This window comes from Paenibacillus sp. ClWae2A (assembly GCF_032452295.1).
Lineage (GTDB): Bacteria > Bacillota > Bacilli > Paenibacillales > Paenibacillaceae > Paenibacillus.
Map to the genome: position 1 here is coordinate 749,729 of NZ_JAULSQ010000003.1, position 41,552 is coordinate 791,280.

The window sequence follows — 41,552 nt, forward strand, 5'->3', positions numbered from 1 at the left end:
CATTCAACATCATGCCCATACCCGGCGGGTATCGGTTCGGAAAATAAATTCCTGCTACACTCTGTTCCTTCATATCCGCATGCTGTGTACAGTATCCGCTAATCGCTGCATTAACATCATTCTCCACGAGAACGTTCAGTTGGAACTCGCTCTCGATCTCCCGTATCAGATGTGAGTGGATAAGCTCTTCATGACTGCTCACCGTGATGTCCCCATCTACGGCTTGCCCCGGAATACCGATGCCGATCATATCAATGGCGGGGTACTCCGTAACGAAACGCGCGATAAGTTGCAGCACATGCTGTTTATCAAAAGCAGGCAAGATGCTCTCTTCCTTCAGCACAACCTTATTCTCCAGATTCATGACCGCTGCCGAAATCAACTCCTGGCCTTTCATCTCTTTGATGTAAAGAACCAAAGCAAGCTTGAAGTTATAATTATATCGATATGCCTGAGCAGGACGACCGCCGTTAGAGGGAACCACTTTATCCTGGAACAACTCTCCGCCATCACATAACTCCTGGATCAGCGCATTAATGGTAACAACACTAAGATTGGTGAGTGAAGCTAATTGCGGTTTGGTCGCCGTTTCAATCTGCTGCATGACTTCACGCACATTATTCAAATTGATGTATTTCATCATTGTAGCGTTGGCTTTTTTCATAACCCTCTCGTTTCTACTCTGGTTCAATTGAGCCAAAGCAATGGTATGGATGTCATTTCACTCCATATCATATCATAATGACTTACTCGAACGCATGAGTTCCACTATGCTGGCAATGGTTCGAAATCGTCAGAGCCACTTTGTTCACTCAAACAAATCATCCATCGATTTCACAGGTTTCACTTCCATCGGCTGATTTGACAAGGCCATACTTGCATAGGTACCAGCCCAAATTATAACTGCCATAATAACGTATACCATCCATACTTACCTCCCTGTTTCATACGGATTATGATTTTGCGATACTTATCACATGTGATTATTTCTCTATTAATAAATACACTTTATAAAGTATATTACGTAAGTATGCGAGGATAATAGTTCTTTGTCAATATGATTTAGATTTATCCGAGCCCTTTTCAGTCCAAGGAACATGTGGACAACATGACTACAACAACACGTATCATCTCGTTTCCCATAATAAATAGCTGCCATCAGAATCATTCAGAGATTCCGTTGGCAGCTATTTATTCAACATGCGAGCAGTTTATTTCGAATAGATACGCTGTACCCCGGGCAATAAGGTCACAACTTGAATACCCACTCCCCATGCAAAATAGACCAAGTGAATGATAGAGACATCCTGAATCCAGTACACCTGCGCCATAATCCAGATGATGAGAGCAAACCCCGTATACAACGAAAAAGTCCAAGCCCAATAGCGGTCAGGATAGAGATTCAGTCTCTCACCCAGCCCCCAATGAACGTAGCGGATGAGCGAAATAGCAATCATTGTAGGCATCACGCCAAGAACCAGCAATAGAATGATCCCCGGGAACAAAAAACTGGAAAACGGAGAATTCTCCAACAAAGATGCGGGCAAATTCACCATACTTCCGGATGGGTCGAGGATTAAAATGCCCCCTCCAACGATCGCCCCAATCCCCAGCATTCCATGCATCAACATGAGTAACCACGATCTGCGTATACGCTGCTTCATCATGAATTTCTCCTTCCGGTCTCTCGTTTCTCAACCTCATACAGTCATTCATAGGCGGATTATTATCAAACCCTCTAGTACCATTCTCACACATGCCGCGTATTGTTCCTGTGCTTCTTTTCACGATATTGATCTCGAAAATCATTCGTAATGGAAAAACTTGATAAAAGAACGTACGTTCGGTATAATGGGATTATCCTGAATAAGCGAGAGGCAGATATGGACGACAAATTTATTAAGGAATTACGCGAGATTAGTCGGGATGACAGACGAAGATCGGAATTTATGATTCAAGGTTTGAAGGAAACACTGCAAGAACGCAAAGAAGAAGGCATACTCAAGCGCTGGATACGGCGTAAGAAAACAGAGAAAAAAATCTCTCAAAGATTTAATCAAGATCCACACTCGGATCAAAAGTAACATCATAAAAAGGAGGCGGAATACGCCTCCCTTGCTATTTACATATTTGAATCATTTAGATTAGTTAGTTGTGGCTTAACCCATAAGTTTGCCAAAACACACATTTATTTTTCCAATAGGTCAAATCCCAGCTGGACTTGGTTCCTGATAAGCTTACTTACCTGACTTTCTTATAAAGGGAGTGAAAATATGACAAATACTTCGGGCTCAATATCAAAAAAGAAGATGATAATTCTGGTGACAGGAATGTCGGGTACAGGTAAATCAACGGTTCTGGGCGAACTTGCTCATAGGGGGTATAGAGTTATCGACACCGATTATGATGGTTGGAGCGAGAATGTGGATGGTTCTGGGTGGTTATGGCACGAGAATCGAATTGATGAGCTGCTCACTGAACATAGTGAAGGTACTTTATTCATTTCGGGTTGTGTATCAAATCAGGGGAAGTTTTACCCGATGTTTGATGCAGTAGTATTGTTAAGCGCCCCCCTCGAAATAATCCTTGAACGTATAGCTTCCCGTAAGACGAATGATTATGGAAAAACTGTCGAACAACGTGAAGAAATTATACAAAACGTCGCTAGTGTTGAGCCTCTCTTACGTGCTGGAGCTACTGTTGAGATCGATACCAGGAAGCCGCTTGATGAAGTTGTAAACGAGCTTGAGCTCATTGCCAACTCCACTAGCTGATCACTTCTTCGCACTGTACAAAACCGCCCAGTTCGACCAATCTAATTACCTTGTTAAATAAAGCATCCAATCACAATGATCGGCTGCTTTGTTTGTTTCATTGAACTAACGTTTCCCGTTAGTTCAATGAGTATCCTCCATTTAGTCGTTCAAAACTCATCGATCAACGAGATACCTTTAGTAATCCTCATTCTACTATCTTGCAAGAAATCGCGGGTCCAGTCATCTGGTTTGCTTAAATCCCAGCTCCGATGCATACCGACAACCACGATGATTTCGCGAAGTCTAAGGAATAGCTTCAACAAATCCTTCCAGTTGTCTGGCATTCGTCGACCATCCTCTATATAGCCTAGCTTGAAGTGCTTTATGAAAAGTTCATACTGGTCCTTTCGTTCGAATTTCGAATCTTCTCCGAATACATATAGCAAGTAATACAGCTGGATAGCAATATCCTCGACATACCAACTGTACTGGCACTCGTCGAAGTCAAAGAGAGTTAATCCCCCAGCTTCATTGATCGTGAAGTTTCCCACATTAATATCTCCGTGGATCAAACCAAAATTATCTGCATTAACAGGCAGACTCGCCAATTGTACTTTAAGTTCATCAAGGGCAATAAGGATTGGTTGAAGTTCTGACGGCAAATAATCCTCGGCTCGTAAGAGGTATTCATTAAACTCCCAAGTGTGCCTTTTGGCAATCGTAGGGTTGTAAAGCTTCGCTAATTCATGAAGTCTGCCCGTTATACGTCCACACTTTTCATAAAGCATAGAATTGCCTAGACATTCTGGATATCCGATTTTACGGCCTGGTGCATGTTTAAAGGATGTTACGTAAAAATCCATTTTATTTCCTCGAACTAGTTCACAATACTCTCCATTAATTGAAGAAATCGGTTCTGACACTGCTATACCACTCTCTGAAAGATAATGAATCCAATCCATTTCTGCTACAAGTCCTTCCGCCGTGCGAAGAGTGCTCGGAGTGAAACGGAGAATATATTTCAAGTCTTCGCGATTATAGGAATATATAAAGTTTTGAAAACCTCCAATGAAAGTGAGTTCCTCTTGGCTGACCCCATAACGCGCGGCGCCTTCTGCAGCATGTTCGTCCAAGAACAATAATTTTATTTTTGGGTCCATTAGTTCTCCTTAGTAATAAAGATTAAATTATGGCCTAACTCGCTGTTGCCTAAATTTAATAAAATGAATGCCTGGTGACATGCGAAAGCCCCACTTTCAAGATTTTTCTATTCCATAGCAATCATACTAATCCAACTTTTTACAGTCAACTAAAATGGTTGATCTATTGCACTAACCTGCCCGTTAGCTTAACTGAAAAACAGCCGACTATTTAGCCGGCTGTCTACTTGAGTATCATTCTGAATTCTGTGCCTTATTTATCTATTTCAGCTTTTGATCCCCCCGTTTTACGGCAAAATGGCAAAAGACCGGACTGGAAAACCAGAAGCTTTCTCCGCTTTAGGTACAATATTGAAAATAACAGCGCCCTTAGCCGGCACCTGATCCAGGTTTGTTAACAGCTCAACTTGATATGTATCCTGGGCAAGTACATAATATTCTGCCAGAAGTGCTCCATTCTTCTGATAATCCACGGCCGAATCCGTGTCAAAGGTTTCATGCCCAATGGCTTGTACCTTTCTTTCCTCAAATAAAAACATGAGCGCACCAACAGACCATCCAGGTGCATGACTGTTGCCCTCATCATCCTTGTTATCAAATGCTTCATGGTTAGGCCAACGTTTGCTCCAATCTGTACGTAAGGCTACAAAGCTTCCAGCTTCAATCACGCCATGCTCTCTTTCAAATTCAAGAATATGCTCCACATCCAGTGTGAAATCCGGATTGTTCTCTACTTCGGCGGACTGGTCAATGACTACAAGCGGGAGCACAAGCTCCTTCAAACCTAGTTCATCCAGATACCGCGTATCCCGAACGAAGTGGATCGGCGCATCAAGATGTGTCCCGTATTGACCCGGGAACTTGAAGCTCTGGGCAAAGAAACCTTGATCGTGAACAAACAGTGTATCGAATTGTGCTGCCTCAAAAGCTGAAAAATGTGGAGAGCCTGGACCAAACGTATGGGTCAGATCCACCCATTTCTTTTTTTTTAACAATTGAATGGCTTGAATGAGTTCGTTGGACATCCTAATCACCTCATGCACAAAATGGAATAAATTTCTCCTATTATATCTTATTCCACTACAATTGGGGAGCTGTCCCTATATTGGTTCTTAGGGCTGTTAATTTTCAAATTTAAAAACTTCACTGACCGTAGATGTCAGTGAAGTTTATTTATAATACAAGAGTAATCCATTCAATCATGAAAACAAAAGGAGCATGTATGATGCAAACGAAGAACGTATATCTATATGTATTTGATACGATGTCAGACTGGGAGATAGGATATCTAACTGCTGAATTGAACTCGGGAAGGTATTTCAGGAAAGAGATCAAGCCTTTACAGGTCGTAACCGTAGGCGTGGATAAACATCCGGTAACTACCATGGGCGGATTGAACATCCTTCCCCATATTTCTATTGATGAATGTACATTGAAAGGTGACGACGTCATCATTCTTCCGGGAGGAAACACCTGGATGGATACCATCCATGATCCCCTATTGAAAAAAGTTGCTGCCTCTATAGAAGAGGGTACAGTTATTGCGGCGATTTGCGGTGCGACAGTTGCACTTGCAAAAATAGGGATACTGGATTCCAGACAGCATACAAGCAATGATTTAGAATACCTGAAGATGATATGCCCAGATTATACTGGAGAAACCTATTATGTAACGGAGCCTGCAGTAACCGATGGAAATCTAGTTACTGCATCTGGAATAGCTCCGTTAGAATTTACGATGCATGTGTTGAAGCTATTGAATGTCTTTGCACCAGAAACATTACAGGCCTGGTACAATCTATATCAGACTCATGAGTCCAAATACTTCTACCAGTTAATGAATTCTATTGCACCTGAATAACCAGTTTCCCGCGGGTATGATGGGTTTCACTCTTCTCATGTGCTTCCCGTACTCCCTGTTGTGTTAGCGGGTAGGTTCCATCAATAACCGATTTGAGTTTGCCTTCCACAGCCAGTTCAGCCAGCTGATCCAGTTGATCCCCTTTGGGCTCCATCATGAAGACGTTGGCCGTTACTCCGGCTTCCTTGGCAAGCTTCTCATCCGGTTGTTCCACCAAGGATACCAGATGCCCGCCAGACTTTAACACCTTAAAGCTATTGCGCTGAATATCACCGCCCATGGTGTCCAGCACAACATCATAACCGGAGAGAATCTCCGAGAAATCTTCTTTTTTATAGTTGATAAAATGATCCACACCCAACGAGCGAAGCAACGCTTCGTTTGATTCACTTGCCGTGGAAGCCACTTCAGCGCCGAGGGACTTGGCAATCTGAATGGCATACGTTCCCACACCACCTGCACCAGCATGAATGAGTACCTTCTGCCCTTTGGCTAAACGTCCATGATCCACAAGGGCTTGCCACGCCGTCATCGCAGCCAGCGGGATCGCTGCCGCTTCCTCGAAGCTCAACTTCTCCGGTATACGGGCAATAATGTCTGCATCGACAGCAACATATTCTGCATAAGTTCCGAATTGACGCGGACGCGCAAATACCCGATCACCTTCTCTGAACCGCGTGACATTTGAGCCTGCTTCAGCCACAATACCGGCAACATCGCCGCCCAGAATCAAAGGAAAATTCTCCGCTGCTTCTTTCATATAACCTTGTCTGATTTTGAAGTCCACCGGGTTCACCGACGTGGCATGTGTTCGAATTAACACCTGATTCACTCCACATGCTGGCTTGGCTACTTCCTTTTCCTTCAATTGTTCCGCTCCACCAAATTCTTCAATCACAATTGCTTTCATTAGAGATCCCAGCCTTTCCAATGATTATCGTTATGCGCTCTCCCTTCATTACCCTTTCCCTGCGGTCACTTGACCTATTCATCCCAAAAATCATAGCTATCTGGCATTCACGATCCAGTTCAACAATCGTGATATAATGTCGAGTATTGATTATGTTAAATCTTAATCTAATACTGAATCCAATACTTGAATAAGCGAGGTAACGATATGGAAGTTGAAGTAAATACATTACATGCATTTTCGGACAAGGCTCAAGGCGGAAACCCCGCAGGTGTTGTTTTACAAGCAGCGCATTTGTCTGAAACCCAGATGCAGGAGATTGCCAGACAAGTCGGTTTTTCAGAGACTGCATTTGTTATGCCATCGGATCAGGCTGATTTCAAAGTGCGTTACTTCACCCCAAGTGATGAGGTCGATCTATGTGGACATGCCACAATTGCTTTATTTTATCTAATGAAGACACAGCAGTTCGTTAATGTTGGTACATATACACTCGAGACACTGGCCGGAATTCTTAAAGTTGATATCGAAGTCAATGGAGAAGTCTATCTGTCTCAGACGTTGCCGGAGTTTGGGGAGATCGTGGATCGACAGCAGATTGCCGATTCGTTACGTATTTCTATGGAGGATTTACATTCCGAACTACCTGTACAGATTGTGTCTACCGGGCTACCCGATATCATGATAGCCGTTAAAGATGTTGATATTCTGACCAAAATCGATCCTGACTTCCAGCGTATCACTGAAATAAGCAAGGCTCATCATGCCATAGGTTACCACGTGTTTACACTCGAATCAGATGTTATGGACGTTCTGGCAGAATGCCGTAATTTTGCACCGCTTTATGATATACCGGAAGAGAGTGCAACGGGCACATCCAATGGTGCCATGCTCTGTTATTTATCCCAGTACAACCAACTCATAGATCCTCTTCATCACACGTATACGATCAGACAAGGGTATACCATGAACCGCCCCTCCGAGATCCGAGCCAGATTAACGCTGGGCCGCTCTAATGAAATCACACAGATTCAGGTTGGCGGTAGCGCAGTTCATATCGAAAACATTCAAATACACCTCCCTTAGTGGGAGGTGTTTTACGTACTTAGGATATGTAAACGATCTTATGCGAAGCAGTGTAGTAGCCTGGCCTGTGGTCATCATTGAATTTGTTGTAAAAATCGTAGTACCGCTACCTCCAACTGGTTCAGTCCTGGCTGCTCTATAGGAAAATGGCCTGCCCCTTCCAAGATCACACATTCCTTGTCCACCACCAGACGATCAAAAAAAGATTGGCTGAACCTGATTGGTGTCATGGGGTCCAATTCAGGGTGAACCAACAGGACCGGACACTGGCTGAACTGTTCCGGGCTTACCTCCGGTTTTTTATTAAGGAATGTTCTTAATAATTCCAACGGAATACGTGTAGCTGCCGCTTGTGGATCATCCATAATAAGCCGGGTTAAATCCTTGTTATTAGTAATCAGTTGCATCCGGGATACCTGTTTGACCGAAATACGTACATGATCCAGCAGACCAGGGAACAGATCCATCATCCGTTTTCCCGCCCGACTCACCAGACGATTCGGCGCAAGCTGGTCACGCATTTTCGGATTACTCGTGTCTACAAATGTAGTTGCGATCAAACCCTTAACACGCTTGCTGCGTGCACTGGTGTGATAGGCAAGCATACCTCCGATGCTACTTCCCAATACAACGATTGGCTTGCCGTCATTCTTGTATTCCCGTTCGATGAGTGAAACAAGTAGCTCTATCCAAAGTTCGTAGTTAATACGTGTACCAGACATTGCGTAACTTAACCCATACGGCGGAAGATCTGGCGATACCACCTCGTATCCATGTCGCTGCAACATGCGGGCATACGGAGCGAGCAACCTGCCATTGCCCCCCGCACCATGAATGAACAGAATTTTGATTGAAGACTCCGGCGCAGGTAAACGATCGATATGCAGATGAACCCCATTTGACTCCCACCATTCTTCCTCAGGAACTGTATGCTCCCCTAACCTCACTTCTTCCGGGAAAAAGGCCTGATACTGTTTCCAATAGGGATGTGTTGTCTGATATGAAGGCAAACTTTTTTTCATACGGTACATTCTCCTCTTTTCGTATACAAAAAAAGCCGTACAGTGTACGACTTTTCGTTAAAAATACGTCTATGACCATACTTCTTTTTATAACACCTTCGTATATCTGTCAATCGGGAAACTGTACATTGCCCGGTACGATATATGCACCGCCCGACCCATCATTAGGTAGAGCCGGGATCGTGTCATTTAATACCTGACCGCGAATATCGGTAATACGAACGTTTAATTTTTCTTTGCCCAGTCCGGTTCCGAGGAAATGATTATAGTCTTGCTTTTCAAGATTGAGCCACGTACCATCCTTCTGTTTCACCTCGAACTTCAGCACCGGATATTTGTGATTACGAACCTGAATGGCTGCCCACCACTGACTGCTACCTTCCTTGATTCGATAAGAGACGTTTCCTTGAATTGGAGCTTTGACCACTTTCCAGCTGATATTGATTTTGCCTGCCTTTGGGTCACCGATCAGGTTAAAGGCATTCGGTGAGAGATCCAGCGCTCCGCTGGCGCCTTCTGGATAGAGGTCTGTTACATAGACGGTTGTTTTGCCTTTAGGACCCTGCACCTCGAGATAGGCTCCCGCTAAAGCGGCTTTGACACCGTTATAATTGAGTTGGAACGGATTAAGTGCAGTAATCTTCATGTCCGCCGGGATGGGATCAAGCAACACCGCACCTCCCGAGTAACCTGAGCCTGTATACGTCGCGTAACCCTGATATGTATCATTCCATGCGGCAGATGCAGGCAGAGCAAATAATACGAGACTGAGCAACATCCCTGTACCGGCCCATTTTAACCGTTGAAATCTACTTTTCTTGTTCATGAGCTATTCCTCCTCGTCATTCTACCTTCTGTTACACTGAAACATAAGTTGAACAAAAGAATATTTACACTTGCCACTCCGATGACAGAATAACCTTCCGATCACTGTTATCCCCAGATTTTTTGATTCAATTTTGCAAAGGTGAAAATCTGTTGATAAAGGCGAAGTACATGCTTACGAAGTAGCTTTCTTCCAGAAAGCTTTTAGCTCCGCTTCTTCAGGTCTCTTCTGTCCTCTACGTTCCCGTGTAAAATATCTATATCAACTGCTAAATTTGAATATAACATTATTTTACATAATAACTGTTTATTTTCAATCCTTCTCTACCAAATCACATCCAAAGTCCTGCCTGTGGACTTGAACATTCATGACCACGCACAAGATATGGATACATATCATAATTTGGTGGAATAGGTATAATAACAAGGCTGTATTGGATGGGTTCCCAGTAATAAAAAAACGCCACACCCTGGAGTAATTTCGCTCTCCGAATGGTGTGACGCCTATTAAACACTACGTTCAGAATACCCGGTCTGTCCAAGGACAGCCAGCGTTTTACTCAACCCGTTTCCCTTCGTTTCATCCGCTTCCTTAGTCGCTCATACGATGCGTAAATCCGTGGAGATTCTTTCGTCAGGATAGGTCCCAGCACAGCCAGAATTAACACATACAACACGGCAAACGATTGGATGGATGCCATCAGCCCTCCGGCCTTGCCGATGTTCGCCATGATAATGGAGAATTCGCCCCGCGAGACCAGGGTAAAGCCCACATTCAACGAGGCCTTAGGGCTCATTCCAGCCAATCTGCCAGCGATCATACCTGCACCATAGTTACTGGCAATCGTCAGAATAACGGCAATAATCGTCATCCCGACAGCTCCACCAAGTGAAGCCGGCTCGATGGTCAGGCCAAAACTGAAGAAGAAAATTGCACCAAAAAAATCTTTGAAAGGCATGATCTGATGTTCAATCCGACTCACATGTCTTGATTCGCCCAGCACAAGCCCCATCATCAATGCTCCAATGGCTTCTGCTACATGCAGCGTCTCCGAGAAACCAGCCACCAAGAAGAGCAGTGTCATGACGGTAAGCAGAAACAACTCTGATGACTTGATATTCAGTGCCTTATCAATATATTTGATGCTTTTCCTGCCAATAATCAGGAACAGCACAATAAACAGCAGGGCAGACAGCGATACCAGCAGAACACTTAAGAATGAAGTTGCCCCGCTGAGCACAAGCCCAGTCAGGATGGAGATATGAATCGCGATGAACAAGTCATCAAACATGATCATGCCCATGATAATCTCTGTTTCAGGGTTTGCCGTGCGTTTCAGATCAACGAGCACTTTAGCTACAATGGCTGTAGAAGAGCTGGTCATGATCCCGCAGACAACAAGTGTCTCCTGAAGGGGTAGATCCATGAACCACCCCAACAGCAATCCAGAGACAAAATTAAGACCTACATAGAACATGCCCCCGGTCAGAATGGCTTTACCAGACTTTAATAAACGGGAGACCGAGAACTCCAAACCCAGGTAAAATAGCAAAAACAAAATGCCAAGCCTGCCCATAAATTCAATAAAGGTCGAACTTTCGATAAAACGTAAATCCACTATGCCGATCTGTGGTGCATGTGGTCCAACAGCCATACCAATCAGGATATAAAAAGGAATGACCGAAAATCGTAATCGTGAAGATATCAGCCCAGTAAGTGTAATCAGCGCAACGGCAATTCCCACTTCGAATATGAGCATATCCATAGGCTAAGTCCGTCCATCAGTCAACAATTGTTTGAGATGTTTGATCTGATTCCGTTCACCGGCAACTACAATTGTAGCTCCAGCGGTAAAAGCATAATCCGGACCTGGATTAAAATGCTTCTCCTTATCCTTGGTCACAACAGCGAGAATAACGGCGCCCGTGGACTGACGGATATCCAGTTCACCAATCGTCATACCTACGCTTGCTGCGTGAGGCTCAATTCGTAGCCATTCGATTAACAGCCCTTCAAGCATCACTTCACGCTCATCCTGAAACTTCGGTTTATAGGTCATACCACCAACGATAGCGGCTACCGCCCGGGCTTCATCATCGTCAAGGGTGACAAGAGATACCATATCCCCCACCTCTTCAGGCGTATCCCCTGACTCCATATGGAACAAGTCACGTCGCTCGTCGTTATGAATCACAATGACCAAGTGCTCACCACTACGGGTATGCAGCCAGTATTTACGTCCAATCCCTGGTAAGTCTGTCTCTTTAAAGTGCATGATCTGCACCCCCTAGGGCCGGCTCGTTCAAGGTTTCGCTCTTCAGCTCAATCCCCGTAATGCGGATTCTCATGGAACCTGATGGTGTATGAACAGACCTAACTTCCCCTTTACTGCCAAGCAGTAATTGACTCCCTACTGGAGAGAGGAAGGAGATACGACCCTCATCAGGATTGGTATCTTCTGGCATGACAATCATGAACGAATCCGATGTATGAAAATCGAGATATTCAAAATCAATATGACTGCCGATCAATACAGCTGAGTCCAGATCTTCATCAGGGCCCAGGAGCAATTTTTCCACATACTCCGTATATGCCGACAGTTGTTTTTCCAATTGTATCCGCTCTGGATCGCGCACGTCGAAATAGGCGTCGAGAAATGTTCTTTTCTCTTCACCCAATGTAAATAGCTGGCTCACCAGCTTCTCTCTGCAATTATGGCGGGAGGTCCTATGGTTCATAGTAGATTTCACCCCCTATACAAGCCTTGTTCTCCATGTTGATTGGCATGTTTCTCTTCATCATCTTGTTTTCCTCCTTTTTATTATAAAAAGACCTCGGGATACGAGACCTTCTTACCATCTTACCAAAACTAATATTTTAATCCAGTATATTCGTCTAACTTGCTTTTTTATTATCGTTTGTAGTCATATCTTCCATTTAATAACTTAATTCTTCACATCATGTGGTAGATCCATAGAACATTTTAATTACTGCATAAAAAACATTTTATGATTTTTTATCTCGTATTTTTATTTGCTTTCCTGTATATTTAACTACAAACTTTTATTCAATTTATGCAAATAGGTATTTACAGACTTTAACACGATAAAGGAGTGCATTGAAAAAGTGTCCACGATAACAAAAGAAACTACAGAGTCCGTTCAAGTTACTGCCGCAGAATATGTTCATTCCGTTTATGAGTCGGTTGTCGCCAGAAATCCGCATGAAGATGAGTTCCATCAGGCTGTCAAAGAAATTCTGGATTCCCTTATTCCTGTTATTGAAGCACACCCCAAGTATAGGAACCATAGTCTGCTGGAACAACTTGTTGAACCCGAACGTGTAATCACATTCCGTGTCCCATGGGTAGATGATCAGGGCAAAGTTCAGGTTAACCGTGGATTCCGGGTGCAATTCAACAGTGCCATTGGCCCTTACAAAGGCGGACTTCGCTTCCATCCTTCTGTATACTCGGGCATCATCAAGTTCCTTGGCTTCGAACAGATCTTCAAAAATGCTTTGACCGGTCTGCCCATTGGCGGTGGTAAAGGCGGTTCTGACTTCGATCCCAAAGGAAAATCGGATCTGGAAGTCATGCGTTTCACGCAAAGCTTCATGACAGAGCTGTACAAATATATCGGTTCCGATACCGATGTACCGGCAGGTGACATTGGAGTAGGCGCACGGGAAATCGGTTACATGTTCGGCCAATACAAGCGTATCCATGGCGGGCATGAAGCAGGCGTGTTGACAGGAAAAGGTCTGCTGTACGGAGGAAGCTTGGCACGTAAGGAAGCAACTGGCTTCGGCTGTGTGTACTTCGTGAAGGAGATGTTGCAATCCAAAGGGCTCAGCTTCCAAGACAGCACAGTCGTTGTCTCTGGCTCTGGTAATGTATCCATCTATGCCATTCAGAAGGCCCAGGAGCTTGGAGCTACAGTCGTAGCGTGTAGTGACTCAGGCGGCTATATATACGATCCACAAGGCATCAACCTGGATACCGTGAAACGTCTGAAAGAGGTTGATCGTCTTCGCATCAGCGAATACATCAAAGAACATCCGCATGCTACTTATACCGAAGGCTGTGAAGGAATCTGGTCTATTCCTTGTGATATTGCTCTTCCGTGTGCAACGCAAAATGAGATCGATGAAGAAGCTGCGGCCCTTCTGGTCAAAGGTGGCGTGAAAGCCATTGGCGAAGGAGCGAATATGCCTTCCACCCTGGCTGCCATTGACGTCTTCCACGGCGCAGGCGTACTGTTTGGTCCAGCCAAAGCGGCTAATGCTGGCGGTGTAGCCGTGTCTGCTCTTGAAATGTCACAGAACAGCATGCGGTTGTCCTGGTCATTTGAAGAAGTAGACGCCAAGCTGCATGACATCATGAAAAACATCTACACCAGCTGTGTAGAAGCTGCTGAAGAGTATGGTTGTGAAGGCAACCTCGTAGCTGGAGCGAATATCGCCGGTTTCCTCAAGGTAGCGGATTCCATGATCGCTCAAGGTGTAGTTTAATTTAAATACGTGATTCTCCATGATCAAAGGGCGTTCCCATCTATTTGGGTAACTGCCCTTTTTTCCTTGTCTTCAATTGCTCTAATCGCAAGGCAATGGTAAAGTGGTACTGACGTAATTCCATCTATTTGTACTATTATAAGGAAGTGTTTACATTGTCTAACCAACCATTTGCCAGCACTGCGAGTCCTCATCTTAGCGCAGACTGTGAGCAATGTTTTGGCCTGTGCTGTGTTGCCTTGCCCTATGGCAAGTCATCTGACTTTGCCTTTGATAAAGCCAGCGGCACACCCTGTCCCAATCTGCGCACGGACAATCGCTGTGGTATCCATACCCAGCTTCGGCAGAAAGGGTTCAAAGGTTGTACGGTATACGACTGTTTCGGAGCTGGACAGAAGCTGTCCCAAGTGACCTACGCGGGCAAAGATTGGCGTGATCATCCAGAGTCTGCAAACGAGATGTTCGATTGTCTGCCTGCCTTGCGACAACTTCACGAGTTGCTCAGTTATATGAAGGAAATGATGATGAGACCGGAAACGTCATCCCTTCACTCGGCATTCGGTGAGTTATATGAGGAAATTGAGCGCTTGAGCAATCTGGAGCCTGCGGCACTCCTCCGTCTGGACATCGCCAATTATCGGTCCAGTGTGAATCAACTCTTGGTTCAGGCAAGTGAGATGGTACGCGCGAATGTGCCACCTACCGCTCATGGACAAGGGAAGTCGAAGAAGAGTAAAAAACGTACCGGAAGTGACTTTTTTGGTGCTAACTTAAAAGGAGCTGACCTGCGTGGCGCAAGCTTCAGAGGGGCTTTAATGATCGCAGCCGATCTCCGAAATGCAGATACACGAAATGCGGATTGGATTGGTGCGGACTTGAGAGATACGGATCTGGGCGATGCAGACCTGAGAGGTGGCATCTTCCTGACGCAATCCCAGATTAATGCAGCCAATGGTAATATGAATACCAAGTTGCCGGATCATCTCAACATTCCCTCACACTGGGTGTAGGGTGCCATTTCCGCAAGAGTAGGAGCAGGGATACATGCAGGATTGTACCTGCTAATTCATACGAATGTATGAATCGTATACAGCAACAGCCAAAACAAACAGCTCGTCCTATAATATCCAAGGACGAGCTGTTTGTTATACAAATCACTGGAACGAATCAGAATTATAACAAGTCGCGGCGAAGATCTTCAGCCGATTTCGGGGACAGGTGACCGAGTGGAATATCAAATACCGTTTTCGCTCCCTTATGTCCTTCCACGCTCAAGCGTTGTGCGGCTCTTGCATATGCCACAAGTACGCTCGCTGTAAATTCAGGATTGCTGTCGAGTTTCAGACCAAATTCAATAATTTGCTTTTGACCTGCACCCGTAACCCCACTGCGAATAACAAATCCACCATGCGGCATACCTTCATGCTCGGATTTCAATTCTTCTTCGCTAATGAACGTTACAGTTGTATCGTAATCTGCAAAATAGTTAGGCATCGACACAATCGTCTCACGGATCTCATCCTGATTAGCACCATCTTCTGCTACCACATAACATTGACGCAGATGTTTCTCACGTGTAGACAGCTCTGGTGTCTCCCCTGCACGAATGCGGTTGATCACCTCTTCAACAGGTACAGTATACTGTACACCCGCCTTAACGCCTGGAACACGACGAATAGCATCCGAGTGGCCTTGGCTCACACCTTTGCCCCAGAACGTGTACTCTTTTCCTTCTGGCAGGATGGACTGTGCAAGCAGACGGTTCATGGAGAACAAGCCTGGGTCCCAGCCTGTGGAAATGACACTTACGTGACCGCCTTGCTCTGCCGCAGCATTAACTTCTTTGTAGAATTCAGGAATCTTCGCATGTGTATCGAAGCTATCTACCGTATTGAACAACTTGGCGATGGCTGGTGTCTGCTCTGGAAGGTCGGTTGCAGAACCACCACAGAGGATCATAACATCAATCTTGCCTATGTATTGCTCCGCTGCAGAGATATGCTCAAAACGTACTTCTGTGCTTTCAGCGACCATCTGCTCCGGATTACGACGTGTAAACACAGCAATCAGTTCCAGATCCTCGTTCTGGGAAATGGCTTTCTCTACACCTTTACCCAAGTTACCGTAACCAACAATACCCACTCTAATCATGTTCAATCCTCTCCTGTCTTCTTCTATAGTTGTCTATTACTCTATTATAATGATATAACATACCATGTAACCTGTCAGGTTTCCAGTTCGAAATAAAAATACCTTGCAGCGGTGCAGCAATAATGCGGCTCCGTATGCAAGGTATTATGGCGTTCATTCGTTATTTTAGGAAGAGAGAAAGCAGGAAAGAAAAATAGCCCTAATCTTATGCTTATGATTCTGTCCAGGTCAATGTCAGTTCAATGACGCCTTCCTGACCCGCATCCGTTAACTTTTTGGCGTTAAAGTAATCTTTATACAGCTGGGATACGGTTTTCATATCTTGTTCAGTGGAGAAAATCACCATGGCCGATTGCTTGCTTTCACTCTCACCGGAATTGGCTAAACGAATCGTTGCATCTTCTGGCAGGGGGAAGTCACTTGGCAAGTTCTCTGGCAACTCATTGGTTCCAGCAGCGGCTTCCTCACCGCTTTCTGAATCGGAATCGGCTGGTGCTGTCGTACCTTCCGTTTCTGTCACTCCACTTGTTGACGCTTCGCTTGCACCTTCATTAGTCGCTAGTTCACCAGTTCCAGAGGAAACCTCGGTATCCACCTTCTCAGTTTCACCTGTCGGTTCGTCTGCTGCGCTGCTGCAAGCACTCAAGGCCACCATCATCGCCAGCGCCGCACAGGCTAATATATAATTCCTTCTCTTCACCATCCGTTACCACTCCTTCTGCTTCGTTTTATGTGCTAATCACGTTCAAACGACTGGATTACAGGCACGGCATGAACGTTATTCTTAACCCATATCACAGATACAGATAATACACTTAAAGACAATAGACAACTGGCTACAAGAATGGACAGGAAGCGGGTGATCACTTTAAACTTTTTCATCCATCCCTCCTCCTCCTGTTCATCATGTGTTTGTGGAATCATGTTACTCATAGGTCACTGGACGGTGTCACTAATTTCATGATCTCGGCAGCGACAATATCCGGTTGACTGTTGTGGATACTGTGTGTCGCTTGTGGAACCGTCAACTGTGTTCCGTGTCTTGACCATGAAGCAAAATCCGCTTGGTCGGCCTGCCATGCATGACTGTCCTCATCCGACTCCTCCGAACCGGCTGTGAGGATCGTCAGGGGGAAGCCAAACTTCGTTTTGTTCTCAAGCACACACGCTGCATTGGTTCTGGAATTCCGAACCTCTTCCATGACATTGTCATTGTACGCATGTCTGAGCGTGGATATCGTGACGGCCTTTTTCATCGGTTCCGTTACCAGATTTGGGTCAATGACCAGAGACGCCATCATGCGATCCGATTGCAGCAATGTTCGTGCAATGCCTGTTTTCACCAGAAAACGTGACCCATCCATCATCCATTCTGGTGTATTCAGGTCCGTACGACTGTAATACTCCGGGCTTCCGCCATCGATCATGACCATGCCAGCCACCTCATCAGGATACCTTTGCGCAAACCGCAGTGTCTCTAGCGCACCCAAGGAGTGACCGACCATGATGTAAGGTGGACGTTGACCAGATGTTCGCAGCAATTGGTGAATCTCTTCCGAGATGGTATCGACATCACGAGGGTCATCCGTATAGTCGCTGTATCCATATCCGAACCGGTCATATACCGCAATTTTCACCTGTGATTTCAACTTGTCATATAGCGGACTGAAATCCACATACGGATTGGGTGTACCCCAGCCTGAGGCAAACACCACGGTTACCTCTCCTTTGCCAGCGGTGTAGAGGTGCATGTTGCGACCACTCACTTCATAATACTTGCCTGGCGGGGGATAATACTTCATATCCTGCGTGGATTGATACGCTTCATACGCTGTACCTGCCAGCAGCAAAAGTCCTGTGGCAAGCATGATACCTCCCAGCACTTTTAACCCTTTCCGTAACCCCTTCTTCATCTTCTCTACCCCTTATCCCAAAGGTTCATCTATATATGTATGCTTCAATCGTACCCAAGAAATAGCGGGATTGAAACAATCCCGAGTCCAGTCCTTTCCCCAACCAAAGTCCAGTGTCCTTCCCCTACCTGTGACGCAAAAAAACTGCAAATCTCCCATTCAGGAAACTTGCAGTTCATCTATGCCTATATTTAAAATTCATGCCTCTGTCCATCTCACGCTGATAACGACTTACAGTTCCAATGTAAGACCCACCGGGCAATGATCACTGCCCATCACATGGCAGTCGATATGTGCATCCGCCACCTTCGGTGCCAATTGATTGGATACCAGAAAATAATCAATACGCCAGCCCACGTTCCGTTCCCTAACCTTCGGCATATAAGACCACCAGCTGTATACATCCGTACGATCCGGGTACAGATGACGGAAGCTGTCTACATAACCAGAAGCAAGCAACTCAGTCATCTTGCCACGCTCTTCAAGGGTAAATCCGGAATTGCCCAGATTGGGCTTCGGATTCTTCAGGTCAATCTCCTGATGAGCCACATTCAGGTCACCACAGACGATAACCGGCTTGGTCTGCTCCAGTTGCAGAATGTACCCCCGGAATCGATCCTCCCATTCCAGACGGTACGGCAGCCGGGTCAGATCCCGCTTCGCGTTAGGTGTGTAGACGTTCACCAGATAAAACTCATCATACTCCAGTGTAATCATCCGACCTTCAGGCTCGCTGTCCTCCTCCATCCCGTAACGAACGGATATAGGTTTGATTCGGCTAAATACAGCCGTACCGGAATATCCTTTTTTGATCGCATAATTCCAATATTGATAAACATCTTCCCCCAGGTCCATCTCAATCTGTCCGGCTTGCAATTTGGTCTCCTGAAGGCAGAAAATATCCGCCTGACTCTCCTGATAATAATCCATGAATCCTTTGGTAACACATGCCCTTAAGCCATTCACATTCCAGGACACCAGCTTCATATCCTCATCTCCTCACATCTCTCCAATATAGCACGGGCTCATTCCGGGGGACAAGGTCTATAAGCTGTTCTATTGACTACCAAGGTACTGAGAGACTACATTATGCTGTAGAAGATTAGAATTACGATCCACAAGGAGAGGACGTGCCATTATCACACAATCATATGACGTTATTATCGTTGGAGCCGGCTCCATGGGTATGAGTGCGGGTTATTATCTATCGCGCAGTGGATGCAAAACTTTATTAATTGATGCCTTTGATCCTCCGCATACGGAAGGAAGTCATCACGGGGATACCAGACTGATGCGCCATGTCTACAGTGGTGGGCCTGACTATATTGCCATGGCACTACTTGCGCAGAAGTTATGGCACGAGCTGGAGGAGACGACTGGCGATCAACTGTTTGTTCCTTCCGGTGTAATAAATGTGGTCGATCCAGAGATTCATTCCTTCCGCAACCGATTAAGCCATGCAGATGATGCAGGTATTCGGTATGAAACGTTGCACGCAACCGAGGTAATGAAACGCTGGCCAGGTATTACAGTACCTGAACATTACGAGGGCATGTATGAACCTGATGCGGGTTACTTGTATAGTGAACCCTGTATTCGTGCCTACCGCAAAGCAGCCGAGACTCATGGTGCCACCTTGTTAACTCACACTCGTGTAGAGCATATCGAATACGGACCACATTCCGTGGCAGTTCAGACTTCAGGTGGTGAGACATACCATGCCAACCAAATCATCCTGAGCGCTGGTGCCTGGTTTCAGACGTTACAACCTTTTGTGGATCTCCCGATCCAGGCAGTGCGTAAAACAGTTGGATGGTTTGATGCACCAGAAGCTTTGTATGGCGAGGCACACTTCCCCGGTTTTACACTGGCAGGAAAAGAAGGTACATATTATGGATTCCCAAGCATTGGCGGATCAGGTCTGAAGATGGGGCGTCATGATACGGGCCAGGTGTGGACACCAGGAAGTACAATGGCTCCTTTTGGTACGGAAGAAACGGACGAGGGGGATCTGCGCAGGCTGCTCGAACTTCATATGCCTCAGGCAGCTGGAGAATTGAAACGTGGTAGTGTGTGCAAGTATGAATTCACTTCGGATGAAGATTTTATTATCGACCGACACCCTGCCCATGAACGTGTGTGGCTCGCAGGCGGTTTCTCCGGTCACGGCTTCAAGTTCGCAAGTGCCATTGGGCAGATTCTATCCGACTTGGTGCAAACGGGGCACACGGATCAGGATATTAGCAGGTTCGCCCTATCCCGTTTTCGTTAAGTACCAGCCGGGTGGATGAATATATGTATGTCTAAAATAGCTACTTTCCTTGAGGGTGCAGTGTTGCTTAGAGCACTGCACCTCCAAGAAAGAAGGACAAGTACAAACGTTAATTTATGCCCACTCACACTAATTAACTTTGACTAGGCTCCATTGCTGATTGGCTCCGCCATTGTCGGCCCACTGAATCGTGGAGGCACCTGCGGTCAGAGAACCTTGATTGATGTCAACCGTCAGGCCACTGTTTCGATTCGCAAGTACCACATATCCTCCCACATCAATAGGCAGCCATTGCTGATTGTTGCCTCCGTTATCCTGCCACTGAATCAGGGCGGCTCCGCCTTGTGTGGAACCCGAATTCACGTCTAATAAAAGGCCACTGCCTACATTGCGGATGTTGTAATATCCGTTACCTGCTGACTCCAGCTTCCATTGCTGGTTGGCTGCTCCATTATCATTCCACTGAATGATTGTTGCACCACCCGTAGAAGAAGCACCGTTAACATCGAGTGCAAGTCCACTGTTGCGGTTGATTAATTTGTAGATGGCCCCAACTTCATATCCTGTACTCCCATTATAAGTTGCACCTGAAATGACGTAGGTTGTGACCGAGTTGGCCTTGGCCGTAGCGGTAAAGGTTTTGTTTTGCACCGAAATATTGGTCAGTTGCTGCAACTTCTCTGTTGAAGAGGTCCGATATACTTGAGCAGACGTGCCTGTATTAGTAAAACGACTGAGATCATAGGTTACCGTTGTATCCGTCGATTCCGAATTGGTTGTAACCAACACTACTTTGCCGGAAACTGTATCATAGGCTGCAAGGGTATTGGCATCACTCATGCCGATAATCTTGTAGCCAGGACGAATAAATTTGCTGTAGTTGCCCATGACATAATATTTTTGGTTCACGGTGTAACTGGACGTCTGCGTATTGTTCAACACGTTCTTGAAAAATCCCCATCCTTCTGCACTATCCACGGCTTGCCAATACACCCATCCACTTGCGCCCATATTGCGAATATCCTTGAGGATGGTACGTGACATCGTAAGTCCACTTGCATCCCCATCTCCATATTCCGAGGTCCACAGATGTTTGCCCGCAGACGTCGCTGTGTTGCGCAAAGCAGTGCGATTACTTCCGCCATACGTATGGGTGTTGATCTGAGTCATCGCTGATTTAACCGCATTGCTGTAACTGTTGAACGACACATTGGTATCATCGATACTGTATTCTTCCGGTGCGCTCAGCTTCGTGGAGAGGCCCTTCGCATTCAACGAAGCTTGTACCTGACTCAGAATTGTGTTCTGATCCGCCCGGTCAAAGTGCATGCCCTCCTGGTCATTGCCCTGCTTCCACCACGTCGAGATCGGTTCATTCAGCGGAGTTACGCTATCAAATGTGATCCCCCAGTTATCCCGAAAATGCTTCACAACCTCGGTTAAGTAATCGGCAAAATCATCGTAGTAATCGGGCTTGAGGTTGTTCCCACCATTGGCCGAACCGGACACATTGCCACTGATCGTCATCCAGTAAGGTGCGGAATTCGCAAAAGCTTCGATAACATTCACGCCTTGCGCTTTGGCAGCTTGCAACATATATCGTTGGTTTGCATCTGCATTCCAGTCATACACGCCGGGAGAAGGCTGGTAACCAGGAACGGCTTTGCGATATTCGAGGATATTGGATGATGGATTATCCCCGCCTCCAATGTTGTACCGCAAGATGTTCAGTCCCAGTCCGGTATTTGCATTGAACATTTTCTCCACATACTCATCCCGATTGGAATATTCTCCAACTACCTTGCCCCACCACGCGAGGGATGTTCCCCATCCTTCCATCGTCTGATATTGCTTCGATGGATCGGCAACAGCCGTGTAGGCTCCTGCAGCAGATACCTCTGTCCCCAGACCCAAACTGCCTGTTAGCAGGCTTCCTGCCAGCAGCAGCGAGCTCATTCGTTTTAACCACTTCATCCGCTTCACTCCTTATGAATTTTTTAGAAAACGAACACCTATTATTGTGCAACCTCGCGGAAAGTCGCGTCTGACTTATCGAGTGCGGTAACGACAGCTTCCAATTTCAGCACATTATTATAATGTCTCAGATACAGGTTCGGGTTACTAAACGAGGTATACGATGTCCAACTAGCGTTAGCAAGTCCATTTACACGTTTGAAAGTGGCGTCATTTCGGAATGTAGTGCTGCCGTCATTTTTCACGAGTGTGATGTTGCCATTATTATTGCGCAGGAAATAACCCGGATAATTCATGGACTCAAACGAAATGCCTGTTGCATTCGACAGCCCGGGAACGATACGGAATTGTGCATCCTCCGCCGGACTGACACTCGCATCAATTTGCGCCTGATAGTTGTAATGACGTATGAAGCTGCCCGGCACATTGAATGACTCCAGCTTGCGGATATCACCTGGTTGTCCGGACTCTTTCAATACGGTCATATGGCGGACGAGTCCGGTAAGACCCGCAATCTCTTGTTTGGCACCCCAAGTCTGGAAGTTGTCAGCAGAGTCGCTGTAATAATATTTTTGTGTCGCATAGCCGTCAAAGTAGATTCGCCATGAACCATTATCCAGCTGAACAAGCGCCGGGCCTTCCACCCAAGAACCCCAACCTGCCCAATCCCCTGTGCCTTTAAAGGTATAAGGACCCGTTAGCGAAGTGGATGTCGCATATTCAATGTATTTGGTGGTCTCGTTTTTGGTAAAAGCATGATAGGTTGAGCCTGCCTTCACGATAAAAGTGTCGATATAATTGGGAGCAATGCCTGCCAGTTCAGTAGGTGCAGACCATGAGGTAGATGTTAGATTGCTACCTGAAGCTGTGATGACATAAGGTTTGAAATTCTCATAGTTGCCTGGTGAGAGGGACACGATAATGTTCAGACTGCCGTTGCTGTCTTTGAACCATTCTGGTGCCCAGGTGTGTGCGATTGTGGTCGGTGTGGATAATGTAATGTTACGGACAAATGTCCAGTTTACTTTATCCGGGCTGGAGGCGATGCCGATGGTGTTACCCGACCAGTTCGTGGTGTAGACGACGTAATATAGACCATCTGTATGCTTCATGATGCTGGGATCGCGGATCAGATTGGCCGGAGGTGTATAGGCTGGCCCTTTCAGCAAACCATAGTGGGTTGCATTATACGATTCATAGATATACATATTGGACTCACTTGTGTTCGTAAAGGCTGATATCGTATAGACACTTGTTGCTGCTCTGGCTGCATTGGGGAATAACATCGTTAATAGAAGCAATGTTCCGAGCAACAAGATCATTCCGGCCTTGAAACCGTTGGACTTACCTATTCCTATTCCCTCTTCCTTCTTCGTCAACATTGGGTCATCTCCTTATCCATGAGTGATGAACAGAGGAATACCTTACTATATTACCAAAGACAAAACGTACTCGGGGCTGTCCCTGATGAGCAACACCTTACGACTACCTGTTCAAATTCCAATTACATGAAGCATCACTCCCTTCACAGATCATGGATGAACAATTACCTTTTATGTAAACGGTTACAATTAATTAAGCTACAAGTGTTACCTTAGTTCATTGTACAGACCTGATCACCACAGTTCCCCCATCGTCTTAGCCCAACTCACTCCCAAGACTGAATCCGAAGATTCACAAACCCAGGTCAATCTGGCTAAGAACATGAGGGGGTACGACTGCGGTAAAAGATACACTTTTGCGTTATATGATGCTATTTTCTAGTTCCGGTCCATTTCTATAAAAGGTTGCTTCGAACTCGAACGATCTCGTTCCAGTCATCGCTCCCTTGCATCTTTAGAGCAATAAGACAACTAACGATTAATACATGAGCTACTCCACCACAACCCACGGATAACGGGATGGCGCATCTAACAGGAATCGTACACGTTCTGGTGTTCTACCCTCTTCATCGAACAAAAGTAACTCATTCTCTTCCTGTAGCCAGGCTACCGGGATCTTGTAATCCTCTTGCGGACCAATCTGCCAGTAACGACCCAGATGATGTCCGTTCAGGTGAATGGTTCCTTTGCTCATCCCGGTCAGGCGAAGCATCAAGTTCACCTTATGATGCTCGGAAAGAGTAGGCCTGGTGAAACGCCAGCAGTACCAAACGGGATGACCGTACGAGTCTTGTGCTCGGAGGGTACCAGATGTGGAGTGAGCCTTCTCGCTCACCGTAACACTTGAGATCCCATCGTCAAAGGTAACGGTCACCAGATTGGCAGTACAATTGCCACCTTCAGCGATACCAGGCTGTGCTGCACGTTGGATCGCCCCCTGTGCTCTACGTTGGACCGTTTCTTGCACTGCCTCGTATCTCTCCCATTGTTGCGGAAGCAATGCATCCGTCCCTGCCATACGCCAATCCTTCAGTTCTCCATGACTCGGATATGTGATCAGTTCCAGTCGATTCAGCGAAGAGCGGCTATACGGCATTTCCAGTGTATTTGTCTCTCCAGTCTTGATATACAAGGATATGTCTAACGTCTGGAAGGCAAACCAATCCTGATATCCTTCCATCGGAACTTCGATACCATTGATACAAAGACCTTTGCTCAAGGCACCCACAAGAATCGCCCGATCCATGCCATACAGCATAAAACTTCTGCTCAGAAGTGGCGCCCCATGTATAGCGTTCACCTCATCGAGATGCACAAGTCCACTCTCCATAACCCAATCCCGACGAATATCCTGAACCTTGCCATCCAGATACACAGCACCAGCCAGACCTTTGCTCTCACCCAAATACGGAGAGAAGTTCAATCTGCCCATATGTTGTACCAGAATTTGAAGTGTATTTTTCCCTTGGTCCAACTGCAACTGCACACCTGCTGCCCCTACCTGACGCACTAATGCCTGCTGAACACCATTAACGATGATTCTGGCAGTATCCTGGATATCCGGCAAAATGAGGTTAGTGACCCCTTCGGTTGGACTCTCGAAATCACATTCGTACAATAGATAACCAAAATCTTGTCCATACCGGGAAAAGTCTTCCGGTTGTCCACTCGCCGAGCGTTGCTTCGCAGTTAACGTAATACGTGACATCTCAGGAGAATCAGACAATGTCGGCGCACTCGGTAATGTCCACGGAAGCTGCTGCTGTTTGCCTGCAATAGGCTTCTCGCTGGCATAGAACTCGTGACCTGTTAACGTCCGTTCTCCATCGGTCCAGTCACCAAGCAGCGTAATTGTGCGATCTGGGTCAGTAATCATGCCCTTGACCTGACCCGATGGTAATACGTCTATGTCATCGAAGCCGATCGCATAACGAAGTCCCTTCTGGTCTGTTGCTTCCAATCGCCATGTTCGATTCATCGTTTCTTGATCCAGAATGATGAATCGGATCGGTGTGCCGTTTGCTTCCAGCTGGATCGTTCCCGGCTCTTGGAAATGGAACAGATCGAAGCGGTATACGTTCCTTGCTGAATCATGCTCAACCAGCACTTGCACCGTACTGTCCGTGACGTTCAGTGCCCCGGCTTCCAGTTCAACAACAGAACGCTGCCCTGCAGCGGCCACGATGAACAGGGTTAATTCTCCGTTTATCATTTCATTGCCCGTAATCATCGTACCCGCAGTCAGATATACGTGTTCAGCAATCTGTACTCGATCCAGCAATGGAATAATCTGTCCTGGATTCAGCGATACTGGAAGAGTACGACCTTCCTCCAACGTAATGTGCATCGTCTCGCGTTCATCCTTGTGACTCTCCAGGAACCAAATCTTCTGGTTATCAGCCTGTCTGCCTCGTACAGATATGCCTTCAGGATGACGTACAACGATCTCTTCTTCTGGAATTTCCTCTGTTTCCATCAGAAGGGCCCCGAAAGCATGGACGAAATAGGAAAGATTCTTGGTTACCGCATATTTCGGTGTCACCCGTCCATATTCGTTCAGCGGTGCATCATAGTCATAAGACGTAATCATGAAGATGTCACTGCTACCCATCGTTCTGCCGCCATATCCACCAAAATTTGTACCGCCGTAGAACATATAATGGCTGATTCCGGTATACCCGGCACGCAGAATCTCCATGATGCGTCTCTCCAGCAAAGGCGCCGTCTTCTGAATGGCCGAAGGCCCTCCCCAATTCTCGAACCATCCGGTCCAGAATTCCGTGACCATCTTCGGGGTGTCCGGCTGTTTGGCCCGAAGGTTCTCATAATGCCCGTCAGCACCTGACCAGAAATTAGCCCCTTCAATCGTGCCTTCCGCCCCGCCAACGCAAGTGATCAGCGTAGCGTCAATGCCACGTTGCAACAATCCATCTCTCAGTGTGTTCATATGCTCACTTGCAGCGGCGTCATCCATCAGATATCCGTATTCATTCTCCACCTGCACGAGAATAACCTTCCCCCCGGCCGATAACTGGCGCTCCCGAATAATCGGCACAATCCGGTCAAAGTACAGGTTCACATAGTGCAGATACGTCTCATTGTTTTCCCGGAATTTCACGCCGTCCTTCGTACCAAGCCAGTATGGAAACCCGCCAAAATCCCATTCCGCACAGATAAACGGTCCCGGACGCGCGATGACCCACATGCCGAGTTCTGCGCACAAATCCAGAAATGCTCCGCAATCGTTGTCCCCTTCAAAGAACCACTGTCCTTCTTCCGGTTCATGCACATTCCACGCAAAGTAGGTGTCGATGCAGTTCATGCCTGCCAGCTTCGCCTTCAGCAGAACCTCACGCCATTTTTCCTTCGGCATACGGAAATAATGGATCGTGGCACTGTTCAAAAATATACGCTCTCCGTTTAGGAAAAAACTGCGTGCATCGTATGTTAATTCAGATTGAACACCGTTCTCAGCCCTGGTGATGTTCTTCTCCTGTTCCTGCAGCAAAAGGGATGCTTTCTCTGTCAAAGTTATCCCCTCCTTCTCTTTATTTATATAAATTGAACTAAAGATTATTTACACTGCACACTTCGATGACAGAACAACCTTCCGATCGCTGTTATCCCCAGATTTTTTGATTTCCTTTTCTCAAAGGGGAAAACCCGGGGATAAAGGCGACCGCTCCGCTTCTTCAGGTCCTTTCTGTCCTCTCCGTTCGGTGTAAATGTTTAGTTCAATTTATATAGGTTCATATGTCCTGTAACTCTTTTAAAATATAAGGCGAAAAATCCGTTGAACTAAAAGACAATCTACACCAGCACTACGATGACAAAATCCTTCCGAGTGCTGCTATCAGTTCACCTGCACCGTCACGCCTTCCAGTACAACGGTTGTGATGGAATTGTCTGCCGTAGGTACTTCCAGTCCGTTGGCGTACACCGGGATGTCTTCAAGCTGTTCCATGTTCCGTTCCGGTGAAGTTTGATACACCTGAGCGGTGGCTGATTTTCCATACGTATACCCTTCCAGTTCAAACGACGTTGTTCCAGCTGACAATTCATTACGAATCACCAGCACCAGTCTCTGACGTTCCGCGTCATAGGCAGCCAGTGTGCGTCCACCATCCGTTGGAATAATCATCGCGCCTGGACGAATAAACTTTGTGAACTGGGCCATACCATAATACTGTTTGGTCATCTCGTACTGCTCTTCTCCGTTGAAATTGGCATGAATGAATCCCCAATTGTTATTGGCGCCTTCATCTTCAACGGCCTGCCAGTATACCCAGGCGGATGGCTGCATGATTTTCAGATCAAACATGATCCGCTCTGCCAGCTCCTGAACTGAGGTCATATCCTCATGACTGTGCGGCTCGCTGCCGCCGGTTCCGTACTCAGACATCCACAGCTTCTTGCCATGGCGTTCTGCCAGCGTGCGCAGCTCTTCCATTTTGCTACCATTATAAGAGTGGGTATTGATCTGCTGGATTACGTCCAGCGTGTCCTGATCATAAAGGTTGAAATTAAACACCGTCTCATCAATGCTGTTATCGTCCGCTGCACTAATGACGGTTCCGTCCAGTCCTTTGCTCTTCAACGATGCAGCAACTTTCTTGATAATCTCGGCCTGTTTCTCATTCGTAAAATGACTACCTTCCTGCATATTGCCCTTCTTCCACCAATCGGAGGAAGGTTCATTGAGCGGATTCAATGTGCGGAAGGTAATCCCCCACTTGTCTCGATAATGCTTCACGACTTCAGTCAGATAATCTGCAAATGCATCATACTGATCGTCACGCAGATTATTGCTACCATCTACGGCTCCGGTAACCGATCCACTGATCGTCATCCAGTAAGGTGGTGAATTGGAGAATGCTTCAGCAATGTTCACGCCACGCTCCATCGAGCCTTGTAATACAGCCCGCTGACCTGCATCAGCATCCCAGTCCCACTCTCCAGGTTCAGGCTGGAAGCCAGGTACATCCCCGCCGGGACGAAGAGCTTTCATCTCCGGATTTTCCTCACCGCCAATATTGTAACGAACGATGTTCAGACCTAATCCTTTCTCCGGGTCAAAGACCAGATCCATCACTTCACTAACCTTCGCCTGATCCTTCCATCCGCCAAGATCGTTGGCCCACCAGGCAAGTGACGTGCCCCAGCCTTCAAAATGATCATAGGACTGATCCAGCTTCAGACGTACCGGTTCCTCTTGAAATACAAGTGTTTTGGATGATTCATTGGCAAAATGATTGATAACAATTCCTCCTCCTGCCAGCAGGGCAATCAGGGCTACACCCATGAGGGTATAGTTCCGTTTGCCTCTGCTGCGTTGTTCTTTATGCGCCATGGGCTATACAATCCTTTCTCCATGTACGTTGATTATTCCGTTGACCCTGAACATCAAGTTCAATACATACAACCACTACAGACACTTCGGTTACTTGATTCCGCTGCTTCCGCCGCTAATGTTCGCTTCGTAGACATAACGTTGTCCGAACAGATATACCAGCACCATCGGAATAGTGAGGAACAGGGAAGCGATCATCACAAGGTTCCATGGTGGCATCTGCCCACCACCTACCGTAGTCAACAGCTGCACTCCAAGTGCCAACGGCATTTTCTCCGGATCATTGATATAGATGAGCGGCCCCATGAAGTTACCCCAGTTATAGGAGAATGAGAAGATCGCAATGGCAGCCAGTATCGGATAAGTCAGTGGCATAATGATCTTCCAGTAGATTCCCGGGTGTCCCATACCATCGATCATGGCGGCTTCATCCAGTGATTTTGGAATACTCATGACGAACTGCCGAATCAGGAATACGTTAAACGCTCCGGCGAAGAAGCTCGGTACGATCAGCGGGTAAAATGTATTAATCCAGTCCAGATGACGGAAGATGATGAACTGCGGTACCATCGTCACCTCACCCGGAATCATCATCGTACTGAGCAACACAATAAACAGGAAACGGCTGCCTTTTGCCTTGATTCGAGCAAAGCCGTAGGATACGATCGAAGCTGATAATACCGATCCGACAATCGTAAAGACGGTAATGATGACCGAGTTTTTGAGATACGTGCCAAGATTGTTATTCGTGAAGATGGTATAAAAGTTCGACCACTGGAACTCCATCGGAACGAAGGTAAAAGCTGATTTGACGGTTGTTGCGTCACTTGCCAGTGCAATGGAGATCATGTACAGGAAAGGCGAAGCAAGCAGCACCCCGACCAGAATCAGAAAAATATAGGATATCGTCTTCTCCACAGTCGATGGATTACTCATTGGCTTTTCCCTCCTCGTAGTGCACCCATAGCGCCGATGAACGGAATACAACGAGTGTCAACGCCATGATGATGATGAATAGTACCCAGGCAATCGCCGATGCATATCCCATTTTGTAGAATTGGAACGCATTCTGAAACAAGTAGGGAACAACCATCTGACTTGAATTGTCAGGTCCCCCGGCAGTAACGATGAATACCTGCGCGAAGGTCTGGAGTGCTCCGATCATCCCGGTCACGAGATTGAAGAAAATGACGGGAGTCAGCATTGGGAATGTAATATGGAAGAACGATTGTGTACTTTTCGCCCCATCGATGGCAGCGGCCTCGTACAGCTCCTGCGGAATGCCTTTCATCCCTGCAAGCAGCAATACCACGCCACCACCCACACCCCATAAGGACATGAGAATCAATGCAGGCTTAACCCAGTTGGGATCAAGAAGCCAAGCAGGACCCTGAATACCGAAGATCGCAAGTGCCTGGTTGATCAAACCTTCAGTCGGTGCAAGCAAGTGGATGAAGAGCAATGAACTCGCAACCACCGGAACAACGGAAGGCAGATAGAACAGAATACGGAAGAAGGTGATACCTTTGATTTTCTTGTTCAGGTAATATGCAATCCAGAGCGAGATCGACATGCCCAGCGGAATGGATATCAGCGCATAGAAGAATGTATTGCCGACGGATTTCCAGAAGATCGGATCATCGGTCAGTAACGTTCTGTAATTATCGATACCGATGAATTCAGGGGACTGGAACAGATCCCAATTCGTGAAGCTCATATAGATGGAAAACAGGATCGGACCCAGGGTCAGCCCCAGAAACCCGATCAGCCAAGGCGAGATGAAGATGTAGAACCATTTCCCGTCCTTTTTTCTCACGTTAAGCCCTCCCATGACGCAGAGAGCAGATGGAACCCGCCTTCACGCCGATTCCACCTGTTCTGCTGTCGCTGCTATTTGTGCATGTTCAGAAAAAACCTCTATTTGTAGAGTCTTTCCAGTCCACTCTGAATTTCGGTTACCGTATCATCAAGCGAGGCTTTATTGTTGAAGTACACACCCAGCTTATCGTTAATGAGCTTCATCATTTCGTTCCATTGCGGGTTGAATGGTTCAGCATAGATCGTCGATTCACTGAACGCAGCCATGTTGATTTTTTTGCCGCCATATTCGGCATTCAGGAATTCATCACTGGACAAACCTGCTTTGGTTGCAGGAGCATCCTGACCGGCTTTGATCATTGGCAGCTGTGCTTCCGGTGTGGTCAGTGCTTCGATGACTTTGAAAGCTTCTTCCTTGTGTTTGGAAGCGTTGGTAATCGTTAACCCGTTAAAGAATGCGTTCGTTTCGCCCCATACCGGAGAGATATCCCAATTAATGCCTTCCACCTTGGCAAGTGAACCAATGTTCCAGAACCCTGTCGTTTCCATGGCGATCTTGCCTTGAGCGAACAGCGGATCAGCTCCGATATTCCCCATGTCGGCAATCTCGGTTGGCGTTGGTCCCGCACCGTGTGTGAAGGTCAGGTCATTCATGAATTGTAATGCTTTACGCACAGGCTCTGTATTGAAGGTTGGTTTACCACTCTCATCGAACAATGAGCCACCGTTCTGGTAGATCAGCTGCATCCACTGCGGCCACCAGCTGCCAGGGTAGTAACCCCATTGAACCGTTTTGCCGTTCTCCTTCACCGTCAGCTTCTGAGCTGCCGCCATCAGATCATCCTGTGTCCAATCTTTGGTTGGGTATTCCACCCCAGCCTTGTCGAACAGATCTTTGTTATAAAAGAGGACCATCGCACCTGCCCGATCCGGCAAACCAAATTGTTTGCCATCATACTTCATCAGGTTGGCAATATCATCGGAATAACGCTCGGACATGTTCACATTGTTCGCCTGAATCATGTCATCCAACGGTATAATCTGATTCTTGGAGGCGTAAGCCTGATAGTTCTCGGCAATCATCATGATGTCCGGTGCCGTTCCTCCGGCGATCATGGTCTGTACCTTCTGGTCATAATCCCCTGCAACCACGTTCAGCTTCACGTTAATATCGGGATACGTCTGTTTCACAATGTCGAGTCGTTCCTGATAAATCTTCTTCTCATCCTCCGAGCCCCAGATCGTCATGCTCAAATCAACCTTGCCACCAGACTCGCCGGAAGAACCGTTTTTACTCCCGCTGCTACAGGCTGTCAGACCCATTACCATGACCAGCATCAATAACGAAATGACCTTTAAACTTCTTCTCATACGTTACGCCCCCTTGATATAATGAATGGATGACTACACTGAAACCCGTTTCATGAAATGGGTTTCATTAAGCTGAAACATAAAACCCGTTCCACTTTATGAAAGGGGTTTCATTCACGCACTCATTATATTTCACACTTCGAGGAAATGTCAACGCTTTCTTTTCCAATTACAGGCCCTTTATCTTGCAGCAGGTCCTGTACTTTGACGCACAATCAGCTCCGGTTGCAGAATGATCTGCTTCTTCGGTTTGCCTTGGTTAATCAGCTCATGCAGCACATCCACAGCCTGTTTGCCAAGCTGATACGTGTTCTGGGATACGGTTGTCAGTTCCGGTATAACGGCACTGGCGAGCGGTGTATCATCGAAACCCACAATGGATATATCCTTCGGAATCGAGAGCCCATGCTCAATCGTTGACTTGATCGCACCAATCGCTGTGTTGTCATTAACGCAGATGACTGCGGTGGGTGGATTGTCACGATCCAGCAGTTTGGACATCTCCCGTTTTCCATCGTCGATGGAGAAACTGCCGAGCAATTGCCGTTCTTTTGGTATTTCGAGTCCATGCTCCCGAAGTTTCTTCTGCACAGCTCTGACCTTGACCATGGTGGTGGACAACTCTTTCAGACCGCCGACAAAGGCGATATCGCGATGCCCCAGTTCAAGTAAATGCTCAGCTGCAAGGGCAGCCCCTGCACCTTCATCCGTGTACACCCGGTGGAACCCGCCTTTGGCAATATTGCCATTGACCAACACGATTGGCATACGTTTGCCCATATCAATTAATTCCTGGGCCATATCATCCGGACAGACCTGCATGTTGATTCGCCCGCCGAGAAAAATAATCCCGTCTACCCGCTTCTCTCGCAGGATGGACAAATATTCAGATTCCCTGTTGTAATCCCCTGCGGTATTGCATAGAAAAAACGTGTACCCCAATCCGCGAGCCTCATTCTCTGCCCCCCAGAATACTTCCGGGAAGAAGGGATTCGTAATGTCCGGCAGGATGATGGCAATGGTGCCCGTCTCTTTCTTGATCAGACTACGCGCCTGCGCGTTGGGCTGAAACTGGTGTTTTTCAATGATGGACATAATCTTCTCTCGGGTGCTTGCACGCACAGGTGCCGTATCATTCAGCACCCGGGAGACTGTCGCTACAGATACGTTTGCTTCTTTGGCGATGTCGTATATGGTGATCGGTGTCATAGCGGAACCTTCCTTTTTCTCTAATTTTCCCTATTTTCCCTGCTTATCATACCAGATAAGGAATGGCGATGGAATGGGTTTCATTGACGGGCGAATGATTTCACACTGAACCAAGAAGTTCCGGGCATGACATTCATAATGAACTGTTCGTTGCATTACGCATTAGCGTCAATATTTTCACAGGACATGTTCGCTTTTCTTTATTTCACCTTCTAATCTGCGTTTATGGTCCATATATTAAATTGTAAGCGAATTCATTGGAGATTAGAGGAGTGTGAACAACGTCATGATCATTCAAGTCAGTCCGCTGGCAGAAGCAAGACTTACTGAAAAGCTGGGAGATCGACCAGGCTATTTCAAATTGTTTTATGATACCGATGGATGCGGTTGTGACGGAATTGCGGTACTTCTGATCTTGAACGAACCGGATAGCGATGATGTTACCGTAGAAGCGGGGTCGCTTCCCTTTGTAATCAACAAACAGCAGCAGATTTACTTTGAACCCTGTCTGCGTCTGCAATCCGAGCACAGTTTCCCTTCATTCCGACTGAGCAGCGATTCCATGATCTATGGCAGTAATGTCAAAGTCCATGATTTACGAGATACCGCAGACGTAGCCCCTCAGCCCACTGGATGGTTTGTACGATAAACGTTGAATTAGCACTATAATCAAAACCTCCCAAGCCCAGATGTCATGCGGGGGACTGCCCCCCCCTCCCCTTTTTGTGAGACAGGGATCAAAGCACCTTGCAAGTTTAAGCAGCCAGTCTTCGAAAATGTATCGGAGACTATTTATTTAGTTTCGCTTGAATACGAATTGAGTTGTAGTAGTTGATGTAGTCTCGAACGGTCTGTTCAACGATGACTGTCGTTGTGTAAGATGTTCGAGGTAGAACGTTTCAGACTTTAGTGTAGAATGAAAAGACTCAATGGGAGCATTATCAGCGGGCGCTCCTTTACGGGACATGCTCATGGTAATGTCTTTTCTCTTTACTACAGTCTGGTAAACTTGAGAAGTATACTCGCTGCCTTCGTCGCTGTGGAGTAGCACATTTGTCCGCTCAGGAAGTTGTTCCAGCGTATCCAGAACCAAGGTGGTCTCCTGCTTGTCCGCTATACTGTAAGCGACAATCTCTCCGTTGTACAGATCCAATATGCTTGAAAGGTATAACATCTCATTACCGAACGGCAAATACGTAATGTCAGTTACCAGGTTTTGCAGGTTGCCCTGTGTTCTTTCGTTTTTTCGTCCGCACTCGGCACTGTAAGTCCTCGTGCTGCATCATTCACTGTATCCGTTTATGATTTACAGGAACTTCAATCCGGAGCAAGGCAGTGATTTTTCTATATCCGTACCGGAACTTGTGCTGAGTACAAAGCTGAACTACTTTCTCCACCATTGGATCGGGACGCTTGCTCTCCCAGGCTGCCTTCCAGCGGTAGTAGGTTGCTCGATCAATTCCAAGCCATGGACAAGCCTCAGATATGGTCACTTCTTTTCGAATGGACTCGGCCCAAGCGATAACGACTTCTTCTTCCACCTCTTTTCCAGTTCCTTGTACTTTTCACTAGTCCAATTCAAGAATCGGTTTTCTGCTTTTACTTTTTCGAGTTCTGTCGTGTGTTCTGGACTTCTTCCGTAGCTAAATTGCTTATCAACTGGTTGCTCTAGCGATGCAATTCTCCTTTTCAATGCCATCTCATCCACGTTTTTAATTGTGTCTTATTGCGTATTCCGAGCTGATCCATAACCTCTTTTACGGGTACCTCCACCAATCTCATTTCTATGGCTTTCATCTTTAACTCCACAGGATAACCCACTCTGGTTGCCATTACAAAAACACCTCCAAGATGATTTTCCTATCTTACGACAAGGTTTCATTCTCTTGAAGGTCTTTTGATTTGTCTCACGTTATGGGGTCAGTCCAGTGGGAAGGGAGATTTTTTATAAATTTTTTCATGTTTGTGGTAATGCTTCTGTCCCTCTAAATGAAAGACTATTAACGGGACTTATTCAACTACTCGACTTGCCCCATAATAAATAGATGCTAGGTATTTCAATCATGCGACGGATCACAACACTCAGGGCACAATATACTAGATTGGGTACAAAAAGATCTAGTAAATCGTTCTGAGACAATCTCAAAAAACACGTAACTCCACTTTTATGGATTTAATTTTCATTATATTGTATTTTATGTAGATCCTTAACTTAATATGGTATATAATTACTTTAAAGGAGGTTAAAAAAATCATTTAGAGCTATTTGTAATAAAAATCAAGCTTTCTTAGGAGGATATCTAAATAATGAATACCAAGAAGATATTAAAAATCGTCACGGTCTCTGCTATGTCGATAATGTTACTCATACCATCTGTATCCTTTGCAGAAGAAACTAGCACTGAATCAAGTTCTAATGCTGATGTCTTACATAAAATTCATCAAGCAGCGGAAATCAGTACTCAAAGCAGACTTCAAAGCAGTCTCCAAAGCCAATCAGCACAACTGAGTATTGAAAAAGATCCAATTCTTGATGAAGCTCCTGCATTCTATGCATCTATTGAAGGAAGATTGTATGATGAGTTATCTTTGTCAGAGCAAGAAAAGTTAGTTGAAATCACAACAGCAGCAACAGCTTATTATAACGCTATAGACAGCTCGATAAATGGTAATAATGAATCAGAAATATCACCTATGTATTTTGAATCAGAGCTTTCAAAAGCAATTGAAGCCAGTATATATGCCGGATTTCCAACGCTTTCAGCCGGCGAAATCGCCATTTCATTGATAAATTCTAATACAGCTAGAGACATTGGTGTTAGATATGCAAATCTCAATGGCTATTCACAAACATGGGATAATCCGGCCGATGCATTTAGACATTTCGCATGGAACTGGCTAAATACAAGAGATATTAATGCAAATGATGCCAGGGTTTTTGGTGATTTCCATGAACTCGCATTAGCAGCGGCTGACGATGCTAACGCTCTCAATTTAGACTTCCCTTCAAAAGTAGCTTGGGGTGCAACACGAGCTTTTGTTTTAAGATCACAAACTCAAGGGAGTCTCAGCGCTTTCAATTCTGAATTCAAAAATGATAGTGTGATGGATATATACAATAACTCCCAAGGTAGAAAGTATGCTGTAAATTCCTCACATTCTACTGTAGCTGATGCGTTCTACGCTGCTTTTGTCACAAATAAAAATTTGATAGGTTATACAAGTGAAGTTAACTCTTCGGTCAGAAGTACTGCATATAGTTACTGGAGATAATTCCAACCCTAACTTTTCAGAAAGTAAAACCGCCTACCCTTAAATGTGTAGGCGGTTTTACTTTCATCTAATTAATTACATTTCTCTTTGACGCTAACATTGTTATTTGAAACAATAACGTTAGAGTAACCTGACAATGATTCCGTATATGAACAAATCATCTTATTTGTAGTCTCACCTCTTGAATCAGTGAATTTCAAATAAATCCCACCTTCTCCGGACAAACTTAGACTAGGGTGAATTTTGACTACTTCCCCACTTTTTATTTCTGTACCCAACGTATCTTTAGATCCACTTTCAACTGTTCCTCCTTGAGCTCCAGATACCAGTACTCCCGTTTCTACGGATGAAAGATTAAAATCTGATTGGTTATCAATTGTCACCGTAAAGCTACTGAACTGATTTAAGAAAGAAAAAGCATTACTTTTTACTGAACTTAAAACTGCAACGGTAATGCCAACAACAATAATGATACAGATTGTCACAAACCATGCTAGTTTCTTGTTTGTCATTTAATCACCTCATTCGACTGTATACTAAATTACTGAATTTTCAATTTCTCTTAAATTAAAGTTTAAAGGGATATAAATGAATTATTCTCTTATAGATCAGTTCAACTTATACGCAGTAAATATGTTATGGATAATTCGAGCACTTCTGAACTTTTCTTATTGACGGATTGTAATATGAAGTGCGACACCTACTGGAAATAAATAAAAAATGGCCCATGGCCGGATTCGTGTAGAATGAAGGTTCCTACACCACATTCACACAAGGAGAATCCACCATGAGCTACACACATCTTAGCATAATCGAGCGCAGCAAGCTAGAAATCCTCCACCAGCAGGGAAAAAGTGCCAGGGTCATTGCCAGTGAATTGGGCAGCCATCATGCCACCATTTGCCGAGAACTCCGTCGAAACGAAACGCAGAAGCCCTATCGTGCCGAGCGATCTCAGGAGAATTATGTCCAGCGACGTAAGTCCTCCATCTCTGCCGGGAAATGGACACCGCAGCAGTTGCTCCTTATTGAAGAAAAGCTTCAAGCCACGTGGTCTCCCGAACAGATCGTAGAACGGCTCCGTCAAGAGGGACACCCTGTGGTCTGCTTTAAGACCATCTATCGTTGGCTGTATACAGGCCGTTTAGTGAAAGGGATGCTTACCGTCCTACGTCACAAAGGTAAACGGCAGAAGCCTGCAGAGACACGTGGCAAGTTCGCTGTGGGTAAGACCATCTCTCAGCGTCCGAAAGAGGTTCGTTCCCGGAAAACCTTCGGCCATTGGGAACTGGATACGGTCGTCTCGGGCCGTGGGAAAAGCAAGGGCTGTGTAGCTACGTTCATCGAACGCAAGACCCGACTGTACACCGCCATTCAAATGCCTGACCGTACAGCTTTGTCCATGGAGATTGCGTTTGGTGTAGCTGCCTCGCAATACCCTGTCCGTGCATTTCAAACCGCTACTGCAGATCGTGGCAAGGAGCTTGCCTGTTACGCCAGCCTGGAAGCCGCTCATGGCCTACAAGTGTATTTCGCAGATCCGTATTCCTCCTGGCAACGGGGCTCGAATGAGAATGCCAATGGCCTCTTGCGAGAGTTTTTCCCCAAGGGAACGGATTTCGCACAAATCACGGATGAAGCCTTAGAGACCGCTCTGCGCTTAATCAATCACAGACCACGAAAATGCTTGGGGTGGAGAACCGCTCACGAATCCTTTACAGAGGAACTGTCGCACTTGGTTTGACAATCCATCTATTAAATAACTCGATAACTCAATCCAAGCCTCCTTATTCCCAATATAACCCATTATACTTTGTAAGTCTAGATAGCTCTGCTTAGTGACTTTATTAGCGTTATCAAGACACATCTTATCCCTTATATCCAGAGAACTAAAACTAAATGTATGCAGTGTTCTCACAAATTATAACAAAATGTAAATAGAATATATCCCTCGCTCGTCAAAAATTCACACCTTTACAGAGTCACTCTATTTGAGAGTCTTTCTTACACTTGAAGCTAAAGATGGATATTCTACCGCTATAAAACTGCGTGTCGTCTTCTTTACACAACTTATGTTGCTGTGTATGACCTCAGTTCAGTAGGAACATCGTCCTGTCCTATACAAAACCCAACAACATCTATTCAAGTTATGATATCAGAACTCAGCTTTAGACATTTGTATCAGCTAAATGTAGGTTTCTTAGCATCTCAGCTGTAGACAGTAATAAAGTTGCGCATGATGGTTTTTGATCGTTCAACTTACCACTATATACTTACCATACCAGATTACATAATAAGAGCTACGTACAATTAATATTAATTTCGGTTAATGAGGGGCACCCCCATTAACACTTGTCAACAAAGTTTATAAATGATCAAAAACCATTCTTGCCTTCTCTTCACCAAAGGAAAGCATAAGGTGAATGAATATATAGCCGTTTGAATAACCCGTTTGATAAATCATTTTGTCAGCATTTCTGTTTTCCAGCGGAGTTGTATCCTTAGTTTCTCCGATGCTAGTAACCGATGCATTTTCTCCTAAATAATTAAATATGATAGGCATGTTATATATCGTACTTCTTAATACGTCCGTTGAAGCAGGATACATACTATTCATTTCATCATTATAGATTAAATTTGTAAAATTTATATTGTGCTGTTGTGCAATTTCTAATTTACTTCGAATAATTTGGTTATTTTGATTAGTTTGGATTTCCTTATTAATAATCAATGGAATAAAATCGATACACTCTCCTAATAAATGAAAATAATTGTTTGAACCATACTGTCTGCCAAAATTAATCATCCAGATAGGTATAGAAGACATGTTATAGAAAGAAGTTACGAACTTAATGAAATAATTCAAGCACGTTAACCAGCCGTCTTTATTAGAATCGAATTCCAATCCTTTATGCAAAATTATAGGACTAGATTCACGGAAAGACGATACGTTATATTTTTGCAAACCTTGTTGAAGTTCAAAGAAATTGTCTAAATCAAAAACACTTTTAATTCTATCATCCTGTATTCTTTGAGGTCCTCTTCTTATTTGTGATACATAACTCTCGTAACTAACAAGCTCAGTGGGTTGACTCGTGTTGGTTGCCTCTGTTTTGTATAATAATTGATCGTATCTTTTCGAGATAAAATCCTCCAAAATCCCCCTACTAATAGAATCAAATTTAACATGTGAAAATGGAATCATTAATGTGAACTTTTTAGTATTTTCTTTTACAAGTAGTAATCGATACATTAATGAGTTTTCTTGACTATATTTTTCATTGAAAAGATGTTTACGTACTAAGTTTAAAATTTTTGATTTAGTGTGTTCGTTATACATGGATATATCATAAAAAGGTATTTTTAATGCCGTCCGTGGCTCATACACTTGCCACTTTAGTTGGTTTTGATCTGTTATTAAGAGACTTTTCATCATCTCTTGAGTTTGAAGTAATTCTGCAAATACTTCATTCAGAATATCTATATTGACAATTTGATTAAAATAAATTGTTGTACCTGAGAATTCTTGATTCTGTGCATGATAATATTGAGAAGGTGAAATAGGATACTCTTTTATTAGTGATCCTTCACTGAAATAGGCTGTAAACCGCTCTTGCAAATAGTCAATTTCAAATAATTTTTTCTCTAACAACATTTGATTTGATGAAATAAACTCAGGAACAAAATCCTCATCATACTTATCATCTGAATAAATTATATATTCTGGGTGCAAAGATTCCTCTACTTCTACTGAGAGTATCTTTTCAATTTCTAAACTTTTGCTACTTTGAATCTCATTCATAAATAGTACTGTGATTTTTCTCCCATCATAGTCCTTAATTGCAAACTTTGCTCTCACGCCAAGTCTTGATTCAAGCAATAATTCGGTATCATCATATGTGTTAATTTTTCCGGGTAGAGTTTGCTGCTTCAAATCTAAGAAGCCTGCTAATTCTGATATAGTTTGATGAGTCAATAACTCATTGAAAGTTACCTTGTACCCTTTTTTCGATAAAGTCGATCGTACTGTTAATATTTTTAATGAATGACCACCTAAAAGAAAAAAATTATCATTCCTTCCTATTTCTTTTATATCTAATACATCACTCCAAATATCAGAAAGCATTAATTCTGTTTCACCAATCGGTCCAAAATAACTATTATCTTCTTCAGCTTTCCAATCAGGGAGTGCTTGAAGATTAATCTTCCCATTTGAATTCAATGGCAGGGTTTCCAAGAATACAACATGGGACGGAATCATGTAGTGAGGCAACTGTTGGAGTAGCTGCTCTCGAAGATGCGTTTCGTTCATTGCTTCTTCGCCAACCACGTACGCACACAGCCCCACATCTCCCCCATGATCCACACTCTTCACAGCGGCTTGCCGAATTCCCGCTTGTTTCAACAACACTTCTTCGATCTCTCCAAGTTCTACTCGATATCCTCTCACCTTTATTTGGTGATCGCGACGTCCAGCAAACTCTATCGTTCCATTGGGTAACCATCTTGCGATGTCCCCTGTACGGTACCACCAGCTCTCGGCGCGGTATGGATTTACTTGGAATCGTTCTTCTGTCAACGCCATTTGGCCTAGGTACCCTTTAGCTACACCATCTCCGCTGATACATAGCTCTCCGTAGACTCCAGGTGGGACCAATGTATTGCTTCCTTGCACGATGTACACTTGCGTATTCGCAATGGGTCTT

Annotated in this window: 37 protein-coding genes and 1 pseudogene (1 of these 38 cut by a window edge); 10 read left to right on the top strand and 28 right to left on the bottom strand. The window is 45.3% G+C overall.

Annotated features, from left to right (window positions below; genetic code table 11):
• On the bottom strand, positions 1–664 hold the 5' portion of the coding sequence (locus QVE09_RS14560) for an ROK family protein (RefSeq protein ID WP_315937337.1). Its footprint begins 344 nt before the window's first position; the window shows 664 of its 1,008 coding nt (coding positions 1–664); it begins with the start codon at positions 662–664; its stop codon lies off the left edge, out of view.
• A gap of 547 nt (positions 665–1,211) precedes the next feature.
• Positions 1,212–1,667: a hypothetical protein gene (locus tag QVE09_RS14565; protein WP_315937338.1), complete on the bottom strand. Its 456-nt coding sequence runs from the start codon at positions 1,665–1,667 to the stop codon at positions 1,212–1,214.
• 216 nt (positions 1,668–1,883) lie between these two features.
• Here QVE09_RS14565 and QVE09_RS14570 point away from each other — a divergent pair, with 216 nt between their 5' ends.
• Both QVE09_RS14570 and QVE09_RS14575 read left to right on the top strand, forming a co-directional pair.
• The gene (locus tag QVE09_RS14570) at positions 1,884–2,084 is read left to right on the top strand and encodes a hypothetical protein (RefSeq protein WP_026080945.1); all 201 of its coding nucleotides are present in this window, start codon (positions 1,884–1,886) and stop codon (positions 2,082–2,084) included.
• Between the two features lie 189 nt (positions 2,085–2,273).
• Positions 2,274–2,774, top strand: coding sequence for an AAA family ATPase (locus QVE09_RS14575; RefSeq protein ID WP_315937339.1), 501 nt, complete (start codon positions 2,274–2,276; stop codon positions 2,772–2,774).
• A 149-nt stretch (positions 2,775–2,923) separates the two neighbouring features.
• Here the strand turns inward: QVE09_RS14575 and QVE09_RS14580 are convergent, their stop codons facing one another.
• A complete protein-coding gene (locus QVE09_RS14580) occupies positions 2,924–3,916 on the bottom strand; it encodes a phosphotransferase enzyme family protein (RefSeq protein WP_315937340.1) in 993 nt (330 codons plus the stop codon).
• 287 nt (positions 3,917–4,203) lie between these two features.
• Positions 4,204–4,941 carry a cyclase family protein gene (locus tag QVE09_RS14585; protein WP_315937341.1) on the bottom strand — a complete coding sequence of 246 codons (738 nt, stop codon included), beginning with the start codon at positions 4,939–4,941 and terminating at the stop codon, positions 4,204–4,206.
• A 200-nt stretch (positions 4,942–5,141) separates the two neighbouring features.
• Here QVE09_RS14585 and QVE09_RS14590 point away from each other — a divergent pair, with 200 nt between their 5' ends.
• Positions 5,142–5,777: a type 1 glutamine amidotransferase family protein gene (locus tag QVE09_RS14590; RefSeq protein WP_315937342.1), complete on the top strand. Its 636-nt coding sequence runs from the start codon at positions 5,142–5,144 to the stop codon at positions 5,775–5,777.
• On the opposite strand, the gene QVE09_RS14595 is transcribed toward QVE09_RS14590, so the two are convergent.
• Positions 5,761–6,687 (bottom strand): NADP-dependent oxidoreductase, encoded by a 927-nt coding sequence (locus tag QVE09_RS14595; protein WP_315937343.1) that lies wholly within the window; start codon positions 6,685–6,687, stop codon positions 5,761–5,763. The two genes, QVE09_RS14590 and QVE09_RS14595, sit on opposite strands and share 17 nt — an antisense overlap.
• A 207-nt stretch (positions 6,688–6,894) precedes the next feature.
• Between QVE09_RS14595 and QVE09_RS14600 the strand changes: the two genes are divergently transcribed.
• Entirely contained in the window at positions 6,895–7,773 is an 879-nt protein-coding gene (locus QVE09_RS14600; protein ID WP_315937344.1) for a PhzF family phenazine biosynthesis protein, read from the top strand.
• A gap of 74 nt (positions 7,774–7,847) precedes the next feature.
• Here the strand turns inward: QVE09_RS14600 and QVE09_RS14605 are convergent, their stop codons facing one another.
• The 5 genes from QVE09_RS14605 to QVE09_RS14625 form a co-directional block, all read right to left on the bottom strand.
• The gene (locus QVE09_RS14605) at positions 7,848–8,795 is read right to left on the bottom strand and encodes an alpha/beta hydrolase (protein ID WP_315937345.1); all 948 of its coding nucleotides are present in this window, start codon (positions 8,793–8,795) and stop codon (positions 7,848–7,850) included.
• Between the two features lie 109 nt (positions 8,796–8,904).
• The gene (gene exlX, locus QVE09_RS14610) at positions 8,905–9,621 is read right to left on the bottom strand and encodes an expansin ExlX (protein WP_017687038.1); all 717 of its coding nucleotides are present in this window, start codon (positions 9,619–9,621) and stop codon (positions 8,905–8,907) included.
• A 559-nt stretch (positions 9,622–10,180) separates the two neighbouring features.
• Positions 10,181–11,386, bottom strand: a complete 1,206-nt coding sequence (locus QVE09_RS14615) for a cation:proton antiporter (protein ID WP_076216431.1) — start codon at positions 11,384–11,386, stop codon at positions 10,181–10,183.
• 3 nt (positions 11,387–11,389) lie between these two features.
• The gene (locus QVE09_RS14620) at positions 11,390–11,896 is read right to left on the bottom strand and encodes a cation:proton antiporter regulatory subunit (protein ID WP_315937346.1); all 507 of its coding nucleotides are present in this window, start codon (positions 11,894–11,896) and stop codon (positions 11,390–11,392) included.
• Complete coding sequence (locus tag QVE09_RS14625) at positions 11,886–12,359, bottom strand: GreA/GreB family elongation factor (protein WP_315937347.1); 474 nt, start codon at positions 12,357–12,359, stop codon at positions 11,886–11,888. The genes QVE09_RS14620 and QVE09_RS14625 overlap by 11 nt, the downstream gene beginning before the upstream one ends.
• A gap of 388 nt (positions 12,360–12,747) precedes the next feature.
• Here QVE09_RS14625 and gdhA point away from each other — a divergent pair, with 388 nt between their 5' ends.
• Both gdhA and QVE09_RS14635 read left to right on the top strand, forming a co-directional pair.
• A complete protein-coding gene (gene gdhA, locus QVE09_RS14630; protein WP_315937348.1) occupies positions 12,748–14,133 on the top strand; it encodes an NADP-specific glutamate dehydrogenase in 1,386 nt (461 codons plus the stop codon).
• A gap of 155 nt (positions 14,134–14,288) precedes the next feature.
• Positions 14,289–15,143, top strand: a complete 855-nt coding sequence (locus tag QVE09_RS14635; protein ID WP_315937349.1) for a pentapeptide repeat-containing protein — start codon at positions 14,289–14,291, stop codon at positions 15,141–15,143.
• A 163-nt stretch (positions 15,144–15,306) separates the two neighbouring features.
• Here QVE09_RS14635 and QVE09_RS14640 read toward each other — a convergent pair whose 3' ends face one another.
• From QVE09_RS14640 to QVE09_RS14660, 5 genes are all read right to left on the bottom strand, one after another.
• Positions 15,307–16,284 (bottom strand): diaminopimelate dehydrogenase, encoded by a 978-nt coding sequence (locus tag QVE09_RS14640; protein WP_372238418.1) that lies wholly within the window; start codon positions 16,282–16,284, stop codon positions 15,307–15,309.
• Between the two features lie 211 nt (positions 16,285–16,495).
• A complete protein-coding gene (locus QVE09_RS14645; protein WP_315937350.1) occupies positions 16,496–16,987 on the bottom strand; it encodes a hypothetical protein in 492 nt (163 codons plus the stop codon).
• Positions 16,988–17,019: 32 nt separating this feature from the next.
• Positions 17,020–17,166 carry a hypothetical protein gene (locus QVE09_RS14650; RefSeq protein WP_315937351.1) on the bottom strand — a complete coding sequence of 49 codons (147 nt, stop codon included), beginning with the start codon at positions 17,164–17,166 and terminating at the stop codon, positions 17,020–17,022.
• Positions 17,167–17,213: 47 nt separating this feature from the next.
• The gene (locus tag QVE09_RS14655) at positions 17,214–18,197 is read right to left on the bottom strand and encodes an alpha/beta hydrolase (protein ID WP_315937352.1); all 984 of its coding nucleotides are present in this window, start codon (positions 18,195–18,197) and stop codon (positions 17,214–17,216) included.
• 231 nt (positions 18,198–18,428) lie between these two features.
• On the bottom strand, positions 18,429–19,184 hold the full coding sequence (locus QVE09_RS14660) for an exodeoxyribonuclease III (protein ID WP_315937353.1): 756 nt from the start codon (positions 19,182–19,184) through the stop codon (positions 18,429–18,431).
• A gap of 151 nt (positions 19,185–19,335) precedes the next feature.
• On the opposite strand from QVE09_RS14660, the gene solA reads away from it, so the two are divergent.
• Positions 19,336–20,469 (top strand): N-methyl-L-tryptophan oxidase, encoded by a 1,134-nt coding sequence (solA, locus tag QVE09_RS14665; RefSeq protein ID WP_315937381.1) that lies wholly within the window; start codon positions 19,336–19,338, stop codon positions 20,467–20,469.
• A 129-nt stretch (positions 20,470–20,598) separates the two neighbouring features.
• On the opposite strand, the gene QVE09_RS14670 is transcribed toward solA, so the two are convergent.
• From QVE09_RS14670 to QVE09_RS14705, 8 genes are all read right to left on the bottom strand, one after another.
• Positions 20,599–22,443: an RICIN domain-containing protein gene (locus QVE09_RS14670; RefSeq protein ID WP_315937354.1), complete on the bottom strand. Its 1,845-nt coding sequence runs from the start codon at positions 22,441–22,443 to the stop codon at positions 20,599–20,601.
• 41 nt (positions 22,444–22,484) lie between these two features.
• Positions 22,485–23,825, bottom strand: a complete 1,341-nt coding sequence (locus QVE09_RS14675; RefSeq protein WP_315937355.1) for an AbfB domain-containing protein — start codon at positions 23,823–23,825, stop codon at positions 22,485–22,487.
• Between the two features lie 490 nt (positions 23,826–24,315).
• Positions 24,316–27,354, bottom strand: a complete 3,039-nt coding sequence (locus QVE09_RS14680) for a beta-galactosidase (RefSeq protein WP_315937356.1) — start codon at positions 27,352–27,354, stop codon at positions 24,316–24,318.
• A gap of 324 nt (positions 27,355–27,678) precedes the next feature.
• Positions 27,679–29,175, bottom strand: coding sequence for a glycoside hydrolase family 30 protein (locus QVE09_RS14685; protein WP_315937357.1), 1,497 nt, complete (start codon positions 29,173–29,175; stop codon positions 27,679–27,681).
• A 90-nt stretch (positions 29,176–29,265) separates the two neighbouring features.
• A complete protein-coding gene (locus tag QVE09_RS14690) occupies positions 29,266–30,111 on the bottom strand; it encodes a carbohydrate ABC transporter permease (RefSeq protein WP_017687022.1) in 846 nt (281 codons plus the stop codon).
• A complete protein-coding gene (locus tag QVE09_RS14695) occupies positions 30,104–30,991 on the bottom strand; it encodes a carbohydrate ABC transporter permease (RefSeq protein ID WP_315937358.1) in 888 nt (295 codons plus the stop codon). Before QVE09_RS14695 ends, QVE09_RS14690 begins: the two co-directional genes overlap by 8 nt.
• 101 nt (positions 30,992–31,092) lie before the next feature.
• On the bottom strand, positions 31,093–32,364 hold the full coding sequence (locus tag QVE09_RS14700) for an ABC transporter substrate-binding protein (protein WP_076216405.1): 1,272 nt from the start codon (positions 32,362–32,364) through the stop codon (positions 31,093–31,095).
• Between the two features lie 180 nt (positions 32,365–32,544).
• A complete protein-coding gene (locus QVE09_RS14705) occupies positions 32,545–33,573 on the bottom strand; it encodes a LacI family DNA-binding transcriptional regulator (RefSeq protein ID WP_036617286.1) in 1,029 nt (342 codons plus the stop codon).
• 274 nt (positions 33,574–33,847) lie between these two features.
• Between QVE09_RS14705 and QVE09_RS14710 the strand changes: the two genes are divergently transcribed.
• Positions 33,848–34,222: an iron-sulfur cluster biosynthesis family protein gene (locus QVE09_RS14710; RefSeq protein WP_223868931.1), complete on the top strand. Its 375-nt coding sequence runs from the start codon at positions 33,848–33,850 to the stop codon at positions 34,220–34,222.
• A gap of 139 nt (positions 34,223–34,361) precedes the next feature.
• Here the strand turns inward: QVE09_RS14710 and QVE09_RS31605 are convergent.
• The 3 genes and pseudogenes from QVE09_RS31605 to QVE09_RS31615 form a co-directional block, all read right to left on the bottom strand.
• A pseudogene (locus tag QVE09_RS31605) lies at positions 34,362–34,795 on the bottom strand (IS3 family transposase); the annotation flags it as partial.
• Positions 34,796–34,859: 64 nt separating this feature from the next.
• Positions 34,860–35,114 (bottom strand): IS3 family transposase, encoded by a 255-nt coding sequence (locus QVE09_RS31610; protein WP_483874295.1) that lies wholly within the window; start codon positions 35,112–35,114, stop codon positions 34,860–34,862.
• A 148-nt stretch (positions 35,115–35,262) separates the two neighbouring features.
• Positions 35,263–35,406, bottom strand: coding sequence for a hypothetical protein (locus QVE09_RS31615; protein ID WP_483874296.1), 144 nt, complete (start codon positions 35,404–35,406; stop codon positions 35,263–35,265).
• A 474-nt stretch (positions 35,407–35,880) separates the two neighbouring features.
• On the opposite strand from QVE09_RS31615, the gene QVE09_RS14720 reads away from it, so the two are divergent.
• Positions 35,881–36,846 carry a DUF6973 domain-containing protein gene (locus QVE09_RS14720; protein WP_315937359.1) on the top strand — a complete coding sequence of 322 codons (966 nt, stop codon included), beginning with the start codon at positions 35,881–35,883 and terminating at the stop codon, positions 36,844–36,846.
• A gap of 71 nt (positions 36,847–36,917) precedes the next feature.
• Here the strand turns inward: QVE09_RS14720 and QVE09_RS14725 are convergent, their stop codons facing one another.
• On the bottom strand, positions 36,918–37,358 hold the full coding sequence (locus QVE09_RS14725) for a hypothetical protein (RefSeq protein WP_315937360.1): 441 nt from the start codon (positions 37,356–37,358) through the stop codon (positions 36,918–36,920).
• 275 nt (positions 37,359–37,633) lie between these two features.
• Here QVE09_RS14725 and QVE09_RS14730 point away from each other — a divergent pair, with 275 nt between their 5' ends.
• Complete coding sequence (locus QVE09_RS14730; RefSeq protein WP_315937361.1) at positions 37,634–38,590, top strand: IS30 family transposase; 957 nt, start codon at positions 37,634–37,636, stop codon at positions 38,588–38,590.
• Positions 38,591–39,211: 621 nt separating this feature from the next.
• Here QVE09_RS14730 and QVE09_RS14735 read toward each other — a convergent pair.
• Positions 39,212–41,431 carry a condensation domain-containing protein gene (locus QVE09_RS14735; protein ID WP_397387041.1) on the bottom strand — a complete coding sequence of 740 codons (2,220 nt, stop codon included), beginning with the start codon at positions 41,429–41,431 and terminating at the stop codon, positions 39,212–39,214.
• Between the last annotated feature and the right edge of the window lie 121 nt (positions 41,432–41,552).

What these genes read in the sequence shown, in the direction of transcription:
- QVE09_RS14565 (WP_315937338.1), bottom strand. Translation starts at nt 1,667, where the DNA reads ATGATGAAGCAGCGTATACGCAGATCGTGGTTACTCATGTTGATGCAT.
- QVE09_RS14570 (WP_026080945.1), top strand. Translation starts at nt 1,884, where the DNA reads ATGGACGACAAATTTATTAAGGAATTACGCGAGATTAGTCGGGATGAC.
- QVE09_RS14575 (WP_315937339.1), top strand. Translation starts at nt 2,274, where the DNA reads ATGACAAATACTTCGGGCTCAATATCAAAAAAGAAGATGATAATTCTG.
- QVE09_RS14580 (WP_315937340.1), bottom strand. Translation starts at nt 3,916, where the DNA reads ATGGACCCAAAAATAAAATTATTGTTCTTGGACGAACATGCTGCAGAA.
- QVE09_RS14585 (WP_315937341.1), bottom strand. Translation starts at nt 4,941, where the DNA reads ATGTCCAACGAACTCATTCAAGCCATTCAATTGTTAAAAAAAAAGAAA.
- QVE09_RS14590 (WP_315937342.1), top strand. Translation starts at nt 5,142, where the DNA reads ATGCAAACGAAGAACGTATATCTATATGTATTTGATACGATGTCAGAC.
- QVE09_RS14595 (WP_315937343.1), bottom strand. Translation starts at nt 6,687, where the DNA reads ATGAAAGCAATTGTGATTGAAGAATTTGGTGGAGCGGAACAATTGAAG.
- QVE09_RS14600 (WP_315937344.1), top strand. Translation starts at nt 6,895, where the DNA reads ATGGAAGTTGAAGTAAATACATTACATGCATTTTCGGACAAGGCTCAA.
- QVE09_RS14605 (WP_315937345.1), bottom strand. Translation starts at nt 8,795, where the DNA reads ATGAAAAAAAGTTTGCCTTCATATCAGACAACACATCCCTATTGGAAA.
- exlX (WP_017687038.1), bottom strand. Translation starts at nt 9,621, where the DNA reads ATGAACAAGAAAAGTAGATTTCAACGGTTAAAATGGGCCGGTACAGGG.
- QVE09_RS14615 (WP_076216431.1), bottom strand. Translation starts at nt 11,386, where the DNA reads ATGGATATGCTCATATTCGAAGTGGGAATTGCCGTTGCGCTGATTACA.
- QVE09_RS14620 (WP_315937346.1), bottom strand. Translation starts at nt 11,896, where the DNA reads ATGCACTTTAAAGAGACAGACTTACCAGGGATTGGACGTAAATACTGG.
- QVE09_RS14625 (WP_315937347.1), bottom strand. Translation starts at nt 12,359, where the DNA reads ATGAACCATAGGACCTCCCGCCATAATTGCAGAGAGAAGCTGGTGAGC.
- QVE09_RS14640 (WP_372238418.1), bottom strand. Translation starts at nt 16,284, where the DNA reads ATGATTAGAGTGGGTATTGTTGGTTACGGTAACTTGGGTAAAGGTGTA.
- QVE09_RS14645 (WP_315937350.1), bottom strand. Translation starts at nt 16,987, where the DNA reads ATGGTGAAGAGAAGGAATTATATATTAGCCTGTGCGGCGCTGGCGATG.
- QVE09_RS14650 (WP_315937351.1), bottom strand. Translation starts at nt 17,166, where the DNA reads ATGAAAAAGTTTAAAGTGATCACCCGCTTCCTGTCCATTCTTGTAGCC.
- QVE09_RS14655 (WP_315937352.1), bottom strand. Translation starts at nt 18,197, where the DNA reads ATGAAGAAGGGGTTACGGAAAGGGTTAAAAGTGCTGGGAGGTATCATG.
- QVE09_RS14660 (WP_315937353.1), bottom strand. Translation starts at nt 19,184, where the DNA reads ATGAAGCTGGTGTCCTGGAATGTGAATGGCTTAAGGGCATGTGTTACC.
- QVE09_RS14670 (WP_315937354.1), bottom strand. Translation starts at nt 22,443, where the DNA reads ATGAAGTGGTTAAAACGAATGAGCTCGCTGCTGCTGGCAGGAAGCCTG.
- QVE09_RS14675 (WP_315937355.1), bottom strand. Translation starts at nt 23,825, where the DNA reads ATGTTGACGAAGAAGGAAGAGGGAATAGGAATAGGTAAGTCCAACGGT.
- QVE09_RS14685 (WP_315937357.1), bottom strand. Translation starts at nt 29,175, where the DNA reads ATGGCGCATAAAGAACAACGCAGCAGAGGCAAACGGAACTATACCCTC.
- QVE09_RS14690 (WP_017687022.1), bottom strand. Translation starts at nt 30,111, where the DNA reads ATGAGTAATCCATCGACTGTGGAGAAGACGATATCCTATATTTTTCTG.
- QVE09_RS14700 (WP_076216405.1), bottom strand. Translation starts at nt 32,364, where the DNA reads ATGAGAAGAAGTTTAAAGGTCATTTCGTTATTGATGCTGGTCATGGTA.
- QVE09_RS14705 (WP_036617286.1), bottom strand. Translation starts at nt 33,573, where the DNA reads ATGACACCGATCACCATATACGACATCGCCAAAGAAGCAAACGTATCT.
- QVE09_RS31615 (WP_483874296.1), bottom strand. Translation starts at nt 35,406, where the DNA reads ATGGCAACCAGAGTGGGTTATCCTGTGGAGTTAAAGATGAAAGCCATA.
- QVE09_RS14720 (WP_315937359.1), top strand. Translation starts at nt 35,881, where the DNA reads ATGAATACCAAGAAGATATTAAAAATCGTCACGGTCTCTGCTATGTCG.
- QVE09_RS14725 (WP_315937360.1), bottom strand. Translation starts at nt 37,358, where the DNA reads ATGACAAACAAGAAACTAGCATGGTTTGTGACAATCTGTATCATTATT.
- QVE09_RS14730 (WP_315937361.1), top strand. Translation starts at nt 37,634, where the DNA reads ATGAGCTACACACATCTTAGCATAATCGAGCGCAGCAAGCTAGAAATC.
- QVE09_RS14735 (WP_397387041.1), bottom strand. Translation starts at nt 41,431, where the DNA reads ATGGCGTTGACAGAAGAACGATTCCAAGTAAATCCATACCGCGCCGAG.